This window comes from Pseudomonas sp. MYb193 (genome assembly GCF_002966775.1).
Taxonomy (GTDB): Bacteria; Pseudomonadota; Gammaproteobacteria; order Pseudomonadales; family Pseudomonadaceae; genus Aquipseudomonas; species Aquipseudomonas paracarnis.
In genome coordinates this window covers 2873753-2931423 of sequence record NZ_CP023269.1, presented here as the reverse complement: position 1 = coordinate 2931423, position 57671 = coordinate 2873753, and the positions used below count along the sequence as shown (strand labels likewise).

General features: G+C 60.4%; 50 protein-coding genes and 1 pseudogene (2 of these 51 running past the window's edge). 32 read left to right on the top strand and 19 right to left on the bottom strand.

Translation table 11 applies throughout. From position 1 onward, the window contains the following. A protein-coding gene (locus CLM72_RS13405) for a hypothetical protein (RefSeq protein WP_256595396.1) crosses the window boundary here: on the top strand, positions 1–176 show its final stretch. It extends 553 nt beyond the left edge of the window; the window shows 176 of its 729 coding nt (coding positions 554–729); the start codon falls outside the window, past its left edge; its stop codon occupies positions 174–176. Between the two features lie 174 nt (positions 177–350). Here the strand turns inward: CLM72_RS13405 and CLM72_RS13400 are convergent, their stop codons facing one another. Next, positions 351–3752 carry a hypothetical protein gene (locus CLM72_RS13400; protein ID WP_146120459.1) on the bottom strand — a complete coding sequence of 1134 codons (3402 nt, stop codon included), beginning with the start codon at positions 3750–3752 and terminating at the stop codon, positions 351–353. Positions 3753–4055: 303 nt separating this feature from the next. Beyond that, positions 4056–5069, bottom strand: a complete 1014-nt coding sequence (locus tag CLM72_RS13395; RefSeq protein WP_054895923.1) for an AraC family transcriptional regulator — start codon at positions 5067–5069, stop codon at positions 4056–4058. 168 nt (positions 5070–5237) lie between these two features. Here CLM72_RS13395 and efeU point away from each other — a divergent pair, with 168 nt between their 5' ends. Genes efeU through efeO (CLM72_RS13375) form a run of 4 tightly spaced genes read left to right on the top strand, consistent with a single transcriptional unit; the run spans position 5238 to position 9456 of the window. Then, positions 5238–6083: an iron uptake transporter permease EfeU gene (efeU, locus tag CLM72_RS13390; protein WP_105226766.1), complete on the top strand. Its 846-nt coding sequence runs from the start codon at positions 5238–5240 to the stop codon at positions 6081–6083. Positions 6084–6093: 10 nt separating this feature from the next. Next, positions 6094–7296: an iron uptake system protein EfeO gene (gene efeO / locus CLM72_RS13385; RefSeq protein ID WP_105226765.1), complete on the top strand. Its 1203-nt coding sequence runs from the start codon at positions 6094–6096 to the stop codon at positions 7294–7296. A gap of 14 nt (positions 7297–7310) precedes the next feature. Then, positions 7311–8615, top strand: coding sequence for an iron uptake transporter deferrochelatase/peroxidase subunit (gene efeB / locus CLM72_RS13380; protein ID WP_105229133.1), 1305 nt, complete (start codon positions 7311–7313; stop codon positions 8613–8615). A 25-nt stretch (positions 8616–8640) separates the two neighbouring features. Continuing rightward, a complete protein-coding gene (gene efeO, locus CLM72_RS13375) occupies positions 8641–9456 on the top strand; it encodes an iron uptake system protein EfeO (RefSeq protein WP_105226764.1) in 816 nt (271 codons plus the stop codon). 58 nt (positions 9457–9514) lie between these two features. Here the strand turns inward: efeO (CLM72_RS13375) and CLM72_RS13370 are convergent, their stop codons facing one another. Next, positions 9515–12946 (bottom strand): hypothetical protein, encoded by a 3432-nt coding sequence (locus tag CLM72_RS13370; RefSeq protein ID WP_146120458.1) that lies wholly within the window; start codon positions 12944–12946, stop codon positions 9515–9517. 120 nt (positions 12947–13066) lie between these two features. After that, positions 13067–14410, bottom strand: coding sequence for a CDP-diacylglycerol--serine O-phosphatidyltransferase (gene pssA / locus CLM72_RS13365; RefSeq protein WP_105226762.1), 1344 nt, complete (start codon positions 14408–14410; stop codon positions 13067–13069). 124 nt (positions 14411–14534) lie between these two features. On the opposite strand from pssA, the gene CLM72_RS13360 reads away from it, so the two are divergent. The 3 genes and pseudogenes from CLM72_RS13360 to CLM72_RS13350 all read left to right on the top strand — a co-directional run. Continuing rightward, complete coding sequence (locus CLM72_RS13360) at positions 14535–15098, top strand: TetR/AcrR family transcriptional regulator (protein ID WP_105226761.1); 564 nt, start codon at positions 14535–14537, stop codon at positions 15096–15098. A 54-nt stretch (positions 15099–15152) separates the two neighbouring features. Beyond that, positions 15153–15632: a nuclear transport factor 2 family protein gene (locus tag CLM72_RS13355; RefSeq protein ID WP_060764364.1), complete on the top strand. Its 480-nt coding sequence runs from the start codon at positions 15153–15155 to the stop codon at positions 15630–15632. A gap of 192 nt (positions 15633–15824) precedes the next feature. Then, positions 15825–15988 (top strand): annotated as a pseudogene (locus tag CLM72_RS13350) (DUF1348 family protein); the annotation flags it as partial. Positions 15989–16160: 172 nt separating this feature from the next. On the opposite strand, the gene CLM72_RS13345 reads toward CLM72_RS13350, so the two are convergent. Then, positions 16161–17318, bottom strand: coding sequence for a PQQ-dependent sugar dehydrogenase (locus CLM72_RS13345; RefSeq protein ID WP_105226760.1), 1158 nt, complete (start codon positions 17316–17318; stop codon positions 16161–16163). A gap of 12 nt (positions 17319–17330) precedes the next feature. Further along, entirely contained in the window at positions 17331–17639 is a 309-nt protein-coding gene (locus CLM72_RS13340) for a hypothetical protein (RefSeq protein WP_105226759.1), read from the bottom strand. Positions 17640–17824: 185 nt separating this feature from the next. Between CLM72_RS13340 and CLM72_RS13335 the strand changes: the two genes are divergently transcribed. Together CLM72_RS13335 and ligD are read left to right on the top strand one after the other, a co-directional pair. After that, positions 17825–18664 (top strand): Ku protein, encoded by an 840-nt coding sequence (locus tag CLM72_RS13335; RefSeq protein WP_034127353.1) that lies wholly within the window; start codon positions 17825–17827, stop codon positions 18662–18664. Between the two features lie 24 nt (positions 18665–18688). Continuing rightward, complete coding sequence (ligD, locus tag CLM72_RS13330) at positions 18689–21208, top strand: DNA ligase D (protein ID WP_105226758.1); 2520 nt, start codon at positions 18689–18691, stop codon at positions 21206–21208. An 18-nt stretch (positions 21209–21226) separates the two neighbouring features. Here ligD and lpxO read toward each other — a convergent pair whose 3' ends face one another. Both lpxO and CLM72_RS13320 read right to left on the bottom strand, forming a co-directional pair. After that, positions 21227–22126, bottom strand: a complete 900-nt coding sequence (gene lpxO / locus CLM72_RS13325) for a lipid A hydroxylase LpxO (RefSeq protein ID WP_014718362.1) — start codon at positions 22124–22126, stop codon at positions 21227–21229. Between the two features lie 264 nt (positions 22127–22390). Continuing rightward, positions 22391–23716 (bottom strand): Wzz/FepE/Etk N-terminal domain-containing protein, encoded by a 1326-nt coding sequence (locus CLM72_RS13320; protein WP_105226757.1) that lies wholly within the window; start codon positions 23714–23716, stop codon positions 22391–22393. A 340-nt stretch (positions 23717–24056) separates the two neighbouring features. Here CLM72_RS13320 and CLM72_RS13315 point away from each other — a divergent pair, with 340 nt between their 5' ends. From CLM72_RS13315 to CLM72_RS13300, 4 genes are all read left to right on the top strand, one after another. Next, on the top strand, positions 24057–24443 hold the full coding sequence (locus CLM72_RS13315; RefSeq protein ID WP_105226756.1) for a TIGR03067 domain-containing protein: 387 nt from the start codon (positions 24057–24059) through the stop codon (positions 24441–24443). Positions 24444–24846: 403 nt separating this feature from the next. Further along, complete coding sequence (locus CLM72_RS13310) at positions 24847–26085, top strand: MFS transporter (RefSeq protein ID WP_034127348.1); 1239 nt, start codon at positions 24847–24849, stop codon at positions 26083–26085. Between the two features lie 142 nt (positions 26086–26227). After that, positions 26228–27814 (top strand): ABC-F family ATPase, encoded by a 1587-nt coding sequence (locus tag CLM72_RS13305; RefSeq protein WP_003191057.1) that lies wholly within the window; start codon positions 26228–26230, stop codon positions 27812–27814. A gap of 415 nt (positions 27815–28229) precedes the next feature. After that, positions 28230–29402: an MFS transporter gene (locus CLM72_RS13300; protein ID WP_105226755.1), complete on the top strand. Its 1173-nt coding sequence runs from the start codon at positions 28230–28232 to the stop codon at positions 29400–29402. Here the strand turns inward: CLM72_RS13300 and CLM72_RS13295 are convergent. After that, positions 29396–30433, bottom strand: a complete 1038-nt coding sequence (locus tag CLM72_RS13295; protein ID WP_034127346.1) for a dienelactone hydrolase — start codon at positions 30431–30433, stop codon at positions 29396–29398. The two genes, CLM72_RS13300 and CLM72_RS13295, sit on opposite strands and share 7 nt — an antisense overlap. 190 nt (positions 30434–30623) lie before the next feature. After that, entirely contained in the window at positions 30624–31235 is a 612-nt protein-coding gene (locus tag CLM72_RS13290) for an FMN-dependent NADH-azoreductase (RefSeq protein ID WP_105226754.1), read from the bottom strand. A gap of 125 nt (positions 31236–31360) precedes the next feature. On the opposite strand from CLM72_RS13290, the gene CLM72_RS13285 reads away from it, so the two are divergent. Together CLM72_RS13285 and CLM72_RS13280 are read left to right on the top strand one after the other, a co-directional pair. Next, the gene (locus tag CLM72_RS13285; RefSeq protein ID WP_105226753.1) at positions 31361–32269 is read left to right on the top strand and encodes a LysR substrate-binding domain-containing protein; all 909 of its coding nucleotides are present in this window, start codon (positions 31361–31363) and stop codon (positions 32267–32269) included. Beyond that, positions 32266–32622, top strand: a complete 357-nt coding sequence (locus CLM72_RS13280; protein WP_073522504.1) for an MmcQ/YjbR family DNA-binding protein — start codon at positions 32266–32268, stop codon at positions 32620–32622. The genes CLM72_RS13285 and CLM72_RS13280 overlap by 4 nt, the downstream gene beginning before the upstream one ends. Here the strand turns inward: CLM72_RS13280 and CLM72_RS13275 are convergent. Continuing rightward, positions 32611–32994, bottom strand: coding sequence for a DUF1294 domain-containing protein (locus CLM72_RS13275; protein ID WP_105226752.1), 384 nt, complete (start codon positions 32992–32994; stop codon positions 32611–32613). The two genes, CLM72_RS13280 and CLM72_RS13275, sit on opposite strands and share 12 nt — an antisense overlap. Then, positions 32991–33821, bottom strand: a complete 831-nt coding sequence (locus CLM72_RS13270; RefSeq protein WP_105226751.1) for an undecaprenyl-diphosphate phosphatase — start codon at positions 33819–33821, stop codon at positions 32991–32993. The genes CLM72_RS13275 and CLM72_RS13270 overlap by 4 nt, the downstream gene beginning before the upstream one ends. 226 nt (positions 33822–34047) lie before the next feature. Here CLM72_RS13270 and CLM72_RS13265 point away from each other — a divergent pair, with 226 nt between their 5' ends. From CLM72_RS13265 to CLM72_RS13255, 3 genes are all read left to right on the top strand, one after another. Next, positions 34048–35640, top strand: coding sequence for a methyl-accepting chemotaxis protein (locus CLM72_RS13265; RefSeq protein ID WP_371920460.1), 1593 nt, complete (start codon positions 34048–34050; stop codon positions 35638–35640). A 241-nt stretch (positions 35641–35881) separates the two neighbouring features. Further along, entirely contained in the window at positions 35882–36445 is a 564-nt protein-coding gene (pnuC, locus tag CLM72_RS13260; RefSeq protein WP_073522511.1) for a nicotinamide riboside transporter PnuC, read from the top strand. Further along, a complete protein-coding gene (locus tag CLM72_RS13255) occupies positions 36442–36966 on the top strand; it encodes an AAA family ATPase (protein WP_105226750.1) in 525 nt (174 codons plus the stop codon). Before pnuC ends, CLM72_RS13255 begins: the two co-directional genes overlap by 4 nt. A gap of 119 nt (positions 36967–37085) precedes the next feature. On the opposite strand, the gene ggt is transcribed toward CLM72_RS13255, so the two are convergent. Next, entirely contained in the window at positions 37086–38810 is a 1725-nt protein-coding gene (gene ggt, locus CLM72_RS13250; protein WP_054895942.1) for a gamma-glutamyltransferase, read from the bottom strand. Between the two features lie 201 nt (positions 38811–39011). Here ggt and CLM72_RS13245 point away from each other — a divergent pair, with 201 nt between their 5' ends. Next, positions 39012–40157 carry a MalY/PatB family protein gene (locus CLM72_RS13245; RefSeq protein ID WP_105226749.1) on the top strand — a complete coding sequence of 382 codons (1146 nt, stop codon included), beginning with the start codon at positions 39012–39014 and terminating at the stop codon, positions 40155–40157. Between the two features lie 54 nt (positions 40158–40211). Here CLM72_RS13245 and CLM72_RS13240 read toward each other — a convergent pair whose 3' ends face one another. Beyond that, positions 40212–40427: a molybdopterin-binding protein gene (locus CLM72_RS13240; protein WP_003173733.1), complete on the bottom strand. Its 216-nt coding sequence runs from the start codon at positions 40425–40427 to the stop codon at positions 40212–40214. Between the two features lie 355 nt (positions 40428–40782). Between CLM72_RS13240 and CLM72_RS13235 the strand changes: the two genes are divergently transcribed. From CLM72_RS13235 to CLM72_RS13210, 5 genes are all read left to right on the top strand, one after another. Beyond that, a complete protein-coding gene (locus CLM72_RS13235; RefSeq protein ID WP_032892020.1) occupies positions 40783–42033 on the top strand; it encodes a ribonucleotide-diphosphate reductase subunit beta in 1251 nt (416 codons plus the stop codon). Between the two features lie 148 nt (positions 42034–42181). Beyond that, the gene (locus tag CLM72_RS13230; RefSeq protein WP_105226748.1) at positions 42182–42670 is read left to right on the top strand and encodes a DUF1289 domain-containing protein; all 489 of its coding nucleotides are present in this window, start codon (positions 42182–42184) and stop codon (positions 42668–42670) included. Positions 42671–43480: 810 nt separating this feature from the next. Then, complete coding sequence (locus tag CLM72_RS13220; protein WP_105226747.1) at positions 43481–44401, top strand: class I SAM-dependent methyltransferase; 921 nt, start codon at positions 43481–43483, stop codon at positions 44399–44401. Positions 44402–44549: 148 nt separating this feature from the next. Next, on the top strand, positions 44550–45266 hold the full coding sequence (pcsA, locus tag CLM72_RS13215) for a phosphatidylcholine synthase (RefSeq protein ID WP_003191017.1): 717 nt from the start codon (positions 44550–44552) through the stop codon (positions 45264–45266). A gap of 109 nt (positions 45267–45375) precedes the next feature. Then, positions 45376–46155 (top strand): TSUP family transporter, encoded by a 780-nt coding sequence (locus CLM72_RS13210; RefSeq protein WP_003191011.1) that lies wholly within the window; start codon positions 45376–45378, stop codon positions 46153–46155. Here the strand turns inward: CLM72_RS13210 and nudC are convergent. Both nudC and CLM72_RS13200 read right to left on the bottom strand, forming a co-directional pair. Next, positions 46123–46956: an NAD(+) diphosphatase gene (gene nudC, locus CLM72_RS13205; RefSeq protein WP_105226746.1), complete on the bottom strand. Its 834-nt coding sequence runs from the start codon at positions 46954–46956 to the stop codon at positions 46123–46125. The two genes, CLM72_RS13210 and nudC, sit on opposite strands and share 33 nt — an antisense overlap. Before the next feature lie 5 nt (positions 46957–46961). Then, positions 46962–47774, bottom strand: a complete 813-nt coding sequence (locus CLM72_RS13200) for a crotonase/enoyl-CoA hydratase family protein (RefSeq protein ID WP_105226745.1) — start codon at positions 47772–47774, stop codon at positions 46962–46964. A gap of 184 nt (positions 47775–47958) precedes the next feature. On the opposite strand from CLM72_RS13200, the gene CLM72_RS13195 reads away from it, so the two are divergent. From CLM72_RS13195 to CLM72_RS13185, 3 genes are all read left to right on the top strand, one after another. Continuing rightward, the gene (locus CLM72_RS13195; RefSeq protein ID WP_105226744.1) at positions 47959–48513 is read left to right on the top strand and encodes a UPF0149 family protein; all 555 of its coding nucleotides are present in this window, start codon (positions 47959–47961) and stop codon (positions 48511–48513) included. A 133-nt stretch (positions 48514–48646) separates the two neighbouring features. After that, on the top strand, positions 48647–49903 hold the full coding sequence (gene aroA / locus CLM72_RS13190; protein ID WP_105226743.1) for a 3-phosphoshikimate 1-carboxyvinyltransferase: 1257 nt from the start codon (positions 48647–48649) through the stop codon (positions 49901–49903). A 61-nt stretch (positions 49904–49964) separates the two neighbouring features. Then, entirely contained in the window at positions 49965–50354 is a 390-nt protein-coding gene (locus CLM72_RS13185) for a hypothetical protein (RefSeq protein ID WP_105226742.1), read from the top strand. Between the two features lies 1 nt (position 50355). Here the strand turns inward: CLM72_RS13185 and CLM72_RS13180 are convergent, their stop codons facing one another. Next, a complete protein-coding gene (locus CLM72_RS13180) occupies positions 50356–50955 on the bottom strand; it encodes an NAD(P)H-dependent oxidoreductase (RefSeq protein WP_105226741.1) in 600 nt (199 codons plus the stop codon). Positions 50956–51027: 72 nt separating this feature from the next. Here CLM72_RS13180 and CLM72_RS13175 point away from each other — a divergent pair, with 72 nt between their 5' ends. Next, on the top strand, positions 51028–51630 hold the full coding sequence (locus CLM72_RS13175; protein WP_105226740.1) for a TetR/AcrR family transcriptional regulator: 603 nt from the start codon (positions 51028–51030) through the stop codon (positions 51628–51630). On the opposite strand, the gene CLM72_RS13170 is transcribed toward CLM72_RS13175, so the two are convergent. Beyond that, positions 51620–52297 (bottom strand): GNAT family N-acetyltransferase, encoded by a 678-nt coding sequence (locus CLM72_RS13170; RefSeq protein WP_105226739.1) that lies wholly within the window; start codon positions 52295–52297, stop codon positions 51620–51622. The genes CLM72_RS13175 and CLM72_RS13170 overlap by 11 nt on opposite strands. Positions 52298–52353: 56 nt before the next feature. Beyond that, the gene (locus tag CLM72_RS13165) at positions 52354–53238 is read right to left on the bottom strand and encodes a LysR family transcriptional regulator (protein WP_105226738.1); all 885 of its coding nucleotides are present in this window, start codon (positions 53236–53238) and stop codon (positions 52354–52356) included. Between the two features lie 113 nt (positions 53239–53351). Here CLM72_RS13165 and CLM72_RS13160 point away from each other — a divergent pair, with 113 nt between their 5' ends. From CLM72_RS13160 to CLM72_RS13150, 3 genes are all read left to right on the top strand, one after another. Continuing rightward, positions 53352–54572, top strand: a complete 1221-nt coding sequence (locus tag CLM72_RS13160) for an MFS transporter (protein ID WP_105226737.1) — start codon at positions 53352–53354, stop codon at positions 54570–54572. An 81-nt stretch (positions 54573–54653) separates the two neighbouring features. After that, positions 54654–55505 carry a CAP domain-containing protein gene (locus CLM72_RS13155; RefSeq protein WP_105226736.1) on the top strand — a complete coding sequence of 284 codons (852 nt, stop codon included), beginning with the start codon at positions 54654–54656 and terminating at the stop codon, positions 55503–55505. Between the two features lie 173 nt (positions 55506–55678). Further along, positions 55679–57671 carry the 5' portion of a GAF domain-containing protein gene (locus CLM72_RS13150; protein ID WP_105226735.1) on the top strand. The gene runs 212 nt beyond the window's last position, so the window shows 1993 of its 2205 coding nt (coding positions 1–1993); its start codon is at positions 55679–55681; the stop codon falls past the right edge of the window.

Below are 57671 nucleotides of genomic sequence, written 5' to 3'. Positions count from 1 at the left end.
TCAACGAGAAGCTGGATGACTACCTTGACTTTGTTAAAAGCAACCCTAGCGTGGGCCGTTCGCAAGGCATTCCTGAATACATAAAAGGAATGGTGGATGCTAATCGCGCAATTAATGCGTTGGCGTACTTCTCGAACTCCTCGAAAAATGATCTGTCGGTCGAAGAGCGTGCCTGATCCCGACTCAGAAACCCAAATCGAAGTGTGCCAGAACCTCTGGCACACCTTATTTATCTATGGGTCAGCGACTCAAGCGAAGGGCGCTGTCAGTTATTTCCTAATCCCGCCTGTAACGCCACTTTCACGCAAGTCAGGTGCCGTCCTGGCCGCCCATTCTAAAAAGAACCTTTTTTAAAATACCAAGTGCTCTTGCACATAGGCCTTGAACGCCTGGTCACGTGCCGGCTGATGCGTGGGCGGGCGCTCGGGAAGCACGGTACCGGGAGGCTGCTGCATTAATCGATAAACTCCGATCAGCTTCTTGGAGCCCTGGTCCATCGCGTAGATCAACCCTGGCGCGGGGGCGATCGCAGCGCGTTCGCTGGCGATTCTTATGGGTACCTGATCGGTGATCGGTAATTCCCCAAAAGCCGCCTGCGCGGCTTCAATTATCGCGCGGTTCTGCTTGAACAAGTTGGGGTCCGTCTTGAGCTGAGAAAGTAGGGCAACACTGGTCATCGTGGATTCCCCGTTGAGACTGCCGGCGCGGGAGCCAAACATGTTGATGCCTGTCTTGCTCACCAGATCTGGTGCATCTTGACCTGGCAGGACCAACACTGCAGGGTCGGTATGCCCGTTGGCCAGGTTGAGCAAGCCTGCCGCATTTTCTTCATCTGTTCTCAACCGCGTGAGGTAGGCGAGATCAAGCGTACCTCGGCTCACAGGGCCTGGCAGGTGGTCGAGTTCATGAATCAACGCGTTGCTCATAGCGCCTTCGTGGGAGCCGAAATGCTGGTAATAGCGCTTGGCACCATCGATGTTGACCTCCATGAATTTCCCCGTCTTATCGACCTTGAAATCTTCCGGGATGACCTGCGCCACCCATCGTTGGTCCCGGGAGCGCATGAACCTTATATTTCTGGTAGTCAGCGCTTGAGCGTTGGTCTTGAGCCGTGAAAGGCGAGATGTCATCAGTTTTCGCGCCTGAACAGGTGTCATGCCCTGGAAGCTCTTGAGCACAAAGTCCACGTCTTCAGTCAGCGCAGGGTCTGCTAGCGCTTTAAGTGCATCGTCCACCTTGGACACCATCAGCGGCTGCGAACGCTCGATGAGCTCCTTGACCTCTGCGCGTGTGGCTATCGGCCCTGGCTTGACCTTGCCTTCGTTCGGTTGCGTCGCCACCGGGTGCTCTTCCTGCGGCTTTTCTGTGCTTTTTAGCGAGTCGCGGCGCATTTGCCGAACGCGCCCGACCCGCTGTTCTTCGAGTTGCGCTTTCCAAGCGGCGCGCACCACGCTCTGGGACTTCTCTCCAAGCCGAAACAGGCGGCTTCCTACCCACTTGGCGACTTTGAGCAGAGGTTCAGAGAGGCCGGCGAATGGATTGAGCAAACCGTTGGTGACTGTCCCCACCGCCCGGGTAGCCGCCGCCAGCCTGGAAAAGCCGGCTTGCGCCTTATCGAACGCTGCAGCCCCCTCCGCTGCACCTCCTGCGACGACAGTAATGGCTACCGCAACGTCGGTGGCGCACCCTGTCAACGCTCTCAGGTCTTTTTTAACGTGCCCGGAGACAATGTCGTCGTAGCAAGCCTTGAAGGGAATCAATGTATTTACAAGTGTTTTACTGACCCGTTTGACCCGATCATCGAAACGCTCCGAGGCCGTTTGCCCCATTGCGGTAGTGAGGAGTTGTTCGGGATCCAGCACCAGATTGCGTTTGGCTACGTAGTCAGCAATCGCATTGGCCCGCTCCGAAAAAAAACCAAGCGGTGCCAGCGTTTGTGAAGATGTCGCCGCCGGCAGTGTTTCGCGCAATGCCCTGATCTGTACCTCGGATGCCCCCGCCCGTGGACCGTCCACGTGGGACTTCATACGGGTCACCCACAACCGCGCGACGATTGCCTCGCCTTTGTCCAACATCGCCTTGAAGTCGTGCCGTTCGACATAGGTCCCGCTCATGGGAAAAAACTCATAACACTTGGCATCTTTGCCCTGCCCGACGCCGATCAGGAAGCCATAGCGCCCCCTCACCGCCTGGAGTTGCTCATCGGCATCTGTTATGGAAGTACCTGCGCCATTAATGGACTCGGCCTCGACTCGATAAAAGGTCAGTTCCTGAGTGGCCAGTGCCTGCCGGTCCGCGTAGGGCATTTTGCTGAGAATGTCTTTCAGGCCCGTGGAGACGGCCTTTTGAAAACGCTCGGTATCACCCTTGACAGCCTCGGCAAGGGACTGCCCGGAATGTTTCAACCTCGTGAAGTGCACCCGCAGGGAAGCCAGCCTGGGGTCATATTCATCTTTGAACAACGTGGCGCCAGTCATATCCACAAGCCTGGTCGAGGCAAATTCACCGTACTTGAGATTGCCGCTCATGTGCAGGTCAACCAGGCTTTCCTTAAAGCCGAGACTGCGCTGCAACCAGGGTAACCCGGGCACCATATTAGACAGCAACTGGGGAAACCGGTACGCCACGGTATGCATCGGCTCGTTCAGATCGTGCCCCGGAAGCACGCGTTCGAGGTCAGCCTGCGCTCGCGCTCGCCGGTCTTTTATCGGGGTGCTCAGTGTTACAAGCGCCTGATGAGAGCTCTCGATATAGTCGTTGTATTTTGTCGCCGCGACTTGCAGGTCTTGGGCGGTGTACTGATCGTCCGCTCGCCGAGCAATGACCCCGTGCATCGTTGCCCAATCAAGCAGCGGTTCTGTTTCGATGGCATGAAACAACACCACTTGCTCCGGCGTCAGGGCCTGGAGGATGGCGCGCTCCAGCACCTGATCATAGGTGAGGGTGCGGCTGGAGCCCTCTGCTGACTCCTCCAGCAACGCGACAGTTTTCCTGAGTACCACCCAGGCAGGAGAGCCGATGCGCAACGTATCCGGCGTGTCTGGCAGCACAAACTCTGGAGCGACACTGGCCAGCATGATATGCACAGTGGCATCCACCGCCTCGGGCCGCACGCGCCCATTGCGCACCAGATGCGCCTTCAAGTCGCCCTTGACTTCTGCCAGGGTACGCCCGGCGTTAGCCGGTGAGTACAGGTCATAACCTGCGATATGGTTTCTACGCTGCCCCAGCTCGGGGTCGATGCTCAACATCAGGGCAGTCAGCAGCAGTTGGTTGCGCTGGTCGTTTGAAAACCCGGCAGGATCACGCCCAATCGCAGCCAGCAATGTGTTCTGCCGATAGCGATTGAGCGGTGCATGGCTACTCAGATGCCGAGTGATCTGATCATCCATGTTTTGCGTGGTCACGTTCATGCTGGTGAGGATGCCGTCGCCGACATAGGTTCTTAACGCCTCGACCAAGCGTTGGCGTTCGTCAAGGCTCAGGCTTGGGTGGCCTGGCTCGGGTGCCTGCGCAGATGCCCAGGTGTAGTTGCCCAAGGCAGGGCTCGATGGTAGCCCAAGACGCTGCCAATTGATCAGGTTACGCACCTGCGCGGCCGTTCGCGGCAGGTTTTCACCACTCAGCCCTGGAAAACGTTGTTGCAGAAACGCCAGCGCGGTGGTGTCTTTGTCGACGGCGCCAGGACGGGGTGCCAGGTTAAACCGCAGGTTCGCCAGGTCGACGAAGGCATAGTCAGCCTTATCGAGCACACTGCGCTCCAACACGGTCAACCAGGCTTGCCGGTCAATCGCGTCCGCCTCGGCTTGAGTGAGTCTGTGTTGCGCGGGATCCGACCCGGCAACCCACGATGACGAGACCTCAGGGGGGGTAACAAAAGGTGGGGGACCGAAACGCGCTGAAGAGAGAAGAGGTATTGCTGCAGGAACTTTTGATAACACGTCCATGACCCAGCGTTCAATAAGGGTTTCCAGACTGAGAGAAGGTCTGCGCTGGCTCCATAGGAAAAAGACGAGGCGCAAGCCAGACCTTTCGCTACGCTAATTGCCGCCGATTCAACTCGCGTCGCGCAGAATCAGGCTGCGCAAGTGCCCCGGATTGGACCCGGACCACTTGCGGAACGCCTTGTAGAACGAACTGGTATCGGCAAACCCCAACCGCGACGCAATCTCGGCAAAACTGATCTGCGGTTCGGCCAGCCACACAATCGCCAGCTCCTTGCGTACACCGTCTTTGAGGCCCTGATAAGTCTGCCCCTCCTCTGCCAGGCGGCGGCGCAGTGTGGAAGCGGAAATGCACAAGCTGGCCGCAAGGCCCTCGGTTTCAGGCCAGGTATGGGGCGGCATCTGGCGCAGGTCGTGCTTGATGCGGGTGGCGAGGCTTTCGGGATCGCGGTATTTGACCAGGATGTTGGCCGGCGCACGGGCAAGGAAGCGCTTGAGTTCTTCCGGACTGCGCTTGATCGGCAGGTCGAGACAATCGGCTGAAAAAATCATGCGTGTGCGTGGTCGGTCAAAGCGCAGGTTGTCAGAAAACATCACCCGGTAATCGTCACAGAAGTCCGGCTGCGCGCAACGCAGTTCAATGGCGAGGATCGGGATGCGCCGCCCCGCCAGCCAGCAGGCGACGCCGTGGACGATCATCCAATAAGTGAAATAGGTAAAAGCGCGTTTTGGCTCATCAGGTTCGAGCAGGACAATCTCCGCCAGACTCTGTTGGCGAACCAGTTGGGCCGGCAGATGCTCCAGCATCAACGAGAGAAACCCCAAGCCGGTTTCCAGGCCGGCCGCCAGGCTGGGTTGCGCCATGGAGGCGCGACACAGGAACGCCAGGCTACCGGACTTGAGTGTGCGTGGGTCCATGCCAAAAAACTCATCGTCCCTGCGCCGCGCCAGCAAGCGCCACAGGCGTGCATAGGCCGTGGCCGCCACGCGAGCGTCGGGCTGCTCAAGCAACGCCGGGTCAATCCCGACTTTGCTCAATGCCTCAACGGTGGCCGCTCCCGGCGCGCAACTATGCAACAGCGCTTCGCGCACAAGGTGGATGGAGATAGTGTCTTTTTCCGACATGGGGCGTTGAACTGTCCGGCTGCAGTCTGGGTGGTCTGCATCATAAAGGCGGTTGCGCTTCGCCACCACCGTTCAGCCCACGTTCAGCAAAGGTCAATATTTCTTGTTTAGCAATGAGTATCATTATGTTACAACTTAGCTCCCTAACTAGTTGTGCCCGGGTGCCCGATGCTCGTTCCTTTTTTAATCATGCTGCGCGAAGGCATTGAAGCGGCATTAATCGTTGGCATTATCGCCAGTTACCTGCAACAGACCGGGCGTGGCCAGTGGATGCCTGCGGTGTGGATCGGCGTATTCCTTGCGGCCGCCTTGGCGCTGCTAGTGGGCGGCGGCCTGGAATTGGTCAGCGCGGAATTCCCGCAAAAGCAGCAGGAATTGTTTGAAGGTGTCGTCGGGCTGGTGGCCGTGGGCATCCTCAGTTCCATGGTGTTCTGGATGCGCAAAGTGGCGCGCTCGATTAAACACTCGCTGCATGAATCCCTCGACCATGCGTTGGCCGGCTCCAGGCACCAGGTGTTCGCCCTGATCGCCATGGTGTTTTTCGCCGTGGCCCGCGAAGGGCTGGAGACGGTGTTCTTCCTGTTGGCCGTGTTCCAGCAAAGCGAAGGTCCGGGCGCTCCGGTGGGCGCCCTGCTTGGCCTGGCCCTGGCCATTGTCGTGGGTTTGCTGATTTATTCCGGCAGCATGCGCCTGAACCTCAGTGCGTTTTTCCGCTGGACCGGCCTGTTCATCCTGGTGGTCGCGGCCGGCATTCTCGCCAATTCGGTGCAAGCCCTGCATGAAGCCGGCGTGTGGAATCACTGGCAGACCGTGCTATTCGACTTCAGCGCTGCGTTGCCCATGGACAGCCCGCTCGGTTCGGTACTGGCCGGTATGTTCGGTTACCAGGAGGCGCCGACCGTGAGCACCCTGGGCGCCTATCTGATTTACCTGGTGGTGGCCCTGGTGATGTTCTTCCTGCCCTCGGCCACCTCCCAGCCCGTTGCCAACACTTCTTCCGTTTCCAACCAGTAAGGACCGTCTCTTGTCCAACCCAACCCCTCAATCGGCCCCGCCGTCCCGCGCCCTGCGCTGGGGCGTGGCCGGCTCGGTGGTGGTGATGATCGCCGCCGGAGGCCTGTTCTACTACGCCTCGCAATTGGCCGCCGGCAAGCGCCAGACCAACCACAATGAAATCGCGGTGACCATCCACGGCCACGCCTGCGAACCCAACGCCCTGACGGTACCAGCCGGGCATGCCAGCTTTCGCATCATCAACCGCTCCGACCGCGCGGTGGAGTGGGAAATCCTCGACGGCGTGCTGGTGGTCGAAGAGCGGGAAAACATCGCCCCAGGCCTGAGCCAAGTGATCAACGCCAACCTGCTGCCCGGCGACTACGCCATTACCTGTGGCCTGCTGAGCAACCCTCGCGGCACCTTGCATGTCACGCCCACGGCAGAGTCTGACGCCCAGGCCAAGGCCAAGCCGCCGATGGTGGCCTTTATCGGCCCGTTGTCGGAGTTTCGCGTGTACCTGAGCAGCCAAGGCGGTGCGCTGGTCAAGGCCGTAACGGTCCTGCAACAGGCCATCGCCGCCGGCGACCTGGCCCAGGCCCAGGCGCTGTATGTACCGGCGCGCGAGGCGTATCAGCGCCTGGCGCCGGCGTCTCAGCGTCTGGCCGAATTGGATAACGCGATCAATGCCCGCGCCGATTATTTTGAAAAGCGCGAGCAGGACCCCGCCTTCAGCGGCTTCCACCGCCTCGAATACAGCCTGTTCCAGCAACACAGCCTTGATGGCCTCGCGCCGGTCACCCAACGCCTGGTCACCGACGTCACCACGCTCAAGCAGCAATTACTGGCCCAGTCCCTGCCCCCGGAGCAACTGGTGAGCATCGTGGTCCGCAACCTCAACAGCCTGGCGGACGTGCGGGCGGCGAGCGGTGAAGAGGAACGCTACAGCCACATCGACTTGAACGGCTTTGCCGCCAATCAGCAGGTCGCGCGCAAGGTGGTCGACCTGATGCGTCCGTTGCTGGTCAAGTCCGCCGCCGACCTGTTGCCCGCTATCGACAGCGCGCTCAACGCCTTCGACAGCGAACTCGACGGGCTCAAGGTGAATGACCGCTACCCCAGCTACGACAAGGTTACAGCTGATCAGCGCAAGCAGATCGGCGACAAGGCCAAGGCACTGGCCGTTGCACTCGATGGAATCGACCCAGCCCTTGGCCTTTCCGGCCTGCAGTGAAGACGACCGCATACATGAGTGATACAGAACAGTTTGACCTCCAACGTCGCCGCGTCCTGTTGGGCATGGCGGCCACCGGCGCTGCGATTGCCGGCGGCAGCCTGACCTGCCCGGCGATGGCGGCAGCGGCTGAGCAAGTCACCACCGCACCGCGCAGTGACAAGACCCAGGACCACCAGGCGTTTTTCGGCAAGCACCAAAGCGGCATCGTCACCCCGCGCCCGGCCTGCGGCATGGTCGTGGCGTTCGATGTACTGGCCAGCGACCGCCAAGACCTGGAACGTCTGTTCCGCACCCTCAACGAGCGCATCGCATTCCTGATGACCGGCGGCACCGTGCCCCAGGTCGACCCGAAATTGCCGCCCACCGATTCCGGCATCCTTGGCCCTGTGGTCACACCGGATAACCTGACCATTACAGTATCGGTCGGTGAGTCGTTGTTCGACGAACGCTTCGGCCTTGCCGCCGCCAAGCCCAAGCGCCTGAGTCGCATGGTCGGCTTTCCCAACGATGCACTGGAACCGGCGCAGTGTCACGGCGACCTGAGCCTGCAGTTCAGCTCCAACACCCCAGACACCAACATCCACGCGCTGCGCGACATCGTCAAAAACCTGCCCGACCTGCTGCTGGTGCGCTGGAAGCAAGAAGGCAGCGTGCCGCCCCAGGCACCGGCCAAGCCCGGCGAACCGGCACAGAGTGCGCGCAACTTCCTGGGCTTTCGCGATGGCTCGGCCAACCCCAACTCCAACGATGACAAGGCCATGGACCAGATCGTCTGGGTACAGCCCACCAGCGACGAGCCGGCCTGGGCCGCCCATGGCAGTTACCAGGCCGTGCGCATCATCCGTAACTTTGTCGAGCGCTGGGATCGCACCCCGCTGCAAGAACAGGAAAGCATCATCGGCCGTATCAAACCCACGGGCGCGCCCATGGACGGCCAGCACGAAACCCAGGTCCCGGACTACCGCAAGGACCCGCAAGGCAAGTTGACCAAGCTTGATGCTCACATCCGCCTGGCCAACCCGCGTACCCCGCAGACCCAGGCCAACCTGATCCTGCGGCGGCCGTTCAACTACTCCAACGGCGTCAACAAAAACGGTCAACTGGACATGGGCTTGTTGTTCATCTGCTACCAGGCTGACCTGGAGAAAGGCTTTATCAGCGTGCAAACCCGGCTCAACGGCGAACCGCTGGAGGAGTACCTCAAGCCAGTGGGTGGCGGGTATTTCTTTACCTTGCCGGGGGTCACCGGGCCCAAGGATTTCATCGGACGCACGCTGCTCGCCGCAACGCACCCTCACCCCCCTGCCAAGACCTAAAACACCCCACAGCGGAATGTCTCCCATGAAGAAGTCGTCTATCGCGTTGTTGTTACTCAGCCTCTCGCCACTGGCAAGCTTCGCCGCTACTGCGCCGTTGGACCTGGTGGGCCCGGTGTCGGATTACAAAATCTACGTCACCGAAGAAATCGCGGAGCTGGTCACCCAGACCCAGGCGTTTACTGACGCCATCAATAAAGGCGACCTGGCCACCGCCAAGAAGCTCTACGCGCCGACTCGCGTGCACTATGAGTCCATCGAGCCGATCGCCGAGCTGTTCAGCGACCTCGACGCGTCCATCGACTCACGCGTCGACGATCACGAGAAAGGCGTGAAGGCCGAAGACTTCACCGGTTTCCACCGCATCGAGTACAGCCTGTTCTCCGAGAACACCACCCAGGGCCTCGCCGCCCTGGCCGATAAACTCAACAAGGACGTGCTGGACCTGAAAACCCGGGTTGACGGCCTGACCTTCCCGCCGGAAAAAGTCGTCGGCGGCGCCGCAGCGCTGCTTGAGGAAGTCGCCGCCACCAAGATTTCCGGTGAGGAAGACCGCTACAGCCATACCGACCTGTACGACTTCCAAGGCAACATCGACGGTGCAAAGAAAATCGTCGACCTGTTCCGTGGCCAGATCGACCACCAAGACAAGGCATTTTTGGCCAAGGTCGATAAAAACTTCGCCGCCGTGGACAAGATCCTGGCCAAATACAAGACCTCGGATGGCGGCTTCGAGACCTACGACAAAGTCAAGGAAAACGACCGTAGGGCTTTAGTGGGCCCGGTCAATACACTGGCGGAAGATTTGTCCACTCTGCGTGGGAAGTTGGGACTCAACTGATCGAAAGCGCCCCCCGTACGTGACACGGCGAGGGCGCTGCCTGAAGTATTTCAGGTCGTCATGCGGGCAGTGCTTTAAACCCGTCCAGCGGCGTGCCGGTCGGTAACCCGGTCTTCGGATGGGTCGCGTACCAACGTCCATCGGTCTGTACCGCGTACACCGGTATCGAATGATTGTGTCCGTTATGAATAGCAGGCTGAACCGCCTGCTCCTGGACATTGTGCGGCGCCTGCAACTGGTTTGATACACCCAGGCAAGTGCGCAGTTTTTCTTCCACCACGCCAAGCTTTAAAAGCACTGAGGGGTTCGATGCCCTGCCTAACGCTTTAGGCAGCGCGACGAGCCCTTTCCCTCCAGCGGCCATCAAATCTGCCGCGCCATCCAGTGGGTTCAAGAAGCCACTGACCACCTCAACCCCCTTTTCCAGTACGCGAAACGCCTTGACGCCGAAGGGAGCCACAGCTTTTGTGGACTTGACGAGCGGTTTCAAGGTTCCAAATGCCCCACCTGCGAATGCCCCGGCGGTGTCGATGATCAGCCCGCGCATCCCTTCAACGATGTTGCCTTTGGTCAGGTCAATGACGGCCCCGACAAACGGGATCATGCTCAACAAAATACTGTCGTTGCGTCGCAATATTTCGCGCTTTTGTTCCAGCGGCAACATGCCATGCGCGACCTTCAGCACGCTGGCACGATGATGGATAAAATTGCCCTGCATGATCCGATCGACAATTGACCGGGTGCGGGGCGACGAAAAACTGTTAGGCACCTGGTTGGATGCCTCGCCCTGTACAGAGACCGGCGTAGCGTGCAGGGTCTCGCCCAGCTTATCAATAATGACACCTGGCGAGGTCACACCGGGCCTGGGCAAGGCATTGGAGCTGTAAGCGGCAAAATCAAATGGTTCCACCGCGCCCAGCCGCACGGGGAGCGCTGACACCGCCCAAGGCCCATACGTCTTCGGCACCGTTTGAAAGGTCCCCCCGAGGGCCAAATCACGCGGCAGGTCTTCGCGCTTGACGATCAACAGCTTGTCCGGGAACACCTCGAAGTAGCTGATTACCCCGTTGTAATTACAGCGTATCAGCGTGCCCTTTCGCCCTCTGCGCTCCTCCACCTGCTCCGGTGTTACATCTATCTCCGGCACGCTATCGGTTGCCTCGCGCAAGGCAAACAGGTCCACGTCCCCCCACTCCAAGGCTTGGCGATCAGCCAACGGCAGTTGGGCGATCATGCGTCTTGTGGCGATGTTCAAACCCTGCTTGAGTTTGTCCAGGTAGGCATCGACTTCACCGGGCAACTGGGCCTGCACATCCGGTAAATGGGCGATCCTGGCGTTCAACGCTTGCACGTTGGCATCAACGGCTGCCTGGTCGGATGCACTCAGCCGCGGTATGACAAATGGAGAGGTGCGCCGGGCTGGTTGTGGCGGCTGCTCCCCGGGCGCCAGCAGCATCCACCGGTCCCTTGTAAGGTCGCCGGTCATGTACGTCTCGATCAGCGTACGCGTTCTCGGCTCGGACAGCTTCATGTTGCGGCGTTCATCCGGGTCTGCGATGTATACCCGCATAGCTTTCAACTGTTCCGCGCTCAGGCCCGGAAATACTGTCTGCAAGTTCCTGATCGCCGAGTCTTCTCGTATAGGCAGCGGCAGGTTGAACTGCTCCAACGCATAAACGAGTTGCTCGCACTCCTCATTGAAAGCCGTGATGGCCTGCAGATGGTGCTGCTGTGTGTAGCGGCCATCCACTGGCTTTTCATAAAGCCCGCGCATCAAGCCCCAATCGAGTAACACGTCGATCCCATAATTATCCAATACCGCCGCTTCGCCCGGCGTACTGGTGCTCAGCCGGCTGAGCCCCATAATTTCGGTATAGCTCATGCGCCGCGAGCAACCAGGCCCACCTTGACGCTCGGCAAACGTGACCCCCAGGCGAAAGTCGGCCCATTCCACCGAGCCTATCCGCATCGTGGAAGGGATATCCCGGACCAGAAACTCGGGCGCGCTACTGGCCAACAACAGATGCGCGGCCAGCGGTACCGTCTTTGGATCGAGCAAGGTGTTCTGAGCCAGTTGGGTCTCGATTTCAGCGCGTACCGACGCCATCGTCCGTCCACTGTTGGCGGGCTGATAGATGTCATAACCGGCAACGTTTCCAGGGCGCCGAGGCATCTCGGGGTCGATCTGCAGCAGAGCCGCCGTGAGTTCCCACTGCTTGGCTTCGAGGGTCGATAAGTCATAAGTACCGGACGTGCCCTGAAAATACAGACTGCGAGCAGCGGCCTTGCCCCAGTTCAGGGCTGACGGTTGGTCAAGGATCCGCTCCAGTATCTTGTCGGCGTTGGCACGCACCTCCTGCGGGGTGTGCTCATCGAGTACGCCTTGAAAATCCAAGGCGCGCAATAGACTCGGTTCGCTGCGGCTGATGGCATCGTCGCGCATGAACTGAGCTACCAAACGTTTGTCATTTTCAGACAACATGCCCGGTGCCCATGGTCGTGCAAGCAATTGCGCGTAATTACCCAGCGCGGGGGCAGGCGCCACCGCAGCTTGCAACCAGCGAATGACATTGCGCACTTCCTTCGCGGTCTTGGGTACGAGGAAGCCGTGAGAAATCAGTACATCACGCACGGCTGCCTTGTCGGCACCGTCTGTGGCAAGCACCGACGTGGCGCCGATCGGCGTCTGCGCATCGGCCAGCGACACCTCTTCGTCGTCGGGTCGATTGCGAACCAGATCAGCCAGGCAACCTGCCAGGTATTGACGCTCGTCCAGCCGGTCGATGGTTTTTCTTGCCGCAAGGCTGCTGCCCTGCAGCCGGCCTTTTGTCTCGGTTGACCAACCGGACCATTCCTCCGCCAACAGATGTCCGCGCACCAACGCCAACTCATCGGCATTCTTTGGCGGGGTGATGTCATGCCACTGCAAGACAGCATTGCGAGAAAACCGGTCGGACTGTTCCGGCACATAAGCCACCCCATTACCCGCCCTATCCAGCGCCGTGGCAGCGGCGCGCAATCGGGCCCCGACCTGCCACCAGCCAGAATCGTCGTTCAGAGTGAACGTCTTTCGCGTTCCCACGCGACCGCTTAAGACCAGCCCTGTGATCGAATCCGGTTTTACCACCACGGTGTCCAGGGCCATGCCTTTGCTCCTGATCCACGCCTTGACTTCATCAGTATTGAACGCACTGCGCAAAGCGGCAAAGCCTGCGTAGAAAGTGCTGTCGGTGGGGATCTGGACGAGAGAATCCCACGCGTGGCGCGTGGCTGATGTCGCCAGCTCGTTACGCAGGCGCTGATCACCCTCGCTCGACGCCAAGGGCACAGGTTGCAGCGTCCATCGTCGGGGACTATCTACAGCAGGATTTGAGGCTGCTTCGCGCTTGCTGCGAACAACGGGATCGGGGAAGGCGTTTGCCGCCGGGCTCACAGAATGTAGCGGCGGCGTAAACGCAAGGGTGTCGCGACTAGGGCTGATACTCGACATGTCTGTTTTCCTCTGAACCAATCAAGGGCAGAGTTCTCGTCCTAAGAACCGTCGAGAAGTAACGTAGCAACCAACGCAAGCTATGCGAGTAGGTAAACTCCTAAGGCGGTGAAAACAGTCCTACAGAATACGGTACAGCAACCGCTCGATGCGCACTCGACTGACCCGGCGCAGGAACTTGCCCACCGCGGGCGGATAATCCACCAGCGTTTGCAACTGTTGGTAGCCCTCGATACGGGTTACGTGCTGGAAGATCTGGGCCAACTCGGTACGCCGCGGCGCTAGCCACTGCCCTTGTGGATCGTCGATCAGCAAGCCGTTTTCCAAATCGAGGCGAAACGCCCGAGGGTTGAGGTTGTTGCCGGTGAGCAAGGTGTAGCGCTCATCCACCCACATGCCCTTTAGATGGTAGGTGTTATCGCCGTCGCGCCATAAGTGCAGGTTCAACTGGCCGCTGTTGATCATCGGCTGGTGCCGCTTGGCAAAGCGTCGCAGGCTGATCTCGTACAGGTACGGCAACGCCGCAATCACCTTGAAGGGTTCAGTGGGCGGAATATAGAAGTCGTTGGCGGTCTTGTCGCCCACCACGATGTCGATCTTCACACCGCGTGCCAGGGCACGGTTGATCTCGCGGGTCACCGGCAATGGCAGGTTGAAATACGGCGTGCAGATGGTCAGTCGCTGCTGGGCGCTGGCGATCAATTCGAGGATTACCCGGCTCAACGGGTTGTTCTTGCCGACGCCCAGCAATGGGCTGACCGACAGATGGCCGTTGGGCAACTGCCCGGCCGTAGTGTCGTAGGCCGCATGCTTGAGACGGCTGCGCAGGTCGCCGATATCGTTGCGCAGGCTGCGAGTGGTGGGCGGGTTCGGCAGGTCCAGGCGATGCACGGCCTTGGACGCCACCAGGCCGTGCTCCACCAGGTGCTGCATCGAATCGGCCAAGGGTTGGCTATGGATCAGATGGTAACGGTCGAAGCGGTATTTATCGAACTTGTGCAGGTACACATTGTTCAGGCTGGCGCCGCTGTACAGCACGCTGTCATCGATCACGAAACCCTTGAGGTGCAACACGCCAAACAGCTCGCGGGTTTGCACCGGCACGCCGTACACCGGTACTTCGGTGGCGTGGCGCTGGGTCATCGCCTGGTACCAGGCGCTGTTGCCCGGTTGCTTGCCCGCGCCGATCAACCCGCGCTGGGCGCGCAGCCAATCAACCATCACCACGATGTCCAGTTCGGGCCGTGCGGCCTTGGCGGCATGTAGCGCGTCGTAGATTTCCTGCCCCGCCTCATCCTGCTGCAAGTACAAGGCAACGATGTAGATACGCCGCGTGGCCTGGGCGATTTTCTCCAACAAGCAGCGACGGTAGGCGTCGGTGCTGGGCAGCACCTCAATGGCCTCGTTGGACAACGGGAAACCGCGCAGCTTGGGCAACAGGGAGCGTTTGAAGAACGACGGCATAGGGCTCGCAATGGGTCGAATCCGAAGAGGCCCAAAGCTTACACCATGAGGCTGCTCAGGTCTCGCAGTGGGCAATTCAAAAAACCAGTTGACCATGAAGAACGATCGTTCTACTGTGCGAAACATGAACGATATCACTCAGAATGAAACCCGCGACATCATCCTCGACGTCACCGAGAAATTGATCTATCGCCACGGCATTGCTGCCACCGGCATGGACTTACTGGTGAAAACCGCCGGTGTGTCGAGAAAGAGTATCTACCGCTACTTCGCCAACAAGGATGAGTTGGTGATTGCTGCCCTTCAACGCCGCGACGAGCGCTGGATGCAGTGGCTGCGCAGCGAAGTGGAACGCAGCGATGACAGCGGCGAGCGCCTGCTGGAGCTGTTCAGCGCGCTCAAGCGCTGGTTCGGCTCGGCGGACTTTCGCGGCTGCGCCTTTATCAACACCAGCGGTGAAACCGGCGACGCCCAGGACCCGGTGCGCCTGTTGGCCAAGGCCCATAAACGCAAACTGTTCGAGTACGCACTTGAACTGTGCCAAGCACATGGCACTCCCGACCCGGAGCAGCAGGCCGCGCAACTGCTGATCCTGATCGATGGTGCCATTACCGTCGCCCTGGTCATGGGTGATTCAACAGCTGCCGATAATGCGCAATGCATGGCGCGGACCTTACTGCAACGTTGAACTCACAGCCCAGGCAACTTTCGACCCAACCTTAATTACTTTGAGGAGCCGCCCATGTCAGCCCAAGAAGAAGTCCGTCCACCCCTGCCGCCGTTTACCCGCGATTCGGCCATCGAAAAAGTCCGCCTGGCCGAAGACGGCTGGAACTCCCGCGACCCACAACGCGTGTCTCTGGCCTACACCCTGGATACGAACTGGCGTAACCGCGCCGAATTTGCCCATAACCGCGAAGAAGCCAAGCAGTTCCTGAGCCGCAAATGGGCCAAGGAGCTGGATTATCGACTGATCAAGGAGTTGTGGGCCTTCACCGATAACCGCATCGCCGTGCGCTACGCCTATGAATGGCACGATGATTCGGGTAACTGGTTTCGCTCGTACGGCAATGAGAACTGGGAGTTCGATGAGAACGGCTTGATGGCCAACCGCTTTGCCTGCATCAACGATATGCCAATCAAGGAAAGCGAACGCAAGTTCCATTGGCCGCTGGGGCGGCGCCCGGATGAGCATCCGGGCCTGTCAGAACTGGGGCTATAACCCCGACTCTGCAGACCGAATGAGATCCAATGTGGGAGCTGGCTCGCCTGCGAAAGCGGTCGTGCAGTAACAGATTCAGCGCCTGACACACCGCCTTCGCAGGCAAGCCAGCTCCCACACTTGGATCGCGGGGCATCAATTAGATCAGCGTCTGCTGTCAGCGCCCTCCCACACGTTTAGTCCTGATTCAGCCAGACCTACGGCAACGAAAACTGGGAATTCGACGAGAACGGCTTGATCGCCAACCACTTTGCCTGCATCAACGATATGCCGATCAAAGAGAGCGAGCGCAAATTCCATTGGCCGCTGGGCAGAGCCCGGATGAGCATCCGGGCCTGTCAGAACTGGGGCTATAACCCCGATTCTGCAGACCGAATGAGATCCAATGTGGGAGCTGGCTTGCCTGCGAAAGCGGTCGTGCAGTAACAGATTCAGCGCCTGACACACCGCCTTCGCAGGCAAGCCAGCGCCCACACTTGGATCGCGGGGCATCAATTGGATCAACGTCTGCTAACAGCCCCCACATTTCTAGTCCTGATTCAGCCCAACCCGATACAACACGCCGTCATCCTCATCGGTCAGCACATACAGAAAGCCATCCGGCCCCTGCCGCACATCGCGAATTCGCGCTTTCAATTCGCCCAACAAGCGTTCTTCGTGGATCACCTTGTCCCCCTCGAACTGCAACCGAATCAGCTCTTGGCTGGCCAGCGCGCCGATAAACAGGTTGTGCTGCCATGCCTTGAATCGGTCGGCGTCGTAGAACGCCATGCCACTGATGCCCGGCGATTTCTCCCAGACATGATGGGGCGCCACTGTCCCCTCTGCCGTTTTGCCCTTGGCTTCCGGAATCGGCAGCAGGGAATAGTTGATGCCATGGGTTGCCAACGGCCAACCGTAGTTCTTGCCACGCTCGATGATATTGACTTCGTCGCCGCCACGGGGCCCGTGTTCATGTTCCCAGATCGTGCCGCTCCAGGGGTTCAGGGCCAGCCCCTGAGGGTTACGCTGCCCGTAGGACCAGATCTCCGGACGCACGCCGGGTTGACCGACAAAGGGGTTGTCATCCGGCACGCGCCCATCCGGGTAGATGCGCACCACTTTACCTTGCAGCTTGTCCAGGTCCTGGGCCGTGGGGCGGTCGTTGTTCTCCCCCAGGGTCACGAACAGGTAGCCATCACGGTCGAAGGCCAGGCGCGAGCCGAAGTGGTTGCCAGTAGACAGCTTGGGCTCCTGGCGCAGGATCACTTTGAATTCCTCCAAGCCGCTCAAGTCGGCCGCCAAACGCCCACGCCCGACGGCTGTGCCGGCCTTGCCACCCTCGCCGCCGCCTTCGGCATACGACAGGTACACCAGGCGGTCTTGCTTGAAGTCTGGCGACAGCACCACATCCAGCAACCCACCCTGCCCTTTGGCCCATACCTGCGGCACGCCCTTCAAGGGCGCAGACAGTTTGCCGTCCGGGCTCACAAAACGCAGGTTTCCAGGCAGTTCGGTCACCAGGAAACCTTGCTGGTCCGGCAAAAACGCCAGTGCCCACGGATGGTCAAGGCCCTTGGCAACCGGCGTGGCGGTGATGCTGCCTTGCTCGCTGGGGAACTGTTGGCTATCGGCGGCATACGCCGCGCTCAACGGCAGTAAAGCGCTGGCGCACAGGGCGGCTAGCAGGGTTTTACGTACAAACATAAGGCGAAATCCTTAGCGGCGATTGCCGTTGGCATCATAGGTGGGCGCTTTGGGTGCGGTGGCTGGTCGGCTGGGGGCCGCCTCCTGCTTGGGGTAGCGGTTGCCGATGCCGCCGTTTTCCAGCGTCGGCCGCGGGTTTGCCGGGACAGGCTGGATACTGCGAACCGCCGGTGCATTGGGCTGGGTGCCCTGCATGCTATTGGGGTTGGCCCGGTGAATAGGGCCGTAGTCGCTACGCCCTGGCAGGTTTTGCGCCTGGGCCAATGGCGCAAGGGCCAGGCCCAGCGCCAATGCTGCAAGATGACGTACACAACGGTTCATGGCCAAACCTCTCTATGCCAAGTACTACGTGCTTTCGATAACACGCTACGCCGTGGGTTCGCGTTGCGACACTAAATAGTTTCTCATCAGGTGTAACACGATCTGTCCGAGCATCTATCCGCCGAAACTTTTGCCGTGCTCTGCGAGTCACCAGCACACAGGCTCTTCGTTGAGGAATCACACCTATGCCACGGGCAATCTGGAAAGGCGCCATCAGTTTCGGCTTGGTTCACATCCCGGTATCGCTGGTCTCGGCGACCTCTTCACAAGGCGTCGACTTCGACTGGCTGGACAAGCGCAGCATGGACCCGGTGGGCTATAAGCGCATCAACAAAACCACCGGCAAGGAAGTCACCAAGGACAATATCGTCAAGGGCGTGGCCTTTGAAAAAGGACGCTATGTGGTGCTCAGCGAAGACGAAATTCGCTCGGCCCACCCCAAGTCCACCCAGACCATCGAAATCATCGCCTTCGTCGCCAGCGACCAGATCCCCCTGCAAAACATCGACACGCCCTACTTTCTCGCCCCGGATAAACGCGGCGGCAAGGTCTATGCACTGCTGCGCGAAGCGCTGAAAAAAACCGGCAAGGTCGCCCTGGCCAATGTGGTGCTGCACACCAAGCAACACCTGGCTGCGTTGATGCCGCTGGAGTCGGCGCTGGTGCTGGTCATGCTGCGCTGGCCCGCCGAAGTGCGCAGCCTGGATGAGTTGGAATTGGGCAGCGATGTGACAAAGCCGACCCTGGCCAAAGGTGAATTGGACATGGCCAAGCGCCTGGTCGAAGACATGAGCGCCGATTGGCAGCCCGATGAGTACCGTGACAGCTTCCAGGACAAGATCAGGGCGCTGGTGGCGAAGAAGGCCAAGGCCGGCAAGATCGAAGATGTGGAAACGGCCGAAGGCGGCGAAGAGCGAAAATCCGCGGATGTCATCGACCTGACCGAACTGCTCAAACGCAGCCTGGCGGGTAAACCTGCGGCGAAAAAGAGCGCCGCGAAAAAGTCCAATAACAAGGCCTCTTGAGCCTGCCGTTGACGGGAGAACGACATGGCAAAGCCCCTGAGCGAGTACAATCGCAAGCGCGATTTCAAGATCACCGCCGAACCCGCAGGCAGCTCACCCGCCAGCAAACGTAACGCTTCGGCCCTGAGCTTTGTGATTCAAAAGCATGATGCGCGCAACCTGCATTACGACTTTCGCCTGGAACTGGATGGCGTGCTGTTGAGCTGGGCGGTGCCCAAGGGCCCAAGCCTGGACCCGAGCCAGAAACGCCTGGCGGTGCATGTTGAAGACCACCCACTGAGCTATGGCAGTTTCGAGGGCAGTATCCCCACCGGCCAATACGGTGCGGGGGATGTAATCGTGTGGGACCGAGGCATCTGGCAACCCCACGATGACCCGCGCAAAGCCTACGCGGCGGGTAAACTCAAATTCACCCTGGTGGGTGAGAAACTCTCCGGTGACTGGGCGCTGGTACGTACCCGCCTCAAGGGCAGCGGTGACAAGGAGCAGTGGCTGTTGATCAAGGAAAACGATCAGCAGGCGCGCCCGGCCTCTGAGTTCGATATTGTCGAGGCCGAGCCCGCCAGCGTGCTCAGCGACGCGGTCGTGGGCAAGCCAAAAGCCAAGGCCAAGGCCAAACCCAAGGCCGCGCCAAAAGCCAAAGCGCCCAAGCGCAACGCTGCCCTGCCTGACGAGTTTGCCCCCCAACTGGCAACCTTGGTCGACCGCGCCCCCGAAGGTGATTGGCGCTACGAAATCAAGTTCGACGGCTACCGCATCATGGCGCGCATTCGCGACGGTGAAGTGCGCCTGTTCACCCGCAACGGCCACGACTGGACCGAGCGCCTGCCGCGTCAGTGCAAAGCCTTGCAAGCCCTCAAGCTCAAAGACAGTTGGCTGGATGGCGAAGTGGTCAGCCTCAATGGCGACGGGCTGCCGGATTTCCAGGCGCTGCAAAACGCATTCGATATCGGCCGCAGCCTGGACATCGTCTATTACCTGTTCGATGCACCCTTTTTAAATGGCCGCGACCAGCGCGAAGAGCCGGTCGAAGAGCGTCGGGCTGCGCTTAAATCCGCACTGTCCGCCAGCCGAAGCAAACTGCTGCGCTTCTCCGAAGCCTTTGCCGCCAGCCAGCGCGATATTTTCGAGAGCGCCTGTGACCTGGCGCTCGAAGGCGTGATCGGCAAGCGCGCCGGCAGCCCCTACGTGTCGCGGCGCAGTGCCGACTGGATCAAGCTCAAATGCCGCCTGCGCCAGGAGTTCGTGATTGTCGGCTACACCCGACCCCAAGGTTCGCGCAGCGGCTTTGGGGCGCTGCTGTTGGCGGTCAACGATGACACCGGCCTGGTATATGCCGGGCGCGTGGGCACGGGCTTTGATCAGTCGGCGCTGAAAACTATCTATGCCAAGCTCACGCCGCTCGAGCGCAAGGACTCGCCACTGCAAAAGCCATTGACCAGTGCCCAGGCCCGCGGCGTGCATTGGGTTGAGCCGAGCCTGGTAGGCGAAGTGCAATTTGCCGAATGGACCCGTGAAGGCGTGGTGCGCCAAGCCGCGTTTGTGAGCCTGCGCACCGACAAGCCAGCCTCGCAGATCATTCATGAACAGCCGCGCGCGGCCAAGTCGGTCAAGGCACCGCAGGCATCGAAAGCCGGTAAAGCGCAGGCAACGGTGAAGAACGTGAAAATCACTCACCCCGAGCGCATTATCGACAAGCACAGCGGCACGCAAAAACAGCAATTGGCACAGTTCTACACCGATATCAGCGAATGGATCCTGCCCTTTCTGCGCGCACGTGCCGTGTCCCTGCTGCGCGCGCCGGAAGGGATCGAAGGTGAGCAGTTCTTCCAGAAACACTCAGAGCGCATGGCAATCCCCCACATCAAGCAATTGGACCCGGCGCTGGATCCAGGCCATGCGCGCCTGATGGAAATAGACAGCGTGGAAGCCCTGGTCGGCGCGGTGCAAATGGGTACGGTCGAGTTTCACACCTGGGGCGCTACCGCAGACAAGATTGAAACGCCCGACCTGTTCGTGCTCGATCTCGATCCGGACCCGGCCTTGCCCTGGAAAGCCATGCTGGAAGCGGCCCAACTGACTCTGTCGGTACTTGATGAGCTGGGCTTGCAGGCTTTCGTCAAAACCAGCGGCGGCAAGGGCCTGCACTTGATCGTGCCATTGGCCCGGCGCGATAACTGGGACACCGTCAAGGCATTCGCCAAAGCCATTGCCCAATTCATGACCCGCCAACTGCCCGAACGCTTTACCGCCACCAGTGGCCCCAAGAACCGCGTGGGCAAGATCTTTATCGATTACCTGCGTAACGCCCGCGGCGCCAGTACCGTGGCGGCGTATTCAGTGCGGGCACGCCCGGGCTTGCCAGTGTCGGTGCCGGTGAGTCGAGAGGAGTTGAAAGGATTGCGCGGCGCCCAACAGTGGACAGTGGCGAACCTGCACCAACGGTTGCAGGCCTTGAAGGACGACCCGTGGGTGGGGTATGCCAATCGGCAGAAGATCAGCAAAAAAATGTGGGACAAGTTGGGCGCGCAACCCCCTGGGTGATCCGCGCCCTGAGCCAGGTCAGATAAGAATGAAGATCAGCGCCAGACCGGCAAAGATCGCCCACTTTTCCAGGTAGTAGCGCGTGCGGTTGCGCTTTTTGAGCTCCTTGCCACGCAGGCGAATCTTGTACAGCCGGGTGAAGGCACGGTTGAGGCCGCCGGTCTTGTCACCCTCATCGTTGGGCGAACCCGCGGCCGCCATCACATTGCGGCTGAACCAGCGGTTGAACGCAGCCGCCCAGCGGTACTTCATCGGCCGTTCGATATCACAGAACAGAATGATGCGGTTCTGTTGGGTGGTGTTTTCCGCGTAGTGAATGTAGGTCTCGTCGAACATCACCGGCTCGCCGTCGCGCCAGTAATAGCTTTCGCCGTCCACGTTGATGTAGCAGCCTGGATCGTTAGGCGTATCCAGCCCCAGGTGATAGCGGTACGAGCCCGCATACGGGTCGCGGTGACGCACCAGCTTGGAGCCCGGTGGCAGTTCGGCGAACATCGCGGCCTTGATCGAGCCGATGCTTTGCACCAGCTCGGTGGTGCGTGGGCACAGCTTCATCGCCGAGGGGTGACTGTCGCCGTACCACTTGAGGTAGAAACGCTTCCAGCCGGTCTTGAAAAACGAGTTGAACCCTACGTCGTTGTATTGCTCCGAGCGTTTGATCTCACCCGCCCGCATCAGATTCTGGCCTTCTTCGCGGATCTCTTCCCAGTGCTCCTGCAATGGGCTCAGGTCTGGAAAGTCGCTGGGCGAGAGGTAGGGACGGCTGGGCTGCTTGGAGAACAGGTACAGGAAACAGTTGATCGGCGCCAGGAACGTCGAGTGATCGCTAAGTTGGCGACCCAGCTTGTGTCGCACCCGACCGCGCAGGTGTACATACGCAATGGAAGCAACGTAGAGAGCAACAATGATGAGTTTCAAGGGATTCGTCACACGTCAGGGAGAGAACAGGCTGCTCCTGCGGGCCCACAACGGCCGAGGATGGATAAGCAGCACCTGAAATCACAATTCACATACAGGTGACACGGCCGGCGGGATAACCGCCTGCGTGCGACCATTGGCAGTTATTTAGCCACACTTTGTAACCAAAGGTTAACTAAGAATTGTGAAAAGCTGTCTATTGAGTGTGCTGGGGGTAGGAGCAGGCAGGCCCTTGAGCCTGCCTGTTTGAGGGCGTTTGAAGGGTTACAGCGGCGAATCTTTACCCTCGCGGCGATCCCCTAATGCCGTATAGGGCACGGCCTGAGTGCGGTTGCGCACCAAGTAGCGGATCAGCGCAATCATCAGGCCCAGCAACAGGCCACCGACGAGGCTCAACGCGATAACCAGCGGCTTTTTCGGCTTTATCGGTGACAGAGGCTCCTGGGCTCGACGGTCAATCGTCACCAGCTTGAGGTTGCTCATATCGATATTCAAACCACGCAACCTGGCGACTTCAGCGCGAAGCGGCTCGACGTCCTGCAAGAAGATGTCTTCATTGCCCCGCTTGCGCAGCACCTCAACCTCGCGGTTGCTTTCCAGCAGTTGCAGGTCTTTGCCGATCTCGGCAATGCGCGGGTTGGTGAAATCGTCGCTGGTACGCTGCTGCAATGCAGTGCGTTCGGCTTCCAGCGCCTCGGTCCCCATGAAATACAGCGGGATCTTCTGGTTGTTCACCTCGGTCCGCATGACCTGGCTCGAACCCGTGCGTGTGGAGTCGGCCATTGAGGACGGCGTTGTTGGTGTGCGAATGCCCATGGACTTGGCAATGCTGATAGCCTCAGCCAACTCGGCGAGGCGGTTGGTGCGTTCCATCTTCATCTGCAGGCGCAGGGCGCTGAGTTCATCCTGCAGTTGGGCACGCTTGAGCCGGTCAGCTTCCAACAGCTTGGCGATTTTCGATTCTTTATCGGTATCGTAGTTGGCGCGGGCAGCGTCGATCTTGCCCTTGAGCTCGCTCAAGCGGTTATTGACGATAACCTTCAGGTCGGCACCCACCTGCTGACGCTCGGCGGCAATGGCGTAGTCCACAAAACCGTTGAGGATCGCGACACCATCGACGTCGGTCGGGTATTGCAACTCCAGACGGATATAACTGCTCAATGAATCGGATTTCTTGGGGTCGGGCAGAATCAGATTGACGGAATTGCGGTTGAACGCCTCAAAGCTCTGCTCAAGGGTTTGCCCCGGTTTCTTGAACGCTTTGAACAACTCCTCATGATCCTTGAAGAACCCCAGGCGCGCATCATAGGAATCCAACTGCGCGCCCACTTTGAGCAACGCATCGGCAGGCGGCAACTTATACACTTCCGAACGGTTCAAGGCGTCCAGCTCGTTGATAGCCGCAGGCCGTAACACACTGCTGACTTCATAGGTCTTGGGTGCCAGGAAGGCATAACCCGCACCCAACACCCCAGCTAAAAGCGTACACCCGATCACCAGCTTCTTTTGTCGCCAGATGGCGTGAAACAATTCGAACAAATCAATTTCGTCAGACGCTGCGGAAGGCGGGAGCGGGGAAGTTCGATTCAAAATAAGAACACCTTAAAATAATACTAAAAGGCCATCACTTTCATAAGTCTGTATGACTTCGAAAATCAGGGACAACGCCCTGAATACGGCTGATCGATGGCGATGTGACCACTCAGTCCTCTGAAATATCCCACAGACTTAGGGATTATTTCGGTTTCATTTCGGTGAGTAAGCCAAATCACACAGCCATATCAGACTAATCTGGCTGCAAGCGTAGTCAATCCAACATGAAAAAGCTGTCAAATACCTGTCTTATAAAGAAAAAAATTTCGCCTTCATGTGGGACAGTGGCAGCCTCAATACAATTGAACATTTTTTTGAACAGCAATAAGGAGTTTGCATGTCACCGCTTTCAGCCTCGGACTTTCACGCACTGCAAGGCACATGGGAACAAACAGCCCTTGAAGACAGTGGCGTGCTCAACCCCGTGGATGCCCACAGCGCACCGGGAGCGATGACGACAATTGCGGGGGATCGCTTCGAAGTGACCACGGTCAGTGGCGAAATATTATTGGCGGGGCGGTTCGTACTGGACGCCAGTATCACGCCCAAAAGCATCACCTGGACGGACGCCATCGGCGAAGATGCAGGCAAGCAACTCCCCGCCAGTTACCGGCTCGACGGCGATGATTTCGTGTTTATCGCAGCGGATGAAGGCATGCCCAGGCCCACTGTATTCAGCACTGGCCCGGGGCAAACCATGCGCACCTTTGTGCGGCAGTCTTGATCAAATGTGGGAGCTGGCTTGCCTGCGATAGCGGTGTATCAGTGACAGATTAGTTGACTGACCCACCGCTATCGCAGGCAAGCCAGCTTCCACATGTTGGAACGCGGGGCTTCAAAGAGAAAGGCGGTGGCTGGCAGGCCGTTACGGGAGCAAGCTCCCTCGCCACAGGTGGACATATAAGACGTGGCTATCCGATTTGATCACGGCATTTTCACAAGGCCTTCACTTTTCGACCTATAAGGTCAGGCCTACCTACTCCAGTGAATCACTTGGCCCGCCCTCTCCTCGCGGGCTTTTTTTTGCGTGCTGAAACCCTCGCTCACCGCGAAACTTATCGCCCAGCCCACAGGTCATTATCCCAACGCGCGCTCAGCCCCTGAACGCCGCTCTTGAAGGTCGCACCGTGGCCCGTCATTCAGACCTGCGCATCGCTCTATCCCTGGACAGCCTGAACTTCTTTCTTGCCGATGTGCGCGACGGTCTCGGACCGTACCTGGCGATCTATCTGTTGGCCGTCCATCAATGGGAGCCGGCCAGCATTGGCGTGGTCATGACCCTGGCAGGCATCGCTGCCTTGCTGACCCAAGGCCCCGCGGGTGCGCTGATCGACCGCACTCGCAGCAAACGCGCGGTGGTTGCCATTGCCGCGCTATTGGTGACGGGCAGTTGCCTGATGCTGCCCTTCGTCAGTTCATTTGGCTGGGTGGCGCTGACCCAAGCGGCCAGCGCCGTTGCTGCCTCTGTCTTTGCTCCGGCAATTTCCGCCATTTCGCTGGGGATCACCGGGCCGCGTGCCTTCACCCGGCGTACCGGGCGCAACGAGACTTTCAACCATGCCGGCAATGCCGTGGCCGCATTGCTGGCCGGCGGGCTGGCCTACCTGTTCGGGCCGGTGGTGGTGTTCTACCTGATGGCGTTTATGGCCGTCGCCAGTGTCATTGCGGTCAGTTGCGTGCCGGCCGAGGCGATTGACCATGAGGTCGCCCGTGGTTTTGATCCGGCCCATCACACCGACCACGAACAGCCCTCGGGCCTGAAAGCATTGCTGGCCAACCAACCGCTGCTACTGTTTGCCATCTGCTGCGCACTGTTTCACCTGGCCAATGCCGCGATGCTGCCGCTGGTCAGCCAGAAACTGGCGCAGATCAATCTGCAGATGGCCACCCCGCTGACGTCAGCCTGCATTGTCGCCGCACAGTTGGTGATGGTGCCGATGGCCTGGCTGGTCGGGCTCAAGGCCGATATCTGGGGGCGCAAGCCACTGTTGCTTGCAGGTTTCCTGATACTGCCGTTGCGTGGCGTGCTCTATACCTTATCCAGCGACCCCTACTGGCTGGTGGCCGTGCAGATGCTCGACGGTATCGGCGCCGGCATTTTCGGCGCCCTGTTCCCGGTGATCGTCAAGGACCTGACCCAAGGCACCGGGCGCTTCAACGTCAGCCTGGGCGCCCTCTCCACCGTATTCGGCCTGGGCGCGGCACTCAGCAACAGCCTGGCCGGCTTCGTGGTGCAGCAGGCTGGCTACAACGCGGCCTTCCTGACGTTGGCAGCGGTTGCAGCCGCTGCCTTGATGCTGTTGTGGCTGGCTATGCCTGAGACATTGGCAAAACCATCCTTCGCTCGCCATACAACTGTCGCCTGACATATGCGACAATGCGCGCCAAATTCCAACACACATCCCCAATTTTGTGTTCAGCGACCGGGTTTCGCGCCTTGATGTCGCTGTTGACGCATGCCTGAAGGCACCTGCCGTCACGCTCGCAACCCATTGATAGGTAAAGTAATTGATCTCCACAGCTAACATCACCATGCAGTTCGGCGCCAAGCCGCTCTTCGAGAACGTCTCAGTCAAGTTCGGCGCCGGCAACCGCTATGGTCTGATCGGTGCCAACGGTTGCGGCAAGTCGACCTTCATGAAAATCCTCGGTGGCGACCTCGACCCGTCCGGCGGCCAGGTCATGCTGGAGCCGAATGTGCGCTTGGGTAAACTGCGCCAGGACCAGTTCGCCTACGAAGAATTCACCGTACTCGACACCGTGATCATGGGCCACGAGGAGCTGTGGAAGGTCAAGGCCGAACGCGACCGCATCTACTCGCTGCCGGAAATGAGCGAAGAAGACGGCATGGCTGTGGCCGAGCTGGAAACCGAGTTCGCCGAGATGGACGGCTACACCGCCGAATCCCGCGCCGGCGAGCTGCTGCTGGGCCTGGGTATTCCCCTGGAACAGCATTTCGGCCCGATGAGCGAAGTGTCCCCAGGCTGGAAGCTGCGCGTACTGCTGGCCCAGGCGCTGTTCTCTGACCCGGAAGTGCTGTTGCTCGACGAACCGACCAACCACTTGGACATCAACACCATCCGCTGGCTGGAAAACATCCTGACCCAGCGCTCCAGCCTGATGATCATCATCTCTCACGACCGTCACTTCCTGAACAGCGTGTGCACCCACATGGCTGACCTGGACTACGGCGAGCTGCGCCTGTTCCCGGGCAACTACGACGAGTACATGACCGTGGCGACCCAGTCCCGCGAGCAGTTGCTGTCGGACAACGCCAAGAAGAAAGCGCAGATCTCCGAGCTGCAATCCTTCGTCAGCCGCTTCTCGGCCAACGCCTCGAAAGCCAAGCAGGCCACATCCCGTGCCAAGGCGATCGACAAGATCCAACTGGCTGAGGTCAAGCCTTCGAGCCGTGTGAGCCCGTTCATCCGTTTCGAGCAGAACAAAAAGCTGCATCGCCAGGCGGTCATGGTCGAAAAGATGGCCAAAGGTTTTGACGGCAAGCCGCTGTTCAAAGACTTCAGCTTCCAGGTTGAAGCCGGCGAGCGCGTGGCGATCATCGGCCCCAACGGTATCGGCAAGACTACCCTGCTGCGCACCTTGGTCAACGAGCTGACCCCGGACGCCGGTAGCATTAAGTGGACCGACGCCGCCGAACTGGGCTACTACGCCCAGGACCACGCCCACGACTTCGAAGACGACGTGAGCCTGTTCGACTGGATGGGCCAGTGGACCCAAGGCGAGCAAATGATTCGTGGCACCCTGGGCCGCATGTTGTTCTCCAACGACGAAATCCAGAAGTCGGTCAAAGTGATCTCCGGTGGCGAACAAGGTCGCATGCTGTTCGGCAAGCTGATCCTGCAAAAGCCCAACGTGCTGATCATGGACGAACCGACCAACCACTTGGACATGGAATCCATCGAGGCGCTGAACCTGGCGCTGGAGAACTACCCGGGCACGCTGATCTTCGTCAGCCACGACCGCGAGTTCGTATCGTCCCTGGCCACCCGCATCATCGAGTTGAGCCCAAGCGGCGTGATCGACTTCAGCGGCACCTATGACGACTACCTGCGTAGCCAGGGTGTGGTGTTTTAAGAGCAGCACTTAGCTGCAAGCTGCAAGAAAAAGCCCTGTCCCTGTGACGGGGCTTTTTGCATCCGCACTCTGCCAGGCGTTGATCCTGTGGGCGATGCATGACCCGTGTGGGAGCTGGCTTGCCTGCGATAGCGGTGGTTCAGTTAAAGATTCAGTGACTGACACACCGCTATCGCGGGCAAGCCCGCTCCCACAGAGGATTTGTGCCGGGCAGTGACTCTGTGGGCGATGAATGACCCGTGTGGGAGCTGGCTTGCCTGCGAAAGCGGTGGTTCAGCTAAAGACCCAGTGACTGACACACCGCCTTCGCGGGCAAGCCCGCTCACACACGGGATCTACTGCAGGCGTCCCTCGTTCCTACAGGGATGCAGGTTATGCCATGATGCATTCACCGCCCGCCAGCGATTGAGTATTCATGCCTGCCGCCCCCTCCTCCCTGTCGATCACCCGGCAGATCGTTTCCATCGTTTTCTACACCTTCATTGCCTTTATCTGCATCGGCCTGCCGATTGCGGTGATTCCAGGCTATGTGCACGAGCAACTGGGTTTCAGCGCCGTGGTGGCCGGGGTGACCATCGGTTCGCAGTACCTGGCCACGCTGCTCAGCCGCCCGATGGCAGGGCGGATGTCGGATAACGTCGGTACCAAACGCGCGATCGTGCTAGGCCTGGCCGGCATTCTGATCAGCGGTGTACTGACCTTTATCGCCACGCTGCTGGAAAGTCTGCCGAGCTTGAGCCTGGGTATTCTGATCGCCGGTCGCCTGTTACTCGGCGTGGCCCAGGGCCTGATTGGCGTGGGGACCATCAGTTGGTGCATGGGCGCGGTGGGCGCCGAGCACACCGCACGCTCGATTTCCTGGAATGGCATCGCCTCCTACGGCGCGATTGCGATTGGTGCGCCACTTGGCGTGGTGATGGTGGCTGATTACGGCTACACCAGCCTCGGTCTTGCCCTGGCGGTGTTGGCGTCGTTGGGACTGGTGCTGATCCGCAATAAACCGTCGGTGCCGGTGGTACGTGGCGAGCGGCTGCCGTTCTGGGCGGTGTTCGGGCGTATCGCACCGTTCGGCGCCAGCCTGTGCCTGGCTTCGATTGGCTACGGCACGTTGACGACTTTTATCACCCTGTATTACCTGAATCGTGGCTGGGCCGGTGCGGCGTATTGCCTGACGGTATTTGGTGTGTGCTTTATTCTCTCGCGCCTGGTGTTTATCTCAGCCATCAGCCGGTTTGGCGGGTTCACCGCCGCCATCGCCTGCATGATCATCGAAACCCTGGGCCTGACGCTGCTGTGGCTGGCACCGTCTACCAGCGTGGCCTTGATCGGCGCAGGGTTGACCGGTTTTGGTTTGTCACTGGTTTACCCGGCGCTCGGCGTGGAAGCTATCAAGCAAGTGCCGGACAGCAGCCGTGGCGCGGGGCTGAGTGCGTATGCGGTATTTTTCGACCTGGCCCTGGCGATCGCCGGGCCGTTGATGGGCGCCGTGGCGTTGAATCTTGGCTACGGCTGGATATTCTTCTGCGCCGCGTTGCTGTCGGTCAGCGCGCTCGCCCTGACCGTGCTGCTCAGGCGCCGCGCCTACTGATCAGCCGTCTGCAGGCCGGCACGCGTTGCCTCACCGAGGGTGCGACTGAAAAAGCGCCCGGCCTCGGAGACCATATCGCGGTGAATCCCTTCGCGGTCGACACCATCGGCATCGGTGCAGATGCCCGGCATTGTCGCCAGTTGATCACTGTCGCACGGGGCCATGAATACAAAGTGCCCTGCCCCGGCCAACAGCTTGAAGTCCGGCGGCTCTGGCAGTTTGCGCGCCAGGGCGGCGGCGTTTTTGTCCACTGCCACCAACTGGTCGCCATCGCCACTGTAGAGCAGCACTGGCACATGCACGTCCGCCAGGGTATGGCGGCCAAACATCAAGCTCAGCGGCGCCATCAGCATCAACGCATGGATGCGCGGGTCAGCCTGGGGTTGCAAGTCGTCGCGGTCAACCACCAACTCGCCCTTGGTGGTGCACGCGTCGCGGTCTTCAGGGCGTTCCTGACAGTAGCGGCGTAGACGTTCGAAATCCGGCTTGGCGCCCGCCAGGATCAATGCCGTTTCGCCACCGGCGGAATAACCGATGACGCCGATCTGATCGACATCAACAAAGGGCGACAGCATCGGATCGGCCAGGGTGGCGGTGATCGCCTGGGATATCTGGATCGGCCGGCCATACAGATTACTCACGGTACCCAGGCGGCTGTGGTCCTTATAGTTGTCGCCGGGATGCAGGACCGCCACCACTACGAATCCCTTACGCACCAGTGACGTAGCCAGATCGTGCAGGGCCAGGGGCGTGCCGGTGTTGCCGTGGGACAGCATCAGCATCGGAAAACGGCCGATAGCAACCTTGGCATCTTCACTGGCCGCGACCTGATAGGCGCCCAGCGGCGTGGTGCGTTCGGTATCGGTGGAAGGGTAAAACGCGATGGCCTTCATCGGCTGCGAATCCAGCGGGTCGAGCACACTCATGCGATGAAACCCCACACTCCAATGGGGGTGCGGTGCCGGCGCGGCGTGCACTGAAACCAGGCCGCCCAACAGCGAAAGTACCAAAACAGCACAAAGACGCATCATGGGGACGTCCACCTTTGCTGCACAAGAACCGGCCTGTCGAATAAAAAGTCCAGGGTATCGAAGGGATGTGTGCATAACCTGGGCCACAACGAAAAACTCCGTACTCAGCTCGCGTTCAGGCGATCAGAATACAGAGTTTAGGCGCTCGGTTTCAGAATGAAACCGAGGACAGGGCAAACTTACATAAGCCTTACGCAGCGGTGAACAGTTGCTCGTTGATGCGCACGTTGGCGTCGCTCATGGCTTTGCTGCGCACTTCATCACCGTAGGCCAGGCCTTCAGCGCGCACGATCTCGATGTCGGTGATGCCCAGGAAGCCGAACAGCAGCTTCAAGTAGCCTTCGTGGGCAGCGCCCGAGGCTTGGTCGGCATGCAGACCGCCGGCGGTGGAGACAATAATGACTTTTTTGTTGCCGCACAGGCCTTCAGGGCCGGCTTCGGAGTAACGGAAGGTCTGGCCGGCCACTGCGATGCTGTCGATCCAGGCTTTCAACTGGGTGGGAATGGTGAAGTTGTACATCGGCGCACCGACTACCACAGCATCGGCGGCGAGAAACTCAGCCAGCGACGATGCACTCAGTTCAGCCTCGTGCTTTTGCGCCGCATCGCGCAGTTCGGCAGCAGTGCCCAATGCGCCCAGGGTCGCGCCGGAGAAATGGTTGATGCCTTCGCTGGCGAGGTCGCGGTAGGTCACTTCCACACCTGGCTGAGCAGCTTGCCATGCCTTGACCACACCGGCGCTGAGCTGACGGGAGGCCGAGTTGTCGCCGAGGATGCTGGAATCGATGTGCAACAGTTTCATGATGGATCTCCGAGGTGGGATCGACAGTGGCGATCAGATGGTGGTGATGCTACGCATGAAACCAATGGTCGATAAGCCAGCTGAAATGCGATAGTTTGTCCCACTGACAGGACAATAGGCCCACCATGCAAGACCTCAACGACCTCTACTATTTCGCCAAAGTCGTCGAAGCCGGCGGTTTTGCTGCGGCTGGCCGGCTACTCGGCATTCCCAAATCCAGGCTTTCACGGCGCATTGCCGAACTGGAAGACCGCCTGGGTGCACGCTTGCTGCAACGCACCACCCGGCAACTGACGCTCACCGCCGTCGGCGAACGCTACCTGCGCCACTGCCAGGCCATGCTGCTGGAAGCGGAAATGGCCGACGAGGCCGTGGCCAGCATGTCCAGCGAGCCGCGTGGGCGGCTGCGAGTCAGTTGCCCGGTGGGGCTGGCCCAGCAAATTCTGCCGGAGCTGGTAGCCGGTTTTCTGGCCGCGCACCCGTTGGTGCAGTTGGACATGACCCTGGTGAATCGCCGCGTCGACCTGGTGGCCGAAGGCATTGATGTAGCGCTGCGCGTACGCGAACTGGGCGACGAAGACCCGTTACTGGTCACCAAACGCCTGCGCCAGGCGCATACCGTGCTGGTGGCCAGCCCCGTTTTCATGCGTGAGCGGCGGGTCGAAACCCTGGAAGACCTCAAGCAGCTGCCAATCCTTGGCGCACTCGAGGCGGACCGAATGGTGCACCAACGCATCATCGACCCTCAGGGCAACATGCACGAGCTAGTGATGGAGGCGCGCCTGGGCATCGAAGACTTTATCGTGCGCAAGGCCAGCGCAATGATGGGCGTGGGCTTTACGGTGCTGCCAATGATGTACTGCGAAGAAGAACTGGCTAATGGCCGCCTGGTGCAATTGCTACCGGAGTGGTCATTGCCTGGCGGCTGGCTGCAGGCGGTCTACCCGCACCGGCGCGGCGTGCTGCCGGCCATCCGGGCCTGGATCGACTATCTGGAAGAAGGCTTCAAAGGCTGTGGAGATCGGCTGTTATGAGCATGACGGAAGAACAAGTCGCCCGTTTCTGCCTGGGCCTGCCAGGCGCACGGGAAGACTACAAATGGGGCGGCGTGCGGGTGTTTTCGATTGCCGGCAACAAGATGTTCGCCTTGCAGAACCTGCGCGGTGAGTCGCTGGCCTTCAAGGTCGACAAAGAACTGTTCCTGGGCCACGTCGACCGCCCGGGCATTCACCCGGCGCCTTACCTGGCGAGGGCGCAGTGGGTCATCATGAACACGCCCTACCCTTTGGGCGCAGAGGAACTGCGTGGCTTGTTGCAGCGCTCCCACCAGTTGGTGGTGAGCAAGCTGCCCAAGCGCACGCAGATTGGCTTGCGGCTAGAGGATTGACAGCAAGGTGCCGCCGAGGAACAGCTGGTCCAGCCAGAACACCTGGTGCAACAGCACAATCACCCAGAACAACACTTGGTAAGACACCTTGCGCGTCTTGTGCCGGAACACCTGCTGGGCGATCAACGCCCCCGGCCAACCGCCGGCCAGTTCCACCGCATGCAGGATGTTTTCCGGGGTGCGCCAGCCTTCGGTCTGCGCTTTGCGCTTATCGCTCCAGTACAAGAAGAACGCCACCACGCTGACCACGCAGTAGGCCATCAACGGAATCACCGTTTCGCCGCGATACCACAGCAACGCCGAGCCCAGCAGCGGCGCGGCACACAGCAGTACAAAGATCAGCGCCTTCAGGCGTGGGTGCTGGATAGTCATGGCTTGACCGCAGTCCAGTCGATCCAGCCGAACTGCCAGGTCGCCAGGATCACCAGGCCGAACGCAATCCGGTACCAGGCAAACGCCGCGTAGCTGTGGCTGGCGATGAACTTGAGCAGGGCCTTGACCGCAATCATGGCGAAGATGAACGAGGTGACAAAGCCAATGGCTAACACCGGCAGGTCCGCGGGCTGGAACAGGTCACGGTATTTATAGCCCGAGTACACCGCCGCACCGACCATGGTGGGCATCGCCAGGAAGAACGAGAACTCGGTAGCTGTCTTGCGCGACAGGCCAAACAACAGGCCGCCGATGATCGTCGCACCAGAACGCGAAGTGCCGGGGATCATGGCCAGGCACTGGGCCAGGCCGACCTTCAGGGCGTCTTTCCAGGTGATGTCGTCGACGGTTTCAGCCCGCACCGCATGCTGGCGGCGCTCGGCCCACAACATGATCACGCCACCCACTACCAGGGCAGTCGCTACAGTGATCGGGTTAAACAGGTAGTGCTTGATCAGGTCGGCAAAAATCACCCCCAGTACCACCGCCGGTAGCACGGCGATGATCAGGTTGACGGTAAAGCGTCGGGCTTGGGGCTGGGTCGGCAGGCCGATGACCACGTCAAAGATCTTGCGCCGAAACTCCCAGACTACCGCCAGGATCGCGCCGAGCTGGATGATGATATTGAAGGCTTCGAAACGCTCGCCGCCAAAATTGATCAGGTCGGCGACGATGATCTGGTGGCCAGTGCTGGAGATCGGCAAGAACTCCGTAAGCCCCTCGACGATGCCGAGAATCAATGCCTGTATGGCGGTCCAAAAATCCATGCTGTCTCCAAAGGTCATGCGCGTAGCATGCCTCTTAGTCTTTTTTAAGTTCACTGACGACGAGCGCACACAAGCGCCCGCGGTTGATTCTCAACGCCGGTCTGCAAAAATTCCGTGAAAAATCAGGCAGTACTCAGGTTTTTCGATTCCGGGCCGAAAGCCTATCAGACACGCCGGAAATCTCGAAGCAGCACCACAATTATAAAGAGCAGGGAGTGACAGGACGATGAACAGTTTGCGCAGCATGTCGATCAGCCGCCGCCTTTGGCTGATCCTGATAGTCGCCGTGTTGATGCTGCTGGCCTTGGGGCTGTTGATGCTCAACCAGATCCACGGCGACCTCTACCAGGCCAAGCGCCAGCAGACCCAGCATGTGGTACAGACCGCCAGCGGTGTACTCAGCTATTACCAGAACCTGGAGAAAACCGGCGTACTGACCCGTGACGCAGCGCAACAACAGGCCCTGAGCGCGGTGCGCGGCCTGCGTTATGACCACGATGATTACTTCTGGATCAACGACCTCACCCCCGTGATGATCATGCACGCGGCCAACCCCAAGCTCGACGGCCAGAACCTCTCGGCGATTCGCGACCCGGACGGTTTCGCCGTGTTCAACGAATTCGTGAGCCTGGCCAAGGCCAAGGGCGCCGGCATCGTCAACTACCGCTGGCCGAAACCCGGCGCCGAAGCGCCGGTAGAGAAAACCTCGTACATCCAACTGTTCGAACCCTGGGGCTGGATTATCGGCTCCGGCGTCTACGTCGACGATGTACAGGCTGAATTCAGGGGCCAGGTGTGGAAAGCCTCGGCCATTGGCCTGGGCATTGCGTTGATGATGGCCGTGCTGGTGGTGTTGATCGCTCGTAGCATCGTGCAGCCGTTGCAGGCGGCGGTGAATGCCATGGGCAATATCGCCAGCGGCGAAAGCGACCTGACCCACAGCCTCGACACCCACGGTCGTGACGAACTGACCGCACTGGCCCAGCACTTCAATAACTTCACCGCCAAACTGCGCCAGGTTGTCGGCCAGTTGCAGGTGTGCGCGAACGCCCTGGGCCAGTCGTCCACCGAGCTGGGCCACAACGCCAGCCAGGCCCATGACCGCAGCCAGCAGCAATCGCAGCAGATGGAACTGGTGGCCACCGCCATCAATGAAGTCACCTACGGCGTGCAGGACGTGGCCAAGAATGCCGAACACGCCGCCAGCGAAATGCGCGATGCCCAGGCCCAGGCACAACAGGGCCAGGTCAACATCGACGGCAGCTTGCAGCAGATCGACCAGCTCTCCACCACCATCAGCCAGGCTGTGGAGGTGATCCGCACACTCTCCAGCGAAAGCACGCAGATCGGCGGGGTACTGGAGGTGATCCGCTCCATCGCCGACCAGACCAACCTGCTCGCCCTCAACGCCGCCATCGAAGCCGCCCGCGCCGGGGAGCAAGGCCGTGGGTTTGCGGTGGTCGCCGATGAGGTGCGGCTGCTGGCCCAGCGCACGCAGAAATCCACCGCCGAGATCCAGGTAATGATCGAGCGCCTGCAAGGTCACTCGGAAGCGGCGGTCAAGGTCATCAGCGACAGCCACAGCGCCTCGCAACTGACCATCGAGCAAGCCGGCCAGGCCGGTGCAAGCCTCACCGCCATCGGCCAGGCACTGCACAACCTCAACGGCCTGAACGCCTCGATTGCCAGCGCCACCCTGCAGCAGGCCCATGTGGTGGAAGACATCAACCAGAACGTCACCCAAGCGGCCGGGCTGTCCCACAGCACGCGCTGGCGGCGGAGCAATCGAGCGTGGCGAGTGCGCAGTTGCGTGGTTTGAGTGAGCAGCTTGATGGGTTGCTGCGCCAATTCCGAATCTAGCGCTGATTAGCCTTTTGTAGGAGCGAACTTGCTCGCGAAAAACCCATAGGCACCGCGGTTATTCAGACAATACGCGGTAACGTTGACGATCTTCGCGAGCAAGCTCGCTCCTACAGAGGGCAATGACGCATTGCTGTGTTTGAGGATCGGTGAGCTCTGGGTACAATCACCGCCCTCTCCCACTCTCCCAAGGATCCGCCATGTCCGGGCTTGAACTGTTCGCCGCCGCCCTGGGGGTGATCGCTGTCTGGCTGACGGTCAAACAAAACCCCTGGTGCTGGCCCATCGGCCTGGTGATGGTGTTGCTCTACACCTGGGTGTTTTTCGAGGTCAAGCTCTACTCGGACATGCTGCTGCAAGTGGTCTACGCGGCGCTGCAAGTTTACGGTTGGTGGCAGTGGACCCGCGCTGGCGAGGTCAAGCAAGGCCGCCAGGTCACCAGCCTGAAAGCGCCGGCAATCATGGCCAGCCTGGCTGTGGGCGCCGTCGGCAGTCTGCTGCTGGGCGCCGCCATGGCCCACTGGACTGACGCCGCCCAGCCCTGGCTCGACGCCGCCCTCACCGGCTTCAGCCTGGTGGCGCAGATGTGGATGGCGCAAAAACGCGTACAGTGCTGGCCGTTGTGGATTGTGGTGGATGTGATCTTCGTCGGCCTGTTCCTCTACAAAGGCCTCTACCTCACCGCGGCGCTCTACGCCCTGTTTACCGCGATTGCCGTGCAAGGCTGGCGCGAGTGGCGCGCCGACCCGGCGTTACGCGCATGAAAGTGGTGGTATTGGCGGGCCCCGAATCCAGCGGCAAGAGCTGGCTGGCGGCGCAGTTGCACACGCGCTTCGGCGGGTTGATGGTGGGGGAATATGTGCGGCACTTCATCGATCAGCATCAGCGCGACACCACCCTGGCGGATATCCCGGCCATTGCCCAGGGCCAGTTGGCCTGGGAGGATGCCGCCCGCGCCAAACGCCCCGCCTTGCTGATTCTCGACACCCACCTGCTGACCAACAAGCTCTGGAGCCAGACCCTGTTCGGCGACTATCCCGGCTGGCTTGATGACGAGCTACTGGCGCGGCATTACGACCTGCACTTGCTGCTCTCACCCGAGGATGTGGAATGGAGTGCCGACGGCCAGCGCTGCCAGCCGGAACTGGCGGATCGCCGGGCGTTTTTTCAGGCCAGCCTGGAGTGGATGCAGGAGCATCGACAGCCACTGGTGGTGATTGGCGGAGATTGGGAACAAAGGCGCCAGGCGGCATTTGCCGCGGTCACCCAGTTGCTCAAGCCCTGACACTCCTCCCTGTGGGAGCGGGCTTGCTCGCGAATGCTCTGTATCAGCTGGCACAGGCATAGACTGACCCACCGCTTTCGCGGGCAAGCCCGCTCCCACATTTTTTACCGTACCAGGTTTTAGTAGCCCAACGACAACCCCGTATTGCGTCGCGGGTCATTGGCCCCATAGAAGCGGTTGTTACCCACCGGCTTGCCATCCAGAGCAGGCGCACCGACCAGGATCGCCGCCAAATGGTTGGCATCTTGCGGACCGGCAAACTTATGGCCCCAGCTCTCGAGAATCTTCTGGGTATCCGGGCTCACGGCAAACGTTTCAAGGTTAGTGGTCTCAGGCATCCACTGCTGATGGAAGCGCGGCGCGTCCACGGCTTCCTGGATATTCATCTTGTAGTCGATGACATTCAGGATGGTCAGCAAGGTCGCAGTGATGATGCGACTGCCACCCGGTGTACCGACGACCATCACCGCCTTGCCGTCCTTGGTGACGATGGTCGGGCTCATCGACGACAGCGGCGCCTTGCCCGGTGCGATGGCGTTGGCTTCGCCCTGTACCAGCCCGTACATGTTCGGCACGCCGACCTTGACGGTGAAGTCGTCCATTTCATCGTTGAGAATCACCCCGGTCTTGCTCGCCATCACCCCGGCGCCAAACCAGTCGTTGAGGGTATAGGTCACCGAGACCGCGTTGCCCCATTTGTCGACGATGGAATAGTGGGTGGTGTTATTGCCTTCATGGGGCGATACACCCGGTTTGATTGCCTGGGAATCACCGGCCTTTTGCGGTTCGATCGCCGCACGTAGCTTGGCCGCGTAGTTCTTGTCCAGCAGATGCTCGATGGGGTTCTTCACGAAGTCCGGGTCACCGAGATAGCTGTTGCGGTCCACGTAGGCGTGGCGCATCGCTTCGATCTGGTAGTGCAGGCCCTGGGCCGAGTGATAGCCCAGGTCGGCCATCGGGTAGCCTTCGAGGATGTTCATGATCTGGCAGATCACCACACCGCCGGAGCTGGGTGGCGGCGCCGAGACCACATGGTAGCCACGGTAGTCGCACTCGATGGGGGCCAGTTCGCGAGTTTTGTAGGCGTCTAGGTCGGCCTGGGTGATGATGCCTTTGCCGGCCTGGCTGGAATCCACTACCGCCTTGGCGACCCAGCCTTTATAGAAACCGTCGGTGCCCTTGGCCGAGATTTCCTTGAGGGTTTTGGCCAGGTCCTTCTGCACCAGCTTCTGGCCTACCTGCATCGGCTCGCCGTTATGCAGGAAGATGCCACGCATATCCTGGTCTTTTTCGAACTCACCGGTGGCGGTGTGCAACAGGTCGATATCGCCCTGCTCCAGCTCAAAGCCGTTTTCCGCCAGCTTGATCGCCGGGGCAATCACTTGGGCGCGCTTGAGGGTGCCGTATTTGCTCAGGGCCAGCTCCATGCCGGACACCGTGCCCGGTACGCCGACCGCCAAATGGCCTTTGGCGCTGAGGCCCTCGACCACATTGCCGGCCTTGTCGAGGTACATATCGGCCGTCGCCGCCAACGGGGCTTTTTCGCGGAAGTCGAGGAAGGTCTTGCGCCCGTCCGCCAGTTGCACCGTCATGAAACCGCCACCGCCCAGGTTGCCCGCCGCCGGGTACACCACCGCCAGTGCGTAACCCACTGCCACCGCCGCATCGACCGCGTTGCCGCCGGCCTTGAGCACATCGACACCCACATGGGTTGCCAGGTGCTGGGCCGTGACCACCATGCCATTTTCACCCGCAACCGGGGCTTGGGAAGCTGCGTGCACCCCGTTGACCGTTAATACCAGCGCGGTAGCAATCAAGGTGTGACTCAAGGGTTGGTATTTCATCCATGGCTACTCTGATTATTGAGATGCACCAAAATAGCCCCTCGCTGATTCAATCCCCAGCGCAATGGCGTTTTTATTACAGAACTTGTCGGTCATGGAACGCACACCGCTGTGCAAGGCGGCAATCAGCTCTGGCCTATAAAATTAATGGCGCTAGAATCGGCGCCATTCTTTCGCCGCCGCCCTGATACGAGCCTGTCCATGAGCTTTGATTTCGACACGATCCACCCACGCTTCGATACCGGCAGTACCAAGTGGAGCCGTTACCCGCAAGATGTTCTGCCGATGTGGATCGCCGATATGGACATCGCCGCGCCGCCCGCCATTTTGCGCGCCCTGCACGCGCGCCTGGACCAGCAGATTCTAGGCTACAGCGTGGCCGGTCCGGACGTGCGCGACGCCATCGTCGCTGACCTGTGGGCCAAGTACGCCTGGCGCGTGCAGCCCGAAGAACTGTTGTTCCTGCCCGGCGTCGAGCCTGGTTTCAATATGGCCCTGCACGCATTCGTCCAGCCCGGCCAGGCGGTGGTGCTGCAAACCCCCAACTATCGGCCGATTCGCCTGGCGCCGGGCAACTGGAACCTGCCACGCATCGAAATGCCGTTCGAGTTGATCAACGGCGAATACGTCACGCCTATGCCTGCGATGCGCCAGGCATTGAGCGGTGCCGGTGCGTTGCTACTGAGTAATCCGCACAACCCCATCGGCAAGGTATTTCCCCGGGAGGAACTGACGGCGGTAGCCAATGCCTGCCTGGAAGCTGGCGCGCTGATCATCAGCGACGAGATCCACGCAGAGCTGTGCTTCGACGGCCGTCGCCACATCCCCACCGCCAGCCTCCGCCCCGAGATTGCCCAGCGCACCATCACCCTGATGTCGGCGAGCAAGGCGTATAACGTGGCCGGCTTGAAGACCTGCTTTGCGGTGGTCCAGAACGCCGAAGTGCGCGAGCGTTTCAATAACGCACGCTGCGGCATGGTCGACAGCGTCAGCCCCCTGGGGCTGGAAGCCACACGTGCCGCCTACAGCGAATGCGCCGACTGGCTCAGCGCGCTGGTGCCGTACCTGCAAGCCAACCGCGACTACCTGCTCGATGCAGTAAAGACCCGCCTGCCTGGCGTAGTGATGCTCGCGCCTCAAGGCACCTTCCTGGCGTGGCTCGATTGCAGCGCTCTTGGCCTGGATGACCCGCAGCAGTTTTTCCTTGAGCAGGCCAAGGTCGGCCTGAGCGCGGGGATCGAATTCGGTGATGACAGCCAACAGTTCGTGCGCCTGAACTTCGGTTGCCCACGGGCGATGCTGGAGGAAGGTATACAGCGCATGGAACGTGCCTTGCGCCAGCGCTAACCTCCCGGTGGAGCATTCGTGGGAGGGCAGGCAATCCCCTCCCACATTATTCATTCACAACTTGGCGATGGACACTTCAGTCGATTTCACGAAGGCAATCACTTCACTGCCCACCTTCAATTCCAGATCACGCACCGAACGTGTGGTAATCACCGACGTCACAATGCCAGACGCGGTTTGCACGTCGATTTCCGACACCACTTCCCCCAGTAGAATCTCCTTGATCACGCCTTTGAACTGGTTGCGCACGTTGATCGCTTTGATGGTCATGTCGGCTTTCCTTTTGGCTGTTGGGTCAATCCGCACGAATGCGCAGGCCCTCAAAATGCGCTGCCGGATAAAATATTAAAAGGAATAAATACCTATTTATTTATTCGATAACGCTATATGAAAAACTATGCGTCATGCCCAGCCCGCCGCGCAATTTATGTGTCGCAGCGACCTATGACCGCACATCTTGTGCGTTGACCAGACTTGTTACACCCCATATAGTGTGCCCATAAACACATCAGACCACTACATAGTGTGCAACGCCGGTATTTACCGACCACACTACGCGCAGTATTTCAATGCCTTGTAGCCTGCAAAAACATTTATTTTTCGAGTACCAGGAAGGAGTATTTCCATGCTGAGTTGGGATGAAGTCGACAACGAAGACACCGGTGCAGCGGTGATCAAAGGCGCCAACGCCGGCCACGCCACCGAAGCCAACATGGACCGCCTCGACGGGGCCGGCGCCGCTGCCGCCGTGGAAGCCCGCGCCGTCACTGCCAACGACTCCGCCGCCATCGTGCGCGCCAAGGCCGCCCTGGACAAACTCGACGTCGCCGAAGGCCTCGCCGAGCTGGAAGGCGCCTCCGCCCGCGTCGCCGTTGACGAAAAGCGCATGATCAACTGCCGCGCCGACCTCAACCAACTCGTGCCTTTCAAGTACGACTGGGCCTGGCAGAAGTACCTCGACGGCTGCGCCAACCACTGGATGCCGCAAGAGGTCAACATGACCGCCGACATCGCGCTGTGGAAAAACCCCGAAGGCCTGACCGACGACGAGCGCCGTATCGTCATGCGCAACCTGGGCTTCTTCTCCACCGCCGACTCCCTGGTAGCCAACAACCTGGTGCTGGCCGTGTACCGCCTGATCACCAACCCGGAGTGCCGCCAGTACATCCTGCGCCAGGCCTTCGAAGAAGCGATCCACACCCACGCCTACCAGTACTGCATCGAATCGCTGGCCATGGATGAAGGCGAGATCTTCAACATGTACCACGAGATTCCATCGGTCGCCAAAAAGGCCGCCTGGGGCCTCAAATACACCCGCTCGATCTCCGATCCGAAGTTCGAAACCGGCACCGTCGACACCGACAAAGAACTGCTGCGCAACCTGGTCGCCTACTACTGCGTGCTGGAAGGCATCTTCTTCTACTGCGGCTTCACCCAGATCCTGTCCATGGGCCGCCGCAACAAAATGACCGGCGTGGCCGAGCAGTTCCAGTACATCCTGCGCGATGAGTCGATGCACCTGAACTTCGGTATCGACGTGATCAACCAGATCAAAATCGAAAACCCGCACCTGTGGGATGCCGAGATGAAGGAAGAAGCGACCCAGATGATTCTGCAAGGGACTCAGCTGGAGATCGAATATGCGCGGGATACCATGCCTCGTGGGGTGTTGGGCATGAATGCGGCGATGATGGAAGACTATCTGAAGTTCATCGCAAACCGTCGCCTGTCGCAGATCGGCTTGAAGGAAGAGTACCCAGGCACGACTAACCCGTTCCCGTGGATGAGCGAGATCATGGACTTGAAGAAAGAGAAGAACTTCTTCGAGACCCGTGTGATCGAGTACCAGACCGGCGGCGCGCTGAGCTGGGACTGAATCAACACGAACCAATAAATGTGGGAGCGGGCTTGCCCGCGATAGCGCTGTATCAGTCACGGATGTACCCACTGACACACAGCTATCGCGGGCAAGCCCGCTCCCACATTGGCTATTGGTGATCCATAGACTTTGCAAGCAAGCCTTTATGCCCAACCAAACCATCAAAACCCCTTGCGTCGGCCTGTGCTCCACCGTCTACGGTGACCTGGTCTGTCGGGGCTGCAAGCGTTATCACCATGAAGTGATCCAGTGGAATGGCTATAGCGCCGAGGAAAAACAGGCGGTGTGGCTGCGCCTGGAGCAGTTGCTGGTACAGGTAATGGCCAGCAAGCTGGAAGTGTTCGACCCGCACTGCCTGCGACAGCAGCTGGAAGCGCGCAAGATTCGTTTTATGCCGCACCAGTCGCCGTATTGCTGGGCATACCAGTTGATTGCGCGGGGTGCGCGGGTGATTTCCAGGCTGGATGCCTATGGGTTGGCGCTGTTACCGGAGTTTCGTGAACGCCACCTGGCGGATTTGCGCGATGCGATAGATCGAGAGTTCTTTTTGCTGTCCGAGGCACATTACGAACGCTATATCGCCCCGGTTTTCTTGAAAGAGTCATTCGGGCCGGCGCTGATTGCCACGCGCTGACCCAAATCGCAAACACTGCGGGAACGCGGTACAACGCTGGACCTGTGGCGAGGGAGCTTGCTCCCGTAACGGCCCTGACAGCCGACGATGATCCAACTCACGCTCCGCGATCCAAAGTAGATAAGCGTCGACTATCAGGCCGTCATCGCAGGCAAGCCAGCTCCCACAGTTGGATGCCGGGGCTTCAGGTAGATAGGGATCGGCTGTCGTCATCACAGCATAGGTATCTACACAACTTCGGTACGACGCTAAACCTGTGGCGAGGGAGCTTGCTCCCGCTACGGCCTGGCAGCCGACGCTGATCTAACTGACGCACCGCGATCCAACTGTGGGAGCTGGCTTGCCTGCGAAGACGGCTTGACAGTCAACACAGTTGGACCGTGTACATATCCATTCCTGCGGTAACGGCCACTTAGGGTTCCGCCCTGACGGCGGCTCACTTTGCAAAAGCGGCAAAGTAAGCAAAACGCTCTTGCCCCACCACTCGGCACCTCGCTTAGGCTCGGTGTGCCCGTAATCCGCCAGTGATTTGGGGGGTCGCCGCCACGCGCCATCCATGGCGCGGGGCGGCTAAACCGGCATCCCTGCCGGTTTACCCCCCAAATCCCTGTCGAATTCCGGCCAGCGTGGTTTAACGGGGCGCCTAAGATCAAAAGCAGATCAAGATCAAGAGCGTCTCGCTTCGCATCGTGGTTACCGTCGGCTGCTACAGCCTACAAAGTTGTGTAGATACCTATGGTCATCACAGGCAAGCCAGTTCCCACCCAATTGTGTTTAAAATGCCGCCCGCCCGATGACTGACGCTTAACGATGAACCCAGACGCACTCGCTACCCTGCACGCCCACTTGCTCACTGCCCTGGCTGACGCGCCTGCAGAAACCCGGCGCCTGTTCCATGGCCGTGGCCGTTGCTGGCCAGGTCTGGAACAACTGACGGTGGACTGGCTGCAAGGGGTGGTGCTGGTTGCTTTGTTCAAAGAAACCGAGCACCTGGATGCCCTGAAGCACACGCTGTTGCAGATCGAGTGGAGCCGTTTCGGCGTGCACACCGTGGCCCTGCAACACCGCTACCTGCCGCAAAGCACCACCGAATGGCTGGTGGGCAACGCCATCGACGAACTGACCATCACCGAGGGCGGCCTGCGCTACCTGATCGACCTGGGTAAAAAACAGAACAGCGGGCTGTTCCTCGACATGCGTTACGGGCGCAACTGGGTGCGCGAACAGGCCCAGGGCCAGCGTGTGCTGAATTTGTTTGCCTATACCTGCGGTTTTTCCGTGGCCGCCATCGAAGGCGGCGCCGACCATGTGGTGAACCTGGACATGGCCCGTGGGGCCTTAAGCCGTGGCCGCGACAACCATCGCCTGAATGGGCACGACCTGAGCCGGGTGAGTTTCCTGGGCCACGATCTGTTCAAGTCCTGGGCCAAGGTGACGAACAACGGCCCTTACGACCTGGTAATCATCGACCCGCCCTCCTTCCAGAAAGGCAGTTTCCTGCTGACCAAGGATTACCAGCGCGTGCTGCGCCGCCTGCCGGACTTGCTCAGTGCCCACGGCACCGTACTGGCATGCATGAACGATCCTGCCTTCGGCGAAGATTTCCTGATCGACGGCGTGACCCGCGAAGCACCGGGCCTGCGGTTTGTACAGCGGCTGGAAAACCCACCGGAATTTCCTGACATTGACCCGCAGAGTGGGCTGAAGGCCCTGGTGTTCCGTCAGGGCTGATGCCGAAACAGCCTACGCTTGCTACGCTAACGGATACACCGGGCGGTGAACCTTATCCTCCCCTTCCCGGTCGATACCTGCATTCCCTGGCCAGACTCGACGGCGCTACGTTGTCGGCTGCCCCGTTTGACCTTTTGGAGAACCGCCCGTGATATCGACCCTGCATGTAGCCAGACTCAAAGCCTGGGGCGCCCACGGCTTTACCGCCACCGGTGTGGTACTGGCATTTTTGGCCACCCTGGCGCTGCTGGAAAACTCCCCCAAGGCGTGCCTGCTGTGGCTGGGCCTGGCACTGGTGGTGGATGGCGTCGACGGCTCGCTGGCGCGACGGGTGAATGTCAGCACGGTGCTGCCCAGCTTTGACGGCTCGGTGCTGGACCTGGTGATCGACTACCTTACCTACGTGTTCATTCCTGCACTGTTTATCTACCGCTACATCGACCTGCCTGATTTCACCCACCTGTTTGCGGTGTCGGTGATTCTGGTGTCGTCGCTGTTCTGCTTTTGCAACGTGAACATGAAGAGCAAGGACAACTACTTCGTCGGCTTCCCTGCCGCCTGGAACGTCGTTGCCCTGTGCGTCTATATCATCCAGCCGGATGCGTGGGTCACCTTGCTGACCGTGATCGGCCTGGCGCTGTTGACCGTCACGCCGATGAAGTTCCTGCACCCGTTCCGGGTCAAGCGCTTCATGCCGATCAACATCGCGGTGACCACCATCTGGCTGCTGTGCAGCTTCCTGATGGTGGTGGATTACCCGAACACCAACCCTTGGACATTTGGCCTGTGGTCGCTGATGTCGGCCTACTTCCTGGGTATCTGCATCTGGCGCACGGCCGTGGAATGGCTGGGCGCGCACAAATAACAAGCGGGCTCGGTAAAAAATGTGGGAGGGGGCTTGCCCCCTCCCACATTTGAGTCACATCGCAGTAAGATGCTGGCCTTCTGCGGCCCTCCAACAATAAGCCCTGCCCATGCCCTTCGAACTCAGCGTAGACCTCACCACCCTGGCCATCCTGGCCGTTGTCGCTTTTATCGCCGGTTTTATCGACGCCATCGCCGGCGGTGGCGGTCTGTTGACCACGCCCGCCCTGCTCACCGCTGGTATGCCGCCGCACCTGGTGCTGGGCACCAACAAGCTCAGCTCCACCTTCGGCTCGGCCACCGCCAGTTTTACCTTCTACCGGCGCAAGCTGTTCCACCCACGCCAATGGGTGCACGCCATCGTCGGTACCTTGATCGGTGCACTGACCGGCGCGGTCGTCGCCCATTACTTGCCTGCCGAAACCCTGAACAAGATGCTCCCGGTGATCGTCTTCGCCTGCGGTGTGTACCTGCTGTTCGGTGGCACGCCCAAGGCGCCACTGGACGCCGAGGCACCGATCAAAAAGAAATGGCAAGCCACCCAGGGCTTTGGCCTGGGCTTTTACGATGGCGTGGCCGGGCCCGGCACGGGGGCGTTCTGGACGGTCAGCACGATGCTGCTGCACCCCATCGACCTGGTGAAGGCCAGCGGCGTAGCGCGCAGCATGAACTTCGTCAGCAACGCGGCGGCGCTGACGGTGTTTATCATCAATGGTTCGGTGGACTGGATTGTCGGCCTGGCGATGGGGGTGTCGGTGATGTGTGGCGCGTTCTTTGGCGCACGCAGCGCGATCAGCGGCGGCGCCAAATTCATTCGCCCGGTGTTTATCACCGTGGTCCTGGGCCTGACCGTGCGCCTAGCCTGGCAGCACTGGTTCAGCGTGGCCTAAACGGCGGGCCACGTAGAGGTCGATGAGGTAACGCGCAATCGAGCGTGACGCCGGCAACGGCGGTAGCTCGTGGATATTGAACCACTGCGCGTCCTCGATCTCGTCGGCCTGGGGCACGATATCGCCCCCGGCGTATTCGGCGTGAAAGCCCAGCATCATTGAGTGAGGGAACGGCCAGCATTGGCTGCCCATGTACTGGATGTTCTTGACCTCCAACTGCACCTCTTCACGCACTTCACGGATCAGGCAGTCTTCGGCGGACTCCCCCGGCTCGGCAAAACCGGCCAGGGTGCTGTAGACCCCCGTCACAAAACGCGGCGAACGCGCCAGCAGGATGTCATCGCCACGGGTCACCAGCACAATCATGCTCGGTGAGATCCGGGGGTAGCTGCGCAGGTCGCAGGCCTGGCAATACATCGCCCGCTCCCTCGGCACCTGTACCATCGCCTGGCCACAACTGCCACAAAAACGGTGCTCCCGCGCCCAGGTACCGATCTGCGCGGCGTAGCCCAGCACCTTGTACAGGGTGTGATCACCTTGCAGCATAAAGCCGCGCAAGCCCTGCCAACTGCCCCCTGGCACATCAGCCGGCGAGTCGAGTTCCAACAGGTACACCGGCTCGCCGTCGAGGTGGCCGATGCCGTGTTCGGCAAACACCGACAGGTCCTGGCGCTTGAGCCATTCACGCGGGAACAGCGGCCCGTTGGTGTCGTGTAAGAAGCCTTCGCGGCTGCGGGCGACGGCCCAGCCGCCGGGGGCGTCGTTGTCCAGCAGCGTTGTGGTAATCCAGCCTGGGGTCATGTCAGTCAATCCACGAATTCGGGTTTCTGCTTACTCATATGGGCCGCGATGGCCACGCGCAGGTCGTTGGATTGCAACATAGCCGAGTTCCAGGTGGCAACGTATTCCAGGCCGTCATTGACTGTGTGGTCACGCATGTAGCTGATCATGGCCTTGGTGCCGGTCACGGCAATCGGCGACTTGGCGGCGATTTGATGGGCCAGGTCCATGACACCCGCCAGCAGGCTTTCATGATCGGCAAACACGCGATTGACCAGGCCGATGCTGCGCGCTTCTTCGGCGCCGAATTGACGACCGGTGTAGGCCAGCTCACGCAGCATGCCATCGCCGATAATGCGCGGCAGGCGTTGCAAGGTGCCGACATCGGCGGCCATGCCGATGTCGATTTCCTTGATCGAGAATTGCGCGTCTTCGGCCGCGTAGCGCATGTCGCACGCGCTGATCAGGTCGATGGCACCGCCAATGCAGTAGCCCTGGATCGCCGCCAGCACGGGCTTGCGGCAAGCGTCCACGGCGTTGAACGAGGCTTGCAGCTCGAGAATCTTGCGGCGCAGCAGGCGCGCATTGCGACCCACGTCCTTGCCAAAGTCATTGGCGATCGAGGCCAGCATCATCAGGTCGATGCCCGAGGAAAAATGCTTGCCCGCACCGCTGAGCACCACGGCACGCACGGCGTCGGTCTCGTCGACCCATTGGAAGATGTCGATGATTTCGGTCCAGAACGCCGCGTTCATGGCGTTGATCTTTTCCGGGCGATTGATCTGCACATGGGCAACGTTGCCGCTGAGTTCGACAACGAAGGCTTGGTATTCGGACATGGCAGTGATCCCTGACTGGCGATTGAGAAAGGCCAGACTATATCAAGGGTGCGCCACGGCGCATCGGCCAAAAACGGGACTGACCACGGTGAGGGAAAAGACGCTGGATAAAACCCGATGCACAGGCCATCCTTTGCGCTTTAAGCCGCGCTGTGCGCGGCGCTCGACGTTTTAAGGAAATGCCATGCACGCCCAACCCCTCGCTCCCGCCGATTTCGAATTCATTGACGCCACCTTGCTCAAATACGGCGAAGACCACTCGGTGCTGAACATGGCCGAACTCGACGGTTATTTCACCGCCCTGGTTTCCAGCCCGGCCAAGGTGGATGTGGCCGAGTGGTTCCCGGCGATCTGGGGCGGGCAAAACCCTGAATGGGACAACATGGACGAGGCCCAGGCTTTTCTCGAGCTGTGTGTACGCCATATGAATACCCTGGCCGCGCAATTGGCCCTTGATGCCCAGGCATTCAAACCCCGTTTCGATGAAACAGAACATCAAGGCCAGGCGGTGACCCTTGCCGAGGAATGGTGCTTTGGTTATGTGCGCGGCGTGACAATCGCCAACTGGCCGCCATTGCCCGCTGTACAAGCCGGGCAACTGGAGCGGATTTCCTGCTGCGCCGAACAGGACAATTTCGAACTGCCGGCAGACCTGGATGTAAACGCCCATCAACTGCAGGTCAGCGAAATCGAACCGGCTGCGCGGGCGCTGCATGACTACTGGTTGAGCCAGCGTTAAGGCAGTAGGAGCGCATGCCAATAAATCACGCAGATCACCCACTCACTCGACAAGCATGGCGTGTTTGCCTGATGATTCGGGTCCGCACGTCGGCCACTCCACGCCACCTTGCCTTGACCAGGAGCCTTGTACCTTGAGTTCGCAGAAAACCGTGACCGTTACACCGCCCAACTTCCCCCTCACTGGCAAGGTCGCGCCCCCCGGCTCCAAATCCATTACCAACCGTGCGCTGTTGCTGGCGGCACTGGCCAAGGGCACCAGCCGTTTGAGCGGTGCGCTCAAAAGCGATGACACACGCCATATGTCGGTCGCCCTGCGGCAGATGGGCGTCACCATCGACGAGCCGGACGACACCACCTTTGTCGTCACCAGCCAAGGCTCGCTGCAATTGCCGGCCCAGCCGTTGTTCCTCGGCAACGCCGGCACCGCGATGCGCTTTCTCACGGCCGCCGTCGCCACCGTGCAAGGCACCGTGGTACTGGACGGTGACGAGTACATGCAAAAACGCCCGATCGGCCCGCTGCTGGCCACCCTGGGCCAGAACGGCATCCAGGTCGACAGCCCCACCGGTTGCCCACCGGTAACGGTGCATGGCGCGGGCAAGGTCCAGGCCAGGCGTTTTGAGATTGACGGAGGCTTGTCCAGCCAGTACGTATCGGCCCTGCTGATGCTGGCGGCGTGCGGCGAAGCGCCGATTGAAGTGGCGCTGACCGGCAAGGACATCGGCGCCCGTGGCTATGTAGACCTGACACTCGATTGCATGCGTGCGTTCGGTGCCCAGGTCGACGCCGTGGACGACACCACCTGGCGTGTCGCTCCCACTGGTTACACCGCACATGATTACCTGATCGAACCCGACGCTTCCGCCGCCACTTACCTGTGGGCCGCAGAGGTGCTGACCGGTGGCCGTATCGATATTGGTGTAGCCGCGCAGGACTTCACCCAGCCGGACGCCAAGGCCCAGGCCGTGATCGCACAATACCCGAACATGCAGGCCACGGTGGTAGGGTCGCAAATGCAGGATGCGATCCCGACCCTGGCGGTGCTCGCCGCATTCAACAATACCCCGGTGCGCTTTACTGAACTGGCGAACCTGCGCGTCAAGGAATGTGACCGCGTGCAGGCGCTGCACGATGGCCTCAACGAAATTCGCCCGGGCCTGGCGACCATCGAGGGCGATGACCTGCTGGTCGCCAGCGACCCCGCTTTGGCTGGCACCGCCTGCACCGCACTGATCGACACCCACGCCGACCATCGCATCGCCATGTGTTTTGCCCTGGCCGGGCTGAAAGTCTCGGGCATTCGCATTCAAGACCCGGACTGCGTGGCCAAGACCTACCCTGACTACTGGAAAGCGCTGGCCAGCCTGGGCGTTCACTTAAGCTACTGACACACAAACCTGTAGGAGCGCGCTTGCTCGCTCCTACAACTGAACCTTGCCGGGAGCGTCAATGACCCTTCGCCAACCCTGCCCACCCGGCGCCTGTGTCTGCAACCGTGAACAACTGCTGGAAGACCCCGGCGCTGATCTGCGCATTCTGCAACTGACGCGACAGCAGGAAAAAATCCTGCTGGAGCGCCTGGAAAACCTCAAGAGCCTGCAAGACCTCGAACACCTGCAACAGCGGATGTACGACCAACTGGGCATCCGCGTACACATCGCGCCAGGGCATACCGAGGTCAAGAGCATGCGCGGGATCCAGATCGTCATCGACGAACTGCCGGGCATGTGCCGCAAGACCCGCCAGTCGATCCCCGCCTCCATTCGCCGTGGTCTGGAGAAAAACCCAGAGATTGCCTACCGCTTGCTCGACGCCCACGACCTGTTTCGCGACGTTTGAATTACCCCGCGACGGCCTCACGCTCAAACACCCCCTGCCCCACAACCCGGGCCTTGTGCAAATGCGCCTGGGCCGTGCCACTTTCCGAGTCCAACAACAACTCGGAAGTGAGTACCCGCGCCCCGCAATAATCAAAGATGCCGTAGTCGATCTGGGTATTCATGGCCTTGGCATAACCGTGTCGATCGAAGGCGCTTTCGTCAGCCGCCCCCAGGGCCAGCACATGCACGTGCAAATGCCTGAGTTTCTTCTGCACCGGTGTATCGAGGCCGTAATCAATCGCCCAGCCATTGACGAATACGCGGTCGACCCACCCCTTGAGCAACGCCGGCATCGACCACCAGTAGATGGGGAACGCCAGCACCAGCGCGTCGGCGCGATCTATGCGGGTCTGTTCGGCCACCACGTCGGCTGGCGGCGTCGCCCGGGTACGGTGCACCCGATGGTCGGCGACGGTGTAGCGTGGATCGAACCCCTCAGCGGCAAGGTCGGCTATTTCAAAGGTGTGGCCAGAGGCGCTCAAGCCCGCCCCCACCTCGGCGGCCACACTGTGGGTGAGAGATTGCGGGTCGTGATGAGCAACAACGATCAGTGCGTGCATGACTTTGACTCCATTTCGGCTTAATCTACTTTTAGTAAGTTACGTCGAATAAGTTACCTTTGGTATATAAGCATGTCAAGCAGTGAATCCCCTGCCCCACGTCGTCGTTTGTCCCGTGAAGATCGCCTGCGCCAGTTACTCGACGTGGCCTGGCAATTGGTGCGTGACGAAGGCACCGACGCCCTGACCCTGGGCCGCCTCGCCGAGCTGGCGGGCGTCACCAAACCAGTGGTGTACGACCACTTCGCTACACGCGCAGGGTTGCTGGCCACGCTGTATGCAGACTTCGACGCGCGCCAGGACCAGGTGTTTGCCAATGCCATCGCCACCAGCAACGCGACCCTTGAGGAGCGTGCGTGGGTCATCGCGTCGTCGTATGTCGATTGTGTGTTGTTGCAAGGGCGGGAAATACCCGGGGTGATTGCCGCCTTGAGCGGTTCGCCGGAGTTGGAAGCATCCAAGCGCGAATACGAGGCGATCTTTCTCGATAAATGCCGAGACGCGCTGTCGCCCTTCACCGCCGGCGGCAGCATCTCCCAGGCCGGGTTGCGCGCCATGCTAGGCGCGGCGGAAGCCCTGTCCCATGCGGCGGCCAATGGCGAGATCAACCGCGAGGAAGCTCAGCAGGAGCTGCTGGAGACTATCCTCGGGATGGTCATGCGCGTCAGGCCGTAGGCAGACGGCCCTGGACGAACAGTTGCGCCTTGCGCGTCAACTGGTCCAGGTGCCGATCACGCTGTTTCTCTGCGTCGACCATGGCGCGCTTGCCGTGTTTTTGCAGCAGGTAGGTGTGGATCTGCCGCACTTCCAGCGAGCTGTAGATTGAAGCCACATCCAACACGCCCATCAGCCCATCGGTGCCGTAGTTGCGGGTGTTCATCACGACCTGGGTGCCACGCGCACCGCGCACCTGGAAGCCCATGGCTTCGAACACCGCAACCTTCTCTACCGCACAGGCCAGTTCGGCGTGGGGATAACGCGCCAACACTTCGTCCATCATGCTGCGTGCCACACCCTGGCGACGAAAGCCCGCCTGCACCGCCATAAACGCGATGCCACACGCGTGCGGATCATCCTTCACCGGCAGGTACAGGCAAAAGCCCACCACCGCCTCGTCTTCCATCGCCACGACCAACTCCACCGCAACGCCTTTTTCGCCATTCAATGCCTCAAGGTACAGGTGCACCTCAAACCCGATGGCGTACTGGTAGATGTTGTAGAGCAGATTGCTCGGTGCCAGCGCTACGCTGCTGATATCGGTAAGGTTGTCCACCACCATCTGCAGGATCTGGCTGTTGACCGGTTCGGGGCACGGCGTGGTGTAGCGGGTAAGACTGAACATGCAAATTCCTGGGGTTTCGCGTCAAGGCAGCGGCGATTGTACCTGTTGCGCGCCGATCATGGCCCGCACACCTCGCGCAAACATGCGCGCAGCCAGCGATGGGCCAGGTCGGCGTCCTGCCGCGGGTGCCACAGCATCGCCACGGTAAATGGCGGCAATGTCACCGGCAGCTCAAAGCAATACAAGCCTCGAGGCGGCACTGTGATATAGCGCTCAGGCACGCTGGCGATCAGGTCGGTATCACGCGCCAGGGCGATGGCCGTGTTGAAACCGGCGACCACGATGCCGACCTGCCGAACCAGACCTTGCGCCTCAAGGGCCTCGTCGATCTGGCCACGGTCCTGCCCACGCCGCGACACGTAGACATGTTGTCCCTGGGCGAAACGCGCTGCGCTCAAGGGGCCGCGGCTCAGAGCATGGCCCTCGCGCACCACGCCCACCAGGCGATCACGGAACAGCGCCTGGGTCAGCACCTCCGGGCTGGCGCCGGCATCGACCACACCGGTTTCCAGGTCGACGACACCGTCGCGCAGCAGCGCACTGTGCTTGTCGCTCTTGTGCACGAAACGCAAGCGCACCCCTGGGGCGTCCTGGGCGATACGCGCCAGCAAGGCGGGGCCGAAGCGTTCGACGAACTCCTCGCTAGTGCGCAGGGTGAAGGTGCGCACCACCTCACCCAAGTCCAGGGTGTTTGCCGGGCGCAATACGGCGTGGGCGTCCTGCACCAATTGGCTGACCTGTTCACGCAATTGCAACGCCCGGGGCGTCGGTACCAGGCCGCGCCCGGCACGTACCAGCAGCGGATCGCCAGTGGCCGCGCGCAAACGCGCCAGGGCCCGGCTCATGGCCGAAGGGCTCAGGCGCAGGCGCTGGGCGGCGCGAGCGACGCTGCCTTCGGCAAGCAACACGTCCAGAGTGATGAGTAAATTGAGGTCGGGCATGGGGGCTCCTTATCAGGCGTTGGATGCAGCTATAACCTGCAACCCGTGCGTCTTCCGCCATCTTAGGCGACGCCGTAGATTTGCGACAGGTGCATTCACTCAAGGAAACGCGCATGCAAACCTCCACACGCGGCGGCCTGGTGGCCTTGTCGCTGTCAATGTTGCTGGCCGCCCTGGGCACCAGCATCGCGAATGTCGGCCTGCCCAGCCTGGCGCACGCCTTCGGGGCATCGTTTCAGGCCGTGCAGTGGGTGGTGCTCGCCTACCTGCTGGCCATCACCGCCGTGATTGTCAGCGCCGGGCGCCTGGGCGACCGTCTGGGGCGCCGGCGCTTGCTGCTGGCCGGGTTGCTGGTGTTTGCCCTGGCCTGCGCCGGGTGTGCCGCCGCGCCAACCCTGTCCTGGCTGATCTGCGCACGGGCATTCCAGGGGCTGGGCGCGGCGATCATGATGGCGATGACCCTGGGCATGGTCGGTGACACGGTCACGAAAGCGAATACCGGCCGAGTCATGGGCCTGCTGGGCACCATGTCGGCACTCGGCACGGCCATGGGGCCGAGTGTCGGCGGAGTATTGCTCAGCCTGTGGAGCTGGCACGCGCTGTTTTTGATCGGCCTGCCCTTGGCGGGTGTGGCTGCCGCCCTCGCCTACCGTTATTTGCCGGCGGATGCTAACCGCCGCGACGCTTGGCCAGGCGATACATTCTGGGCGCCCCTGCGCGATGCGCCGTTGCGCGCAGGCCTGGCCATGAGTGCCCTGGTGTCGGCGGTAATCATGGCCACGTTTGTGGTGGGCCCGTTCTACTTGTCCCGTGGCCTGGGCCTCGATCCCGCCTCGATGGGCTTGGCCATGGCCGTCGGGCCAACGGTCGCGGCGGTTACCGGTGTACCGGCGGGTTACCTGACCGATCGCCTCGGCAGCCAACGCCTGACCCTCGTGGGGCTGAGCGTGATGCTGTGCGGGGCCTTGTTGCTGTCGCAGGCGTCCGGGCTTGGCGTTTATCTCGCGGCGCTGATCGTGTTGACAGCCGGCTACAGCCTGTTCCAGGCGGCCAACAACACGGCGGTAATGAGCGATGTACAGGCGACACGCCGAGGCACAGTGTCCGGCCTGCTGAATCTGTCGCGTAACATGGGCCTGATTTTCGGCGCATCGGCCCTCGGCGCGGTGTTCGCCCACACCACCCCGGATGTCAGCCATGCCGCGCCCCAGGCGGTGGCAGCCGGCTTGCACGCGACCTTCGCCATGGCGGCAGGTTTGATACTGCTGGCCATTTTGGTGAAGGTCTTGGTCTGGCGCGATCAGGGCGCGAAACACTCGGCATTCAAGAACTGAGCAAAAAAGTTCGGACCAACGGGTGCATGGATGCACCTGGATCGCGCATCATGGGCACTTTCAAGCTCAAGGGTAACGTCCATGCGCGTTCTGTCATTGATGATGGGTCTTACGACGCTGGCCGCCACTACGGTGTTCTGCGCCAGCGCGATGGCGAATGAAGAAAGTCAGTTAGTCCAACAGATCAACCAATACCGCAGCCAGGTGCAACGCTGCGGTGACCAGGGTTCCCAGGAGCTGCCGCCGCTGACCAGCGATACGCGGCTGGTGTTGCCGGCCTCCAATGTCGGCGATTTGCAGCAGTCGCTGGCGCGCGCTGCCTACCCGATGGTGAATGTGCAGGCCATCAGCCTGTCCGGGCCCAAGGATGCCGAGGCCGCGATGAAAGCGGTGCGCGAGAGCTTCTGCCGCGTAGTGCTCGATCCGCAATTTGTCGACATTGGGGTCAGCAACAGCGGCCAGGACTGGCGCATCGTGCTGGCTCGCCCGTTGGTGACCAGCGGCCTGGGCGATTGGCAGACCGAAGGCAGAAAACTGCTTGACCTGATCAACACCGCCCGTGCCGAGCCGCGCCAGTGTGGCACCCAGGCGTTCACCGCCACGGCGCCCCTGTCGTGGAACGACACCCTGGCCAGCGCAGCCAACAGCCACACCCGCAACATGGCCAATGGCAATTTCTTCGACCACCTGGACCCCGACGGCCGCACGCCGGGTGACCGCGCCGAGTTGGCGGGGTATATCGCGAAGAATATCGGCGAAAACATCGCCGCCGGCCTCGACACGCCGCGCAAGGTCGTCGACGGTTGGCTCGCCAGCCCCGGCCACTGCGCCAACCTGATGAACCCGCAGTTTCGCGAATTGGGTGCCGCTTACGCCATGGACCCCAAGAGTGACGCGGGCATCTATTGGACGGGTTTATTCGGTACGCAATAAAGGTTGGGCGCCGGCCCGACCCGGCCAACAATGGCAGTGTGTAAATAGACAATGAAATCAAAGTGCTATCAGGGAGATAATTGCGCTGAACTGAATGCGGTCATTCCGGTCTGTTGCTAGTCGGCCTGACTCTTCAAAGCTAAACAATACGTAGCAAGCAAGGTGTGGACCCCATGATGAATTGGCTGCAAGGCAGCAGCGAAATGGCAGAGCGGGTTCGTCAGCACGATTGGGCCAATACGCCCTTGGGGCCACTTGAACACTGGCCCGATGTGTTGAAGACAACCGTTGCGCTGTGCTTCGCGTCGAGTTTCCCCCAGGCCATCGTCTGGGGGCCTCAGTTGATTACTCTCTACAACGACGCGTTCACGCCGATCCTGGGTAGCAAACCCGACGCCTTGGGCCGCCCGTTCAACCAGATCTGGCACGAGGTGTGGGACGATATCAGCCCTATCGCCGACGCCGCGTTCGATGGGCACGCCACCTATATCGAAAACTTCCCGCTGTTGATCCAACGCAACGAAGCGCCGGAACAAGCCTATTTCACCTTTTGCTACAGCCCGATTCGCAATGCCCAAGGCGTGGTGGTCGGTTTGCTCGACACGGTGACCGAAACAACCGCCACGGTATTCCTGGCCCGTCGCCTGGCAGTGCTGGACGCCATCGGCAACAGCGTGGTCAATGCCACCGACGCCGAAACCATCCTGACGTCTACGACCCGCCTGCTGGCCGAACATCTGCAGGTATCCATCTGTGCCTACGCCGACATGGACGAAGATGAAGATGGCTTTACCATTCGCGGCGACTGGTCGGCGCATGGCTCGCCGAGCATCATCGGGCATTACAGCCTCGAGGCGTTCGGGGAATGCGCAGTCAACTGCCTGCGTGCCGGCGAGCCACTGGTGATACGCAATAATCTGATCGAGTTGCCGCCCCATGACGCCGCGAGCTTCCAGGCACTGGGGGTGACAGCCACTATTTGCATGCCGTTGATCAAAGACGGGCGGCTCACCGCGCTGATGGCCGTGCACGACAAACTACCGCGCTTTTGGTCATCCTATGACATGGCGCTGGTGGGCGAAGTCACCGAGCGTTCCTGGGCGCATATCGAGCGCGTACGCGCCGATGCCGCCGTGCGCGAGGGCCTGGCCGCCTATACAGAGCTCAATGCCAGCCTGGAACAGCGCGTGAATGAGCGTACCCATGCGTTGGCCGAGGCCGAAGCCGCACTGCGCCAGTCACAGAAGCTGGAGGCCATCGGCCAACTGACCGGCGGCGTCGCCCATGACTTCAACAACCTGCTGACCATTATTCGCTCGTCGGTGGACTTCCTGCGCCAGCCGGGCCTGTCCGAGGAGCGTCGGCAACGCTACATGTGCGCGGTGTCCGACACAGTGGAGCGGGCCAGCAAGCTCACCAGCCAACTGCTCGCCTTTGCCCGTCGCCAACCGTTGAACCCGCAGGTGTTCGATGTCGGCCAGCGCGTGCAAAATATCGGCGAGATGCTCGAGAGCGTCACCGGCGCACGCATTCACGTGCAGGTGCAATTGCCCGATCAGCCCTGCTATGCGCGCATCGACCCCAGCCAGTTCGAAACCGCGCTGATCAACATCGCCCTCAACGCCCGCGATGCGATGGACGGCCAGGGTACCCTGACCCTCAAAGTCGCCAGCGAGCAAACGCTGCCACGTATTCGTGGGGATGCCGAGTCGTGCATGCCCTACATCACCATTTCCCTGGCCGACACCGGCACCGGGATTGCCAGCGACACCTTCGAACGCATCTTCGAGCCGTTCTTCACCACCAAGGCCGTGGGCAAAGGCACCGGCCTGGGCCTGTCGCAGGTATTCGGCTTTGCCAAGCAGTCAGGCGGCAATATCGATGTGGCCAGCACCCTCGGCCAAGGCACGGTGTTTACCTTGTATCTGCCGCAAGTCGAAGGCGAAGCGGCGCCGGATCAAGACACCCCTGCAGATCTGCCAGCGCCGCAGGAGGCTGCTCATCAGCATGTGCTGATCGTCGAAGACAACTTAGAGGTGGGACGCTTCGCCAGCCAGATCCTCAAGGACCTCGGTTACCAGACCACCTGGGCAACCAATGCCGAACAGGCGCTGAACCTCGCTGGCAATGACGTTCAGGGGTTCGACGCGATTTTCTCCGACGTGG

What these genes read in the sequence shown, in the direction of transcription:
- CLM72_RS13280 (WP_073522504.1), top strand. Translation starts at nt 32,266, where the DNA reads ATGAGCATGACGGAAGAACAAGTCGCCCGTTTCTGCCTGGGCCTGCCA.
- CLM72_RS13165 (WP_105226738.1), bottom strand. Translation starts at nt 53,238, where the DNA reads ATGCCCGACCTCAATTTACTCATCACTCTGGACGTGTTGCTTGCCGAA.
- CLM72_RS13160 (WP_105226737.1), top strand. Translation starts at nt 53,352, where the DNA reads ATGCAAACCTCCACACGCGGCGGCCTGGTGGCCTTGTCGCTGTCAATG.
- ligD (WP_105226758.1), top strand. Translation starts at nt 18,689, where the DNA reads ATGGCAAAGCCCCTGAGCGAGTACAATCGCAAGCGCGATTTCAAGATC.
- CLM72_RS13295 (WP_034127346.1), bottom strand. Translation starts at nt 30,433, where the DNA reads ATGATGCGTCTTTGTGCTGTTTTGGTACTTTCGCTGTTGGGCGGCCTG.
- CLM72_RS13175 (WP_105226740.1), top strand. Translation starts at nt 51,028, where the DNA reads ATGTCAAGCAGTGAATCCCCTGCCCCACGTCGTCGTTTGTCCCGTGAA.
- CLM72_RS13265 (WP_371920460.1), top strand. Translation starts at nt 34,048, where the DNA reads ATGAACAGTTTGCGCAGCATGTCGATCAGCCGCCGCCTTTGGCTGATC.
- CLM72_RS13315 (WP_105226756.1), top strand. Translation starts at nt 24,057, where the DNA reads ATGTCACCGCTTTCAGCCTCGGACTTTCACGCACTGCAAGGCACATGG.
- CLM72_RS13155 (WP_105226736.1), top strand. Translation starts at nt 54,654, where the DNA reads ATGCGCGTTCTGTCATTGATGATGGGTCTTACGACGCTGGCCGCCACT.
- efeB (WP_105229133.1), top strand. Translation starts at nt 7,311, where the DNA reads ATGAGTGATACAGAACAGTTTGACCTCCAACGTCGCCGCGTCCTGTTG.
- CLM72_RS13340 (WP_105226759.1), bottom strand. Translation starts at nt 17,639, where the DNA reads ATGAACCGTTGTGTACGTCATCTTGCAGCATTGGCGCTGGGCCTGGCC.
- pnuC (WP_073522511.1), top strand. Translation starts at nt 35,882, where the DNA reads ATGTCCGGGCTTGAACTGTTCGCCGCCGCCCTGGGGGTGATCGCTGTC.
- CLM72_RS13195 (WP_105226744.1), top strand. Translation starts at nt 47,959, where the DNA reads ATGCACGCCCAACCCCTCGCTCCCGCCGATTTCGAATTCATTGACGCC.
- CLM72_RS13230 (WP_105226748.1), top strand. Translation starts at nt 42,182, where the DNA reads ATGCCCAACCAAACCATCAAAACCCCTTGCGTCGGCCTGTGCTCCACC.
- CLM72_RS13290 (WP_105226754.1), bottom strand. Translation starts at nt 31,235, where the DNA reads ATGAAACTGTTGCACATCGATTCCAGCATCCTCGGCGACAACTCGGCC.
- CLM72_RS13210 (WP_003191011.1), top strand. Translation starts at nt 45,376, where the DNA reads ATGCCCTTCGAACTCAGCGTAGACCTCACCACCCTGGCCATCCTGGCC.
- CLM72_RS13275 (WP_105226752.1), bottom strand. Translation starts at nt 32,994, where the DNA reads ATGACTATCCAGCACCCACGCCTGAAGGCGCTGATCTTTGTACTGCTG.
- CLM72_RS13255 (WP_105226750.1), top strand. Translation starts at nt 36,442, where the DNA reads ATGAAAGTGGTGGTATTGGCGGGCCCCGAATCCAGCGGCAAGAGCTGG.
- CLM72_RS13300 (WP_105226755.1), top strand. Translation starts at nt 28,230, where the DNA reads ATGCCTGCCGCCCCCTCCTCCCTGTCGATCACCCGGCAGATCGTTTCC.
- CLM72_RS13220 (WP_105226747.1), top strand. Translation starts at nt 43,481, where the DNA reads ATGAACCCAGACGCACTCGCTACCCTGCACGCCCACTTGCTCACTGCC.
- CLM72_RS13335 (WP_034127353.1), top strand. Translation starts at nt 17,825, where the DNA reads ATGCCACGGGCAATCTGGAAAGGCGCCATCAGTTTCGGCTTGGTTCAC.
- ggt (WP_054895942.1), bottom strand. Translation starts at nt 38,810, where the DNA reads ATGAAATACCAACCCTTGAGTCACACCTTGATTGCTACCGCGCTGGTA.
- CLM72_RS13345 (WP_105226760.1), bottom strand. Translation starts at nt 17,318, where the DNA reads ATGTTTGTACGTAAAACCCTGCTAGCCGCCCTGTGCGCCAGCGCTTTA.
- CLM72_RS13355 (WP_060764364.1), top strand. Translation starts at nt 15,153, where the DNA reads ATGTCAGCCCAAGAAGAAGTCCGTCCACCCCTGCCGCCGTTTACCCGC.
- CLM72_RS13185 (WP_105226742.1), top strand. Translation starts at nt 49,965, where the DNA reads ATGACCCTTCGCCAACCCTGCCCACCCGGCGCCTGTGTCTGCAACCGT.
- efeO (WP_105226764.1), top strand. Translation starts at nt 8,641, where the DNA reads ATGAAGAAGTCGTCTATCGCGTTGTTGTTACTCAGCCTCTCGCCACTG.
- CLM72_RS13240 (WP_003173733.1), bottom strand. Translation starts at nt 40,427, where the DNA reads ATGACCATCAAAGCGATCAACGTGCGCAACCAGTTCAAAGGCGTGATC.
- CLM72_RS13200 (WP_105226745.1), bottom strand. Translation starts at nt 47,774, where the DNA reads ATGTCCGAATACCAAGCCTTCGTTGTCGAACTCAGCGGCAACGTTGCC.
- CLM72_RS13170 (WP_105226739.1), bottom strand. Translation starts at nt 52,297, where the DNA reads ATGTTCAGTCTTACCCGCTACACCACGCCGTGCCCCGAACCGGTCAAC.
- CLM72_RS13180 (WP_105226741.1), bottom strand. Translation starts at nt 50,955, where the DNA reads ATGCACGCACTGATCGTTGTTGCTCATCACGACCCGCAATCTCTCACC.
- CLM72_RS13270 (WP_105226751.1), bottom strand. Translation starts at nt 33,821, where the DNA reads ATGGATTTTTGGACCGCCATACAGGCATTGATTCTCGGCATCGTCGAG.
- nudC (WP_105226746.1), bottom strand. Translation starts at nt 46,956, where the DNA reads ATGACCCCAGGCTGGATTACCACAACGCTGCTGGACAACGACGCCCCC.
- CLM72_RS13370 (WP_146120458.1), bottom strand. Translation starts at nt 12,946, where the DNA reads ATGTCGAGTATCAGCCCTAGTCGCGACACCCTTGCGTTTACGCCGCCG.
- CLM72_RS13235 (WP_032892020.1), top strand. Translation starts at nt 40,783, where the DNA reads ATGCTGAGTTGGGATGAAGTCGACAACGAAGACACCGGTGCAGCGGTG.
- CLM72_RS13395 (WP_054895923.1), bottom strand. Translation starts at nt 5,069, where the DNA reads ATGTCGGAAAAAGACACTATCTCCATCCACCTTGTGCGCGAAGCGCTG.
- efeU (WP_105226766.1), top strand. Translation starts at nt 5,238, where the DNA reads ATGCTCGTTCCTTTTTTAATCATGCTGCGCGAAGGCATTGAAGCGGCA.
- CLM72_RS13360 (WP_105226761.1), top strand. Translation starts at nt 14,535, where the DNA reads ATGAACGATATCACTCAGAATGAAACCCGCGACATCATCCTCGACGTC.
- pssA (WP_105226762.1), bottom strand. Translation starts at nt 14,410, where the DNA reads ATGCCGTCGTTCTTCAAACGCTCCCTGTTGCCCAAGCTGCGCGGTTTC.
- CLM72_RS13285 (WP_105226753.1), top strand. Translation starts at nt 31,361, where the DNA reads ATGCAAGACCTCAACGACCTCTACTATTTCGCCAAAGTCGTCGAAGCC.
- CLM72_RS13245 (WP_105226749.1), top strand. Translation starts at nt 39,012, where the DNA reads ATGAGCTTTGATTTCGACACGATCCACCCACGCTTCGATACCGGCAGT.